Genomic DNA, 57,671 nt, shown 5'->3' on the forward strand with positions numbered 1-57,671 from the left:
TAACTAATTGTTTCTTCTAAGTTATAGCCACCCCAAATATTGATTCCAATAATAAATAAGGTTGCATTTATTAAAACTCCAATTTTAACCTTATTTATTAGTGCATTAAAGTTATTAGCAATATCGCTACTTTTCTTTAAATAAACAATATACCCATTATATCCATAGCAAACTACAGTCTGGCCTAAATTAAAAAACATCGCTAATAATGCTATCGATGCCAATATATTACTATGAAATTCCTCTTGAGCTGCTATAAATGAGTTAAAATATGTTAAAAGTGCTATAGCATATGCTATAGCACTTACTTTCAAAAATTTACTTACTTTCATTACTATTCAATGATTTCTTGAAATCGTATATATATTCGAAGCTACATTTTTTCTCTATTAATTCCAAAACCTTATCATGTGGTACAGCTAAAAATGCGATATCAAAGCTATTATCTATCTCATTAGCGACTCGAATTGAGTATTCTGACATTGCTTCCTCAACATCAACTAATGGATCATAAATTGTAACACTTAGACCTAAAGATACCAATTTCAAATACAAATCAAATACTTTTGTATTCCTTAGATCTGGACAATTCTCTTTAAAAGAAAAACCCAGTATTACAATTTTTTTATTGGTAAATTCTATCTTGTTCTTTACTAATTCTTCAATAAAATCACTTGCTAAATAATCACTCATTCCATTATTTATTTCTCTAGCCGTGCGAATCATATCTGGTATATAACCGATCGAAGATGACTTGTGGAGCATATAATAAGGATCAACGCTGATGCAGTGCCCACCAACCAAGCCAGGGTAAAGCTTCATAAAGTTCCATTTAGTCGAAGCAGCATCAATAACCTTTTTAGTATCGATATCTAGCTTTCCAAATATCTGATGCAATTCATTAATCAAAGCAATATTCACATCTCTTTGAATATTCTCAATTAATTTCGAAGCTTCAGCAACCTTAATGCTCGCAGCCTTATGAGTACCTGCAGTTATAACAGAACGATAGAGATTATCCACAAAATTGGTCACTTCTTCAGTAGATCCACTTGTAACCTTATGAATATTTGCCACTCGATGTAATTTATCTCCTGGATTAATTCTTTCTGGAGAATATCCTGCGTAAAAATCTTTATTATACTTTAATCCAGATACCTTTTCTAATTCCGGCACGCACACTTCTTCTGTCGCACCTGGGTATACAGTCGACTCATAAATTACTACATCACCATATTTAATAACTTCACCCAACGCTCTTGAAGCACTTATTAACGGTCCTAAATCTGGTTGATTAGAGGTAGTAATAGGGGTTGGGACTGTAACTATATATACATTACAGTTTTCGATATCTTTAATGTTAGTGCAAAAAGTTATGTGTTCAGAAGCTTTAATTTCATCGGAAGTACACTCCAATGTAGTGTCAATATTATTATTGAGCTCTGTCACTCTTCTTTCATTTAGGTCATACCCAATTGTTTGATATTTTTTTCCAAACTCTAAAGCCAGCGGAAGCCCTACATAGCCAAGACCCACAATTGCAATTTTTGAATCTTCAATTAGCATTGTTATCTCCATAAATTTCTTTTATTACTTCATCAAATTTTTTTGCTTTCTTATCTTTTACTGACAAAGAAGGTTCTGATTCTAGAGGCCACTCTATACCTAACTTAGAATCGTTCCATGCAATAGAGATTTCGGCATCAGGGTTATAATAATCTGTGCACTTGTAAACAAATTCAGCACTATCCCCTGTAACATAAAAACCGTGTGCAAAACCTTCTGGCACCCAAAGCTGTCGCTTATTATCTGCAGAAAGATATTCGCCTACCCACCTTCCAAAGGTCGGCGAACCATTTCGAATATCAACAGCAACATCAAATACTTCCCCTGAAACTACTCGTACTAGCTTCCCCTGAGTGTTTTCTATCTGATAATGCATCCCACGTAAGATTCCTTTCTTAGATTTAGAATGGTTATCTTGTACAAACTGGATAGGTTTACCGGTTACTAGCTCTTCGAATTGTTTTTGATTCCAGGTTTCCATAAAAAAGCCTCGATCATCGCCAAATACGCTTGGCTCTATAATTTTAACATCGGGGATACGAGTATCGATTACTTTCATTGTCTTACCTTGTATATGCTTGAATATTGTTCAGCGCCGCCTTCCAGTTACTCCCCTTAATAGAAAAACCTTGAGTGATTTTCTCTGTACTTAGTCTAGAATTGCTTGGGCGCTTAGCCGGTGTAGGGTATTGATCGGTGGCAATACTAGTTAAATTCGGTTTTTTATCAAGAAAGCCTTGTTCAAAGGCAATATCAAAAATTGCAGCAGCAAAGTCAAACCAACTCACATGTGGTAAGCCTGAATAGTGGTAAACACCGTACTCAACCGCATCACCCTGAGCGATGCGCTTCGCAATTTCAATCAACACGCTAGCGATATCACCAGCATAGGTTGGTCCACCAAATTGGTCACCGACAATACTCAATGCGTCTCGATTCTCCGCCAAACGCAGCATAGTTTTAACAAAGTTATTGCCATTTTCACCAAATACCCACGCAGTACGGAGGATAATGTATTTGTCACACGCCTCGGCCACTGCAATCTCGCCGGCTAGTTTACTTTCCCCGTAAACGCCTTGCGGGTTGGTGATATCCGTTTCTACATATTCACCTGTTTTGCTGCCTTCAAATACATAATCCGTTGAGATATGTAAAATCGCCGCACCGACACTTTGCGCAGCTTCTGCTAGGTATTTGGGGCCATTACGGTTTATCGCGTAAGAAAGGTCTACTTCTTCTTCAGCCTGATCTACTGCAGTATGTGCCGCTGCATTAATAATGATGCTAGGCTTAAACTCAGCAATCACTGTATTAACTGCTTCTTGACAAGTGATATCAAGATTCTCTCTATCAAGCGCTAACATTGTTATATTTTCATTGTTAGCTAGCTGCTGAGTTAAGCAGGAACCCACTTGGCCATAACAGCCAGTAATGAGTATTCGCATCACTTTACCACCTTGTTCTGAGTTTCGTTTACTAACCGTGTTAAATATTGACCATACTCGTTTTTCATCATTGGTTTTGCTAACGCTAGAACTTGTTCATCACTCAACCAACCGTTACGCCAAGCGATTTCTTCTAAGCAAGCCACTTTCAACCCTTGAACATTTTCAATAGTTTGAACAAATGAAGAAGCTTCATGCAGGCTTTCGTGCGTACCTGTATCTAACCAAGCAAAACCACGACCCAATAACTCCACGTTTAGTGAACCATCATTGAGGTACATTTCATTGAGTGTCGTAATCTCAAGCTCACCACGATGAGATGGCTTCACTTGCTTGGCCATTTCCACCACTCGGTTATCATAGAAATACAAACCGGTTACGGCATAGTTAGACTTTGGTGCTTCCGGCTTTTCTTCAACAGAAATTGCCTTCATCTCTTTATCAAATTCAACCACACCAAAACGCTCTGGATCTTTCACTTGATAGCCAAACACAGTCGCACCCGACTCTCTTGAAGCGGCGCTTTGCAGTGTTTTGGAAAAAGATTGACCATAGAAGATGTTATCACCCAAAACTAAACACACGCTGTCATCACCAATGAACTCTTCACCGATGATAAACGCCTGTGCTAAGCCGTCTGGACTTGGCTGAATCGCATACTCTAGGTTAATACCAAAATCTAAGCCATCGCCAAGCAGGCGCTTAAAACCAGCATTATCTTCTGGTGTAGTAATAATGAGAATGTCTTTGATTCCGGCCAGCATCAATGTAGAAATCGGGTAGAACACCATTGGCTTATCATAGATTGGCAATAATTGTTTTGATACGCCGCGGGTCAGTGGATATAGGCGTGTTCCTGAACCGCCAGCTAATACAATACCTTTCATTATTTCTTCACCTTTGATTCAACTGCTTCTACACCCAAACGCTCACGTTGGTAACTACCATCTTGCACGTTTTGACACCATCTTGAGTTGTCTAGGTACCATTGCACTGTTTTACGAAGACCCGTATCAAACGTCTCTTCTGGCGTCCAATTTAGTTCATGTTGCATTTTAGACGAGTCAATCGCATAGCGGCGGTCGTGACCAGGACGGTCTTGAACATAAGTGATTTGTTCAGCATATGCTGACTCTTTCGGTACTAGCGTGTCTAAGATTTCACAAATCGTGTTCACGACTTCGAGGTTTTTCTTCTCGTTGTGGCCACCAATATTATATGTCTCACCCACTTTACCTTTCGTCACTACTGTGTAGAGCGCACGGGCGTGATCTTCGACAAATAACCAGTCACGGATTTGGTCACCTTTTCCGTAAATAGGTAACTCTTTGCCTTCAAGCGCGTTGAGGATAACCAGAGGAATCAGTTTTTCAGGAAAGTGGTAAGGACCGTAGTTGTTCGAGCAGTTGGTTACGATAGTAGGCAAGCCGTAAGTACGTAACCATGCACGCACAAGGTGATCGCTCGATGCTTTTGACGCCGAATATGGGCTCGATGGCTCATACGATGTAGTCTCCAAGAACATTGGCAAGTCGGTCCCTTCAGAAACCTCATCTGGGTGCGGTAGGTCACCGTAAACTTCATCCGTTGAGATGTGGTGAAAACGAAACTCTGACTTTACACTGTCTTCAAGCGTGTTCCAATACTCTCGAGTTGCTTCTAACAAGGTGTACGTGCCGACAATATTAGTTTCGATAAACGCAGCTGGACCAGTGATTGAACGGTCAACATGTGACTCTGCCGCGAGGTGCATGACGGCATCCGGTTGGTGCTTTTGAAACACTAGATCTAATTCTGTACGATTACAAATATCCACTTGTTCAAATGCATAACGTTCGTTCAAATCTACTTCAGCAAGTGATTCTAGGTTGCCCGCGTATGTGAGTTTATCAACGTTTACAACGCTGTCAGATGTATTATTAATAATATGACGAATGACTGCTGAACCGATAAAGCCAGCACCGCCAGTGACGAGGATCTTCATAGTTTTCTCTTATATTATTTTTTGAACATACTCACGAGCGTGAAGATGCATTTGAATTTTGGAACTTAATCTCACAAAAATGTCTCAGTCACTTTAAGCCACTGAGACACTTTTTATTCATTTTGAGACAGTCTTATTTCGACCACCCCTTATAAAACCTAAATTTTACTTACTTTCAAAAAAAGAGCCCAATAGGTCCTGCCTTTTATTTCTTATCGCTTGAATATGAGTAATTGTAGTATCCATAACCGTAAGAACTTGATGCTTTTTTCTCAATCGCGTTGAATATCACACCTTTTACTTCTATACCTGATTGCTCAAAACGATTACGAGCCACTTCAATTTCTTTGATAGTATTCTGCCCATAACGAGCGACCATCAAAGTTGTCCCTGCAAATGCGCCCACAATACTCGGATCAGTTACAGCAAGAACAGGTGGGGTATCAACAATAACCAAATCATACTCTTCTGATGCCCATTCTAATAATTGAGCAAAACGAGAATGCATTAATAGTTCTGATGGGTTTGGTGGTACTTGTCCGCGAGTAATAATATCTAAGTTTTCAACAGTTGTTGTTTTTATTGCTTTAGAGAATTCATCAGTATTCGATAAAATATCAGACAAGCCATTATCCCACTCCATGCCAAAGCTTTGCTGTAAATAACCTTTACGCATATCAGCATCAATCAATAATACTTTTTGCCCCGTTTTAGCGGCAACAGCAGCAAAGTTTGTTGAAATGAAAGACTTGCCGATACCAGGAGCAGGACCTGAGATCATCAATACATTATTTTTTGCTTCTAACATCGCAAAGTGCAGACTAGTGCGAAGACCTCTTAAAGCCTCTACAGATAGATCCGCGGGGTTTGATTCAGCAAGTAAGCTTTGAGTACCTTTGGTTTTACGGCGCTTTACTTTGAAACGGTTAGTTAGTTCGATCTGCAAATCAGATTTCGGTACTGCGGCATAAACAGGCAGACCAATTTGTTCAATTTGATCTGGGCTTTCAACACCACGGTGAAACGCAGCTTTAACCAATACAAATGCAACACTTAACATTCCGCCAAGCAAAGTTGCTAACACAACAATAAGAGGTTTCTTCGGTTTTACTGCTCGGCTGTAAGCTTGAGCATCATCGAGAATACGTACATTGCCAACCGTACCCGCTTTGATAATGCTTAACTCTTGGACTTTATTAAGCAGCTGAATATAAATTTGTTGATTTACTTCAACGTCACGTGTCATTCGTAGAACTTCACGCTGAGTCTTCGGTAGCTTTTGAACTTGCTTATTTAAGCGTTCTTTTTCACCAAGTAATGTTTCACGCTTATCAAGCAGAGACTTATAAGCAGGGTGATCTTTAGTGAATCGTTGGCTAATTTCACTTTCTTTAAAAGTAAGTTCATTAAGTTGAGCTTCTAATTCAACCATTACCTTCAAGGTAGACTGAGCTTCTAAGCCTAAATCGATTGACTCATTTTCTTGACGATAGTTATTTAACACATCTTCAAAAGTCGTTAGTTGAGATTTAATCCCCGGCAAGTGCCCTTCTAAGAATGACAAACTCTTTTCAGCTTCTGCAGAGTTACGTTTAACATTTTGCAAAAAGTAAATTTGGCTAATATGGTCAAGAATTTCAGATATTAACTGTTTATCCTCGCCCTCAAAGCTTAACTTCAAAATCCCAGTTTGCTTACCTTGTTCAGACAGAGATAGAGAACTCTTGAGCCATTCAATTGCTTCCAACTTACTACGTTTGCCAATTGAAAATTCAAAGCCTGTTTGGGATTCAAAGCCAGCAACAAAAATACTGTATTCATCAGAACTAGCTAAACTCCCCACCTTGCCCTCAAGAATGACTCTTTCATCTTCACGGATAAGTTGGTAAGTACCTTCATCATGGTCAATAATTTTTATTGTATGAGCATATGTCCCGGCATAACTGGGCATGGTAAAACGGCTTACTGATATACGGTTAACATCAGAATTTAAACGAGCAAAGCCTTTACCTGCTAATGGGAAATAATCGGGGGATGTTACTGTCGTCAAATTAAACTTATCGACAGTCTCCCCTAAAATCATTCGTGACTTTATAATTTCAATTTCTGTTGTCGCCGAAGATTCAGATGAAAAAAGCTCCCCCATATCTCCAACCATTGAAGATATACCACCTGAACTTTTTTCTTCTATTTGAATCAATGCATCAGCTTTATAAATAGGTGTTGAAAGCACAGCAAAGGCTACGCCTCCCACCGTAAATATAAAGGTCGCTATGATAATCCACCATTTAGCATCAAGTAGAATACCAAATAGTTTTCCTAAATCGATTTCATCTGAATTGTCAGCTTGTGATTGATGGGATTGTTGCTTCATCATTAGTTTACAAATTCCTAAAACTTTCGCGTATTATCACTGACGAATATATTGTCGGTGTTCATTTACATTCAGCTTCCAATAGCTAAACACCTATTATTTTCTTCTTACTACTATATTCTTAATTAGAGTTTTTTAACCCAAGCTTGAGCCGATTCATTAATTAACTTATAAGCATGCTCAAATGCTTCACGACTTTGACGATATGGATCTGGGATATCTTTTTGCCCAACCCATTGACCAAAAAGCATCGCTTTTCCTCGAGCTTCAGGTGATATTTTAGTTAATGCTTCTAAGTGACCTTTTTCCATAACTAAAATCAAATCGTATTTAGCACATAGCTCAGAAGTAAGTTGCTGAGCTTTATGGTTATCTACATTGACACCATTCTCAGCAGCAATTTCAATGGCTGTCTTATCTGCAGGCTTGTCAAGCAAACGGCTACTTTCTGCAGCAATACCAGCTGAAGCAATTTCTTTGTTGGGTAGTAGATTCTGCAAGACTCGCTCACCCGTGGGTGAACGACAAATATTACCTACACAAACTACTAAAATTTTATTAAACATCAGCTCTTCCAATCATATAAATAAGGCCACATTTCTGCAGCCCTATCATTTATTTATAGCCTATGGCCAATTTCTAATACGCAGTACACCTTCAGTCAGCTCATTAAACCCAGTAATGGTTGGTACTAACTGACCAATCACACGATTCCAGCGAGTAATTGGAGCTGCTGTCACGTATACAATATCATAGGGTTTTAGGTCAAATTCTGTGCCAATAACCAAAGCTGAAGCATCTTGAATGTTCAGCTGATAAATGTCAGCCATACGCTCAGATTTATTATCAGACGTTCGAATCACAAACACACCAGTGGCATCTGCAGAGAGTTGATTAATACCGCCAACATTGCTTAGAGCTTCTGTCAAGCTCATACCCACACGATCCATTTTCAGAAGTTGAGGCTCATTGACCTCACCCATAACAAACACTTTCTGATTATCGTTACGTGGTACATGAATGATATCTCCCGCCTGTAACAAACGGTTTTGAGTTAAATCACCACGTTGCATCAAGGCGTAGAGCGAAATATTTTCTTCGACACCATTTCGAGTAAGCGACACATTTCGCCAATCAGCATCTTCGCCTAAACCACCAGACCGATTAACCGCATCTAGTAGAGTTAAAGGTATATTGGTAATCGCTTGCTGACCAGGATTACCGACTTCACCTGTGATGTATGTTTTCTTTGAACGGAATGCAGCAACGTTAACATCAACTTGCGGGCTTTCAATAAACCTAGCTAAGCGACTAGATAGTTCTGAGCGAATCTCACGGACTGTTTTTCCTGCAACTTCTACCGTTCCAATATAAGGATAAAAGATAGTACCGTCGGCATGAACCCAGTTACCCGCCTCTGCCGAACTACGGTAAGAGCCTGCAGGAATCGTTAATTCTGGATGGTCCCAAATGGTCACATTCAAAATATCACCAACCCCAACCTTGTACTCATATTTCGCTATTTCAATATCTAAGTCAGCATTCGCACGAGATACAACAGGTAAAATGTTTTGATAATTTGAAACAGTTTGAGCAGAAAGAGGATATAAATTTACGATATCTGACACGTCAGATTCTTGTTGTAACTCTTCAGAAGCAATAACATTTTTGTTATCAGTTGAAAGATATGCTCCAGGGGTCGTACAACCTGCAAGTAGGACAGGAAGAAGAGCAAAGAGAAGCCGATTTTTCTTAATTTTCATATTAACCAAATCATATAATGTGTAATCACTGCCAAGTGATTTTAACCAATGCTATTAGCTATGCACTTATAACAAACCAACAATGAAGCCTAGCTTTACATTGAAGACTAGCTTTCATCAGGCACAGCGGTATTAGTATTCTGTATGGTTAGTGTCAATTGGATACGCTACCGCCCATTGATACAACGCGACATCACACTACGCAAGCTAATCTTTTCACTGTTAGGGCTATGATTTTTTTAGCCTAAAGTGTTGTCAAATTGAACTAATGATTAAATATGAATTTAATCCGCACGTATTATCCACATTTTATGTAGCCATATCAACCTAGTTTCAAATTCAAAGTAGCCTAGATTTACTAACAATAAACTGAATAACAGAAAGCTATTTGTAGTCTATATCGCTACGAATAACATCCGAGCATTTGTAAAAAAGCTTTATAGATCATCCTATAAAGCTTTTTTACATAACAATTATCAATGCGACATGACTATCGATAAAATAGGGTTAACTATACGCAGCGACTAGCACTTAATCATAAACTACTTAACTGAACTTGGTCTTTGGAACCATGTTGAGCGAGCATCTGTTTGATTGAACAACTCATATTGCTTATTCAGCATTTGACCGCCATCACGAGTTATCGGCAACCAAGTAAATCCTGCACGGCTTGCACTTGGTTTCACTGTCAATAAATCAAATGGTATTGAGATGTAAAAGCCCTTGGTGTAACTTCCTTCTCCATAATCTTCAGTGCTCATATCCGTTAAACTGACAAAAGCACCTGCAATAACACCACTTTTAAATTGTTTCGAAAAATCAATACGCGTACCGATATCTCCAGCTAAGAATTTACCGACACCAACTTTTAATAAAGTGCTATCTAGGAATTGCCATTGAGGCATGTAATAACCCGTAACAAATCCAGTAGTGCCCCTGTCTATCACTTTATAATAGCGACCGTCGTCTGTGTGATATTGCAGCTCTGTGTCAAATGTCGCAAACCAACTTTCAGGGTCTCTCTGGCTAATCAGGTTTGCATCAACCCCCACAGCCCAATTGCTATTGAGTGGTCTGTATAAAACCTCACCACCTACACCTGCAAACATACTTTCGAGATACCCAGCATAGGCTTGGCTATAAATACCAGAACCATAGTCTTCGAACCAAGTTAGCTGTAGGCGGTCTAAACGTACAGGATCTTCTACATATGAACGGAACATTGTGCGAACTCTTGGAGTTTGTGCTGTGCCGTCCTCAGGTACTGTATAGTTAAATTGGTCATAATTATCGAATAAGTTAACGTACAAGGAACCAGAAAATTCAACATTGTCTAGAGCCCAAAATGAGGCGTTTGTATATAAACCAAGACTATAGAGATAAAAATCCTCTGCCGAGCCAAAAGATTGGGCTAAGTGAGGAGAGACCGACACATCAAACCTTTCCCTAGCGTCATAATGGTTCACAGCTTGATTGCTTTCTAGTTCATGTAAAATAGATGCATCTGCAACTTCCGCATTGATGTAGTGTTCATTGGCAACCGCTTTAAACTGCTTCGAGTCGATACGGGTTTCCGTTAACTCTACCGAGCTCTCCGTCTCGACAATTTTATACGTATCAATGTAAGTCGGTACATGATTGGCAATTACAGTAGCACCACGCTCCAATGCAATACCTCTGTCTCGGTATTTAACTTGCTTACCTTTGACTATAAACGTATCACCATCAACTAACAGCTGAGTTTGTTCATATCCAGCAACAGTCTCTAATTCTTCAGCAAGCTTAGCCATATCAACATCTTCAATCGAAGATGCTTCTGTTGGGCGAAGTATTTCTACTTTGCTGTCACGCCAGATAGACTTAATCTCATTAAAGTTGGTATTTAAGTTGAAACCTAAAGTAAGAGTATCACCACGTTCATAACTGACTTTAGCAACACCCCAGTCATCCAGTCGGTATATCACACCAAAATTCCACGGAGTATGCTGAGTCATATCCCCTCCCCCAACTCTTACAGGGAAATCTTGTCTATAATCGTTACTGTCGTATTCAATTTTTAAAGTGAAGGGCTTATAAATAGTTTGATATTCAAGCCCGCCATAAATTGCAGTATCACCTTTAAACCAACGTTCAAAATCAATGCTACCTCCGTTTCCTTTGAAATCAGACTGACGATCACAATACTTATCACTCGCTTTACAGAAAGGGTTAGTAATATTGCCACTTTGCCCCATGTAACCCCACCCCATACCTAGAGTAAAATCAACCGGACCAAAACGTTTCGTGCCCGCAACAAATTCACCATCAAATAGGCCTGTTCCGCCAAAATCGCGAACACCAGCTGAGACTTCAGGTAGGTAATAGCTTTCTTCAATCAAACGTATTTTAAAATCAATTCCTTTATCAGCATATTTGTTACACCCACTAAAGGTGTTATCTGAACAATCACCCGTTCCAGAACCACTGTAAAGCACATCCTGAACTTGTGCGTAACGTACGGTTGCTTCCAACCACGGCATCAACTGTAAGCTTGCGCTGTACAGATAATATTCATTATTAAATGAAGCACCAAAATTGAACTCACCTTCGGGAGCCATACGTCCTGTTGGCATTTGCATTAGACCGACACCACCAAAATCCATTTGAGATGTCTTGAGTTCAGGGTGTTCAAATGGGTCCGTTTCCGCATTAGCCGAAAAACTGTTCGTCATCAAAAGTGCACTAATAATGGAAACGCTGAGTATTGATAAGGAAAATGATGGATGATAGTACATTACAAGTTCACCTTATTGCGCAGTAGTTCAGCGATGTCTTGATTAAGAGATGAGTGTGATGATGGTAACGAGCTAAAGCCAATGAATATCATTGCGCCCGGAGCTAAATACGTTGGTGCATTATTCCAATACGCATAAGGCGCTTTTTTAACATGACCATCAGGTTGAATAACATAAACAAAGCTATCATCAGCGGTTTTACCAAGTGAGCCTTGCGGTATTAGCTGAACATAATCGCTTATAGAACCATGCTCAATAAGTGGGAGGCTCAATACATCATCAAGCACACCTATAACCTGTACATTTTCAGGGCGCGGCTCTAAATAAAGAGAGAAATTAAAAGGTTCTTTCTGGTCTTCCATTTGATTTCGCCCAATTAGTATTGGATTTTTACCAAGCTGAGAAATCACAACATTACGGTCTAAATTAATAAACTGCCTAGGTGCAAACTCAAACTTCGATAATTGCTCTTTAACTTGCAGAGCTTCAGGGTTTATAGACGCGTAATCAGTAAGATGGCTGAATGTTTTTTCTTTCTTGTCTTTAAGTGCAGAAGGTTCTGACAAGTCAAACAACTGAGCAGAAGATGGGAAGTAAGAGCCAAACCCTTGAACTGATACGTCACTCAATACTTGTTCCAAACGAACAGACTTAGAGTAAGACAAGGTGATGCCCTGCTTTGGAAGGTCAACTGTGAGTTTTTGCTGTCCCATTAACGTATCTATTGGTGTATTTGATGCATAACTCATAGAAACAGAAGCTAACATGAGAAATGTATAAAAGAAGCTTCTTATAATCGATACTGAATGTTTCATTGTATTGTCCATAATAGCGATTTACTGTCCGTTAAAGTCTTTTAAAATTGTCAGCTCTAATTGAGTCATACTAGGACCTATTGATTGTATAGTTTTAACAACTCTACCATTTGAATCCACCCAATATATATTTTCAATTTCAGCTTCTAAAGCAGGGAAGCTAACGGTTTCAATATATTTTTTTGTCTCAATCGAAGTGAGTGGTGTCGTGACTATTTCTGAGCCAATATAGCTGCGTACTATTTCTGCGGTATATCCAAATCGGTAATCAGGCTGCCAATCATAACGGCTTTGCCACTGTTGTGATTTCGGATTAGCCGACACATCAAAATTTGGGGCATTATTCTCGATCGAGACTAAGTTTTCATAAGGCAATAACAACGTTTGAACAATACGGCTATTTTCGGTAGTGATCATGGCTCTATCTGAAGACATCCACTTTAGCTGCTGAACTTGCGTTTCAGGGTTAGCTTCAGCATATGCTAAAACCATAAAAATTTTACCCTGATCATTAATTTCTGCGAACATGCTTGAGTAAGGCAAATCCTGAATATAGCTTGTGGTGATTTGAACATCATCACTGCCATATATAGCTTCATAAGCGGTTGCATTTATATCTTTAAATCTCTGAGAGCAGCCAAACAAAGTAAAGCTGAGCACCAATAGAGTAAAAATTTTCATCAAACCTATACCTGTAATTCACGGGGAAAAATAAACTGCCACTAAAAAAAAACCATTCTCACTGTAAGCAAGAATGGTTTTCAATAGAATTCACTACTGCATTAACGACTAATTAGTTAGTGTTTGTTGCAGTTGTTGTTGTTGCTGTGCTGTCATTCGCTGCTACTGCTACTGCTGCACCTACTGCTACTGCACCTACTGCTACTGCTGCTGTTGCTGCTGTACCAGCTGCTGCACCGCCTGCTGCTGCGCCACCTGCTGCTGCACCTGTAGTAGTAGAAGCTGCTGGAGCTGCTGCTTCTACTGCTGCGAAAGCGCCACTTGAAAAGCTAACAGCCAGAGCTGCTACTAAAGCAATCTTTTTCATAATCTTTCCCATTTATATAAACGTTTATAGTTAGGAGCTAAACCGTTAATAGTAGCCCCTTTTGGTTGTTCAGCTTAAACAACCAAGTGATTATGATAGGTAAAGTTCTTGATCAAGTAAATGCATAAATACTGAACAAACAAAGTTTTCATAAGCAACAGCTTACGAGGAGCAGAATATTTATCGAAATTTAAAGCCTTTTTCTTCGGCTTTACCTATTAGTTCACACTTACCATTCTGAGATTGCCACACCTTTTACTCTATCGACAATCGCCTTCTTCTGTATTCTATTAATCATTCTAGCTATACTCTCGCCCTATACTTTCAGTTCAACTAACAAAAAGAGTTTCAGACATGCAAGATTTGGTACCATTTGTTCAAGAAAATATGATTTTAGCCATTGTGTGGATTGGCTTAGTTGCAGCTATCATCATGAACACCGTTAAAACATCTACCGCCGCTTATAAAGAGATTACTGCAGCACAGACTACTCAGTTAATGAACCGTGAAAACGGTATTGTGGTTGATATTCGAACAAAAGATGAATTTAGAAAAGGTCACATTACTGACGCACTTCACATTTTGCCATCAGAGATTCAAGCAAATAACTTGGGAAGCCTTGAAAGCCATAAAGCAGACCCAATCATTGTGGTATGCAAGACAGGTCAAACTGCTCAAGCAAGTGCTAACCTATTAGCAAAAGCTGGATTTGAAAATGTAAGCTTGCTAAAAAATGGTTTAGTCGCTTGGAGCGAAGCAAACCTGCCATTAGTAAAAGGCAAAAAATAGTTATCGAGGTTTGGTTACCCATTAAATACAAAAAAGATGGGATCATGTAACGAAACCTCAAAGTTAAATTTTTAAGGATTAAGAAAATGGCTGAAGCAGCACCACAAGACGCACAACAAAACTTCGCAATTCAACGTATCTTTCTAAAAGACGTATCTTTCGAAGCGCCTAACTCACCAGATATGTTCCAAAAAGAGTGGAATCCAGATGTAAAACTGGATCTAGATACTCAAAGCCGTGAGCTTGGTGAAGGTGTATACGAAGTAATTCTTCGTCTTACTGTTACTGTTAAAAACGCTGAAGACACAGCTTTCCTTTGTGAAGTTCAACAAGGCGGTATTTTCACAGCAGGCGCAATGGAAGCTGGTCAACTAGCACATTGCCTAGGCGCATTCTGCCCTAACATTCTTTTCCCTTATGCTCGTGAGACTATCTCAAGCCTAGTAGTTAAAGGTACGTTCCCACAACTGAACCTTGCACCAGTAAACTTTGATGCATTGTTCATGAACTACCTACAAAACCAAGCTCAACAAGCAGAAGGTGAGCAGGCTTAATATTAGCTAGCTTTCAACACTTGTTATATAAATAAGTTGCTCCTCAGCCTTCTGAAAATATATAGCAAATTAAAATGCACAAAGCGTCTTAACATCTAGATGCGATGTGCATTTTTTATTTATACTCAGTAACACTCTTCTCGTTTCTTAATCACTTTCAGGTGGAAGCATGACAAATACAACTCCCCGAGATGACTCTAAAAATTCTAGTGCCACGAATAATGCTTATGGCAAAGAGATTGCCATGACAGTTATCGGAGCTGGCTCTTACGGAACATCTTTGGCTATATCCTTAGCTCGTAACGGCGCTAATGTTGTATTGTGGGGACACGATCCAAAACACATGGCACAGCTTGATGGTGATCGTGCTAACCATGAATTCTTACCTGGCATTGATTTCCCAGAAAGCCTAATTATCGAATCAAATCTTGAGAAAGCCGTTTCATCAAGCCGTGATTTATTAATCGTGGTTCCAAGCCACGTCTTTGGTATCGTTCTAAACAGCGTAAAACCTTTCCTTACAAACGAATCACGTATTTGTTGGGCAACCAAAGGTCTAGAGCCTGAAACCGGTCGCCTTTTAAAAGACGTTGCCAACGACATGCTGGGTGATAAATATTCTTTAGCGGTACTTTCAGGTCCAACATTTGCTAAAGAACTCGCAATGGGGATGCCGACGGCAATTTCTGTCGCTTCACCTGATGACGAGTTTGTTAAAGATCTCCAAGAAAAGATCCACTGCAGTAAAACATTTCGTGTTTATGCAAACTCTGATTTTACGGGTATGCAATTAGGCGGAGCCGTTAAAAATGTCATCGCCATAGGCGCTGGCATGTCTGACGGCATTGGCTTCGGTGCTAACGCTCGTACCGCACTTATTACTCGCGGATTAGCTGAAATGACTCGTTTAGGGGTTGCTCTTGGGGCTCAACCAGAGACTTTCATGGGTATGGCTGGTTTAGGTGATCTAGTGCTTACTTGTACTGACAACCAATCTCGTAATCGACGTTTTGGTTTAGCTTTAGGCTCGGGTAAAGATGTCGATACCGCTCAAGAAGACATTGGGCAAGTGGTAGAAGGCTATAGAAATACAAAAGAAGTCTGGTTACTTTCTGAAAGAATGGGCGTTGAAATGCCTATTGTTGAACAAATTTATCAAGTATTGTATCAAGGGAAAGATGCTCGATTAGCAGCACAAGATTTGCTTGCACGAGATAAAAAATCAGAGCGTTAATTTGAAACTCAATGTGATTGACTTAAGGCTCAACACGATTGATTTAAACTAAATACATCAGCAATAAAGACGGCGTAGTTTCGACTAATAATGGATGATGGTCAGATCTAGGAAATAATGATGAAACATTGTGAACAACAAAAAGTATGGCAGTGCATTGTCCGTGAAGCTCGTAAGCAATCAGAGCAAGAGCCAATGCTTGCTAGCTTTTATCATGCCACTATTATAAATCATGAAAGCCTAGGTGCTGCGCTTAGTTATATTCTTGCTAATAAATTGAAAACAGCCTCAATGCCAGCAATGGCAGTAAGAGAAGTTGTAGAACAAGCATTCGCACAAGATCAAAGCATCATTGATGCAGCAGCGTGTGATATTTGCGCTACTGTAATGCGCGACCCTGCAGTAGAAATGTATTCAATGCCGTTACTGTACTTGAAAGGCTATCACGCTTTGCAAGGTTACCGCGTTGCCAACTGGCTATGGAAGCAAGGCAGAATTGCATTAGCGACCTATCTGCAAAATCAAATATCAGTGGCTTGTCAGGTAGACATCCACCCTGCCGCACGCATTGGTAAAGCGATCATGCTCGACCATGCCACCGGGATAGTAATTGGTGAAACCGCTGTTGTCGAAAATGATGTCTCTATTTTACAAGATGTAACACTAGGCGGAACAGGTAAAGAAGGCGGCGATCGTCACCCTAAAATTCGCGAAGGGGTTATGATTGGCGCTGGGGCTAAAATTTTAGGTAACATCGAGGTCGGTGAAGGCGCTAAGATTGGCTCATGTTCAGTTGTACTTCAACCTGTCCCCCCTCATACAACAGTTGCTGGTGTTCCTGCAAAAATAGTGGGTAAACCGAAAACAGATAAACCATCGCTAGATATGGACCAAGCATTTAACGGTCGTTCTCAAAACTTCATCTATGGTGATGGTATCTAATCTGCATGAGTATTTTGTAATGAGAAACATCGCACTAAACTCATTCAATCAAAGCCTTATGTCCCTTATAAGGCTTTTTTCTACTGCGCTCAAATCTCTTATTTTTGCATTTAAAATCGCTGATTTTAAAAGAACACATTCTTTAATACTAAAGTTAGCACTGACCGGCATGGTGTTACTTTCTTATTCAGCAGTTAGCATTGCTGCATCTCAAAATGAGCTTAAGGGAGTTAAAGGCGAAATATCCCGCCAAAAGAAAGATTTAACATCACAACAAAAGAAACTAGATAGCCTGCAAAACAACCTTAGGCAGCAAGAGCTTTCAATTATCTCGCAAGAGAAAGCAATTAAAGAAACTAAAAGTCAATTAAAGACAGCGAACGCGAACATTGAACAATTGACTAAAAATATTGCAGAGCTTTCTTCACAGAAAAAACAGCAGTCAGAAAAGCTTGAACAGCTGATCCAAACTTATTACATGACTCGAAGAGCAAAAGCACCTTCAGATATTCTCAATACTGGCGTTGAAGAGGATCGCATCAGTCAGTATTACCAACATCTCGCTAAAATTCGCTCTGCAACCATCAAAAATATTGAAAAAACTCAGCTAGCACTGCAAGAAAACCAAAAGCAAAGACAGCTTGAACAGGCTCAAATTGCTAAGCTACTTAAGCAACAAACGAGTAAACGCGATCAGCTAGCCAAAACTCAGTCTAAACGTAAGAATACAGTCGGCAGTATCAAGAAAAGTATCTCAGGGGACAAAAATTACCTAGCAGAACTGCAGCGCAATGAAACTCGATTAAAAGCCGAAATAGCTAAAGCTAAAAAAGCGGCATTAGAAAAACGTAATGCGATTCCTATGGATGGATTAGCCAAACGTAAAGGTAAGCTGCCATGGCCAATTAAAGGCAGGGTCTTACATAGTTACGGCTCACAGCAAACAGGGCAAGTAAACTGGAAAGGCATGGTCATCAATGCTCAATATGGTCAGCAGGTTAAATCCGTTTACTCTGGAACCGTAGTATTTGCAGAATACTTGAGAGGTTATGGTCTTGTTGTACTACTCGACCACGGTAAAGGTGATATGACCCTTTATGGTTTCAACCAAGCGTTGCTCAAAAAAGAAGGGGATAAGGTGAAAGCAGGAGAAGCGATAGCATTAGCCGGTGATACTGGTGGGCAAAGCCGTGCTTCCCTCTATTTTGAAATTCGCCGAAACAGCCAAGCTCAAAACCCTAAACGCTGGTTAGTGAGATAAAAATCAAAGTGAAAGCTATCTTGCATCGCTTTCACTCGACTTTGTTCGGGAGTTAAGGGCTTTCACACCATCTTCAAGCAGTGTTAATTCTTCCACACCTTGAGTAGTAGCTATCGGCTTCACTACCGCAATCATATGCAACATACCCTGATGCACAACTTGTTCTGTGATTTTCGCTTTTGGTGACATGGCAGACTGATAAGCTAACCAACTCGACGCAATAATGTGTAATGACGTCACCATAGGCTTCATCTCTTGCTCAGAAATCACCAATAACTTCAAATCAACAAACGCTCTCATGATATCCACAAGGTTCGCCTGTAGCTTTTCTTGAACAGCCATGTAATCTAAGTGAAGCTGTTCATCTCTGGAAAGAATTTCAGGTAGGTTTGCGTAGAAGAAGCGGTATTTCCACATTAATGTGAAGATAGAGTCTAGATAATGCCTGAGTAGAGTAAGGCTTTCTTGCTGCCCTTGAATAGGGGTAAACCTTTCAATCAGCTCAGCTGAATAAAGCGCAAAAATTTCACGGACAATTTCTTGTTTATTACGAAAGTGGTAATACAAATTACCGGGGCTTATATCAATGTGCTCAGCAATATGATTGGTCGTAATACTACGCTCACCATGCTCGTTAAATAATTCCAAAGCCGCGTAAACAATCTTATCTCGTGTTTTCATTTGCTATCAGTATCCCTATCTGTTTGGAAATCAGTATATAGGTACTAAACAGATAGATCGAGCTGTGGAAATATTCGCATCCCTAAATTCAAAGAGATCAGATCAGTCACTACCAGATTTATACCAATGATTAATACCATCCCTGCATATCACTCCATTTCAAAATACATTCATATCTGCAACTTAATGTTAAGGCATGATTCCACTAGCCCGTTTTATTCATTACTTGCTATACTCGCGATAGTTTTGTATTCAAAAAGAGTAAGAGAATTATGATCATCGTAACTGGCGGTGCTGGCATGATTGGCAGCAATATTGTTAAGGCACTCAACGAGGCAGGTCATAACGATATCCTTGTGGTAGACAACCTTAAGAATGGTAAAAAATTCAAAAACCTTGTTGATCTAGATATCACTGATTACATGGATCGTGATGATTTTCTTACTCAGGTAATGGCTGGTGATGATTTCGGTCACATCGAAGCTGTATTCCATGAAGGCGCTTGCTCTGCAACAACAGAGTGGGATGGAAAATACATGATGCTCAACAACTATGAATACTCAAAAGAGCTACTTCATTACTGTGTTGAACGACAAATTCCATTTTTGTATGCGTCATCAGCGGCAACATACGGTGAAACCGACACGTTCATTGAAGAAAAAGAATACGAAGGTGCACTCAATGTTTATGGTTACTCAAAACAGCAGTTTGATAACTATGTTCGCCGCTTCCAAGCAGATGCAACTGCTCATAATGAAACCCTTTCTCAAATCACAGGTTTCCGCTATTTCAACGTTTATGGACCGCGAGAAGAGCATAAAGGCAGCATGGCTTCTGTAGCTTTCCATTTGAACAATCAAATGAATGCAGGTGAGAACCCTAAATTATTTGCTGGTAGCGAAACATTCAGACGTGATTTTGTGTACGTTGGTGACGTAGCTGCCGTAAATTTGTGGTTCTTAGAAAATGGCGTTTCTGGCATTTTCAACCTAGGTACAGGTAATGCGGAATCATTCCAAGAAGTCGCAAAAGCGGTAATTAAGCACCACGGCAAAGGGGAAATTGAGACAATTCCATTCCCTGAACACCTAAAAGGTGCTTACCAAGAGTTTACTCAAGCCGATCTAACAAAATTACGTGCAGCAGGTTGTGATATTGAATTCAAAACCGTGTCTGCGGGTGTTGCTGAATACATGACAATTCAAAACCCAGCTTAAAAAGTACAGCCCTAAGTTAGTCACTTGGGGCTATATTATTTTTGTACTTCCAAACTATATGCTCTAAGCGATACCAACCTTCCCTTTCTTGCTTTAGCAACCAGATAAATTCACTAATCCAGATCGAGTTAATATGACAGATAAACGCGATGATTTTGACCCTAACGCCTATAACCCAACGTTTGAGTGGTCTTTTCTTACCCCTAAATTTTGGGGAACATGGTTAACTGTTCTTATCGGCTTGCCACTAGCGCTGTTTCCTCATAAGGCAAAGCTATTCATTGCAACGAAACTAGCAAGAATGCTCATTAACAAACCAAGCCGAACTATAAATAATGCTTGGGTTAATATCTCTGTTTGCTTTCCTGAAAAATCAGAACAAGAAAGAAAAGAGCTTCTAGAGAAAACCTTGATTACTGCTGGCACCTTTCTGCTTAGTTTTGCAAATCTGACTTTGCGAAGCGCTAAATGGCTACAGGCTAATACGACGATCAATGGTATGGAGCATTTACAAGAAACTCTAGATAGTGGCAGTAAGGCAATTTTACTCGTGCCCCATACTTGGGGGATTGATATTCCAGCCGTTGTACTCGCGTCTCATGACCTACCGGTTTCTGCCATGGCGAAAAGACAAAAGAACCCCGTTATGGACTGGTTGATGCACCGTCAACGAGTGCAGTATGGCGGTCGAGTTTACGAACGTGATAACGGTATAAAGCCTTTTATCAAGTCAGTACGTGACGATTATTTAGGCTACTACCTGCCAGATCAAGACCACGGACGCGAACATAGTATTTTTGTCGATTTCTTTAATATCCCGAAAGCAACATTACCGGGGTTAGGTAAATTATCAAAAGTCAGCCGAGCAAAAATAATCCCTGTATTTTCTGTTTATGATGCAGCTTCCGGGAAATACATCATCAATATTAGCCCTGCGTGGGAAGACTACCCAACGGCAGATGAGCATACCGATACTCGAAGAATGAATGCTTACATTGAAAGTGAATTAAGAAAAACTCCAGAACAATACATGTGGGTTCTTAAGTTTTTACACACCCAGGAAGACCCAAAAAGTTTTGCGTCACCATATAACAATGAAAAGAACTGGATGGCAGGCTATAAACGATGAAGAAGATTTTAGTAATCGGTCCATCTTGGGTTGGTGATATGGTGATGTCTCAAGCCCTATACACAACCTTAAAGCAGCAAGACCCGGAATGCATAATCGATGTGATGGCACCGGCATGGTGTAAGCCTATCTTAGAGCGCATGGTTGAAGTTAACCAAGCGATTGAAATGCCACTTGGTCACGGCGATTTTAACTTTTTAGGTCGTAGAGCCTTAGGTAAACAGCTAAAGCGTGAAAACTATACTCATGCTTTTATCTGCCCAAACTCGGCTAAATCGGCTCTTATTCCTTGGTTTGCTGATATTCCAAATCGTACTGGTTGGAAAGGCGAAATGCGCTATGGTCTATTAAATGATTTACGCCCCAATAAGAAAGCTTTCCAATACATGGTTGAGCGATATGTCGCTTTAGCTCACCCTAAAGAAAAAATGGTAGGCTCGGAATCGTTAGGCGGCTTAGAAACACTTCCAAAACCGAACCTATCTATAGACTCTGAATTACAGCAGAACACTGTACAAAAATTCCAGTTAACTCATTCAACTGACATCATTGGTTTATGCCCTGGTGCAGAGTTTGGTCCGGCAAAGAAGTGGCCTGAAAATCATTATGCCGAAGTTGCACATGCTATGTGTAAGCAAGGTCGCCACATCTGGTTATTTGGTTCACAGAAAGACGTTGATACTTGCAATGGCATAAAACAAAAAGTACCTGAGCAGTTTCATTCACAAATCTATGTACTTGCAGGGCAAACCAGCTTAATGGAAGCTGTTGATCTGCTTGGAGCCTGCCAAACCGTTATCAGTAATGACTCAGGTTTGATGCACGTTGCGGCGGCTGTTGGCTGCAACGTTGTAGCGGTATATGGTTCAACATCACCGAAGTACACACCACCTTTGGCTAAGAATGTCGACATTGTTCATACTGACATTGATTGTCGACCTTGCTTCAAACGTGAATGTGAGTTTAAACACTTAAAATGCTTAACAGAGCTTACGCCTATCTCAGTCATTGATAGCATTCGAAAGTTAGAATCGATTGCAGTTATTGAGGTGTCTTAGGTCATATGTTTGTTCGCATTATATATACTCTTATCCTATGTCTAGCGGCGCCCTTTCTTCTTTTAGGATTATATAAAAGCAAACCAAACAAGCCTAAGTTTGGTTCTCGCTGGAAAGAGCACTTTGGTATTACCCCTCAGCTCAGCTCAGCTAAAAGTAAACCTCTGTGGATTCACGCGGTTTCTGTCGGAGAGTCAATCGCCGCGATTCCACTGATCAAAGCCTTAAAAGAGCAAAACCCAGATCAAAGCATTGTGGTGACAACAACAACGAGCACTGGCGCTCAGGAAATCCAAAAGCTAGGAAATCTGGTAGAACATCGCTATATGCCGATTGATTTTAGCTTTGCGGTTAAAGGCTTCATCCGCGCTATACAACCAGAGAAGATGTTAATCTTTGAAACAGAGCTGTGGCCGAATACTTTACATACAGTTCATACAGCTGACATCCCAGTCATTGTGGTCAATGCTCGTCTATCTGAAAAATCCTGCCGTAATTACGCGAAAGTTCAGGCTTTATTCAACCAAATCCACCCAAATTTAAATAAAGTACTCTGCCAATCTCAAGCCGATGCAGACAGATTCAAGCGACTCGGCATCCCACTGGATAAATTAGCTGTAACGGGATCAATAAAGTTTGATGTGAAAGTCTCCCCCAACGTTACTGAAAAAGGAAAAATTTTACGGGATGTATTAGGCTCAAATAGACCGGTTTGGATCGCGGCAAGCACACACAACGGTGAAGATGAGCTAATACTATCGGCTCATAAGGCTCTTCTAGAAACGCACACTGATGCCCTTCTTATCTTAGTACCTCGCCATCCAGAAAGATTTAATAGCGTTTTTGAACTTTGCCGGAACCAAAAATTAAGCGTTGCTCGTAGAACCTTGCAAGAAGCTCACCTAGACGAAGCTCAAGTTTATCTAGGCGACACTATGGGGGAAATGTTGGTGCTGATTGGAGCTTCCGATGTTTGTTTCATGGCAGGAAGTTTAATTGGAGATAAAGTTGGTGGTCATAATATGCTAGAACCGGCTGCTCTTGGTATTCCTATAATCACGGGTCCCAGTTACTTTAACTTTAAAGAAATTACAGAGACCCTATTATCTAAACAGGCAATTATCATAAATGAAGCCCATGAAATATCAGATAGTCTCACTAGATTACTATCTGATGATCAATTGCGGTTATCCATGAGTCAATCAGGTCTAGAAGTTGTTAAACACAACCAAGGCTCACTACACAAAACTCTATCAAAGGTCGCTGAATAATATGAATTTATTCCTAGTCACTTCCCCATTTCAATACTTGTGCGCAGAAGAAGCCTTAAGCGCCTATAAAACTGAGAATAATATTCTACTCCTTGTTAAACAGGGTTCTGAGCCGGGTATTAGCCAAGAAAAGAAATTGCTAGACCGAAATAAATGGCAACACATTATTGAAATCCCTAGAGACTCACGTAGCAAGCATGTTCCTAAAGCCATTAATCAAGTTAGAAAAATAATCAAAGATCAACCATTGTCACATTTCTTTCATGCCGAATATTCTGCATGGCGAACGAAGCTAATATTACGTAACCTAGTCATTGAAAAAGAAGTGTATTGTGATGATGGGACGTTAACTATTAATGAATATGAAGAGTCAATTCGAACCAAATTAATATACTCTCGACCACGGTTTATTCAGGATTTGATGATTCGTATAAGACGATGCACACCAATAGGTCAGCTGGAACAATCTAAAAACTTAGAGTTATTTACTATCTTCGATATTAAACAACCCAACCATTCAGTGATCAAAAACAACCTAACTGAAGTGAAAAAAAAATATAATGCTGTCGAGCTATATGATGACGAAGCACCAATAGGCTTTATTGGTCAAGGTTCAATTGGTCATAAAAGAATGAAAAGTATTGCGACTTATCTAAAAGAAATTAAACACTTTTCAGAAAGTATGAATAAGAAAATTATTTATTTTCCACATAGAACTGAATCTGAAGAAGTTACACGACAAGTAAAAAAAATTAAAAATTTAGAATATCACTATAGCCAGATGCCACTTGAAATCGAACTCATTGAGAAGAAGATTAAACTGTCAGCTTTGGTTGGAATCCTTTCTACAGTCCAGTATACATCCTTGATTTTATACAAAGGAATGCCTGTTTTTAATTTGGTAAACCCAAATACGGAGCAGGACTACACGCTAACAGACCTAGAAAGAAATAGAGAAAAACGAATACACGAATTATTTAAAGAGGTGGGGATCAAAGACGTCACCATTTAAAATAACGATCACGTCTAAGGTAGCTATAACTTCAAGTAGTCGCTCAAATCGTAGCTACCTGACATGATCTGCAATCTATTATAAATCAAGCATGTCGAAACTAAGAGCAGTTCCCTTTGTTAGGCTATTTTTAGCTTTCTTACCTATTACTTCATCATAATGCTTAGGTGCTAAACCAAAGCCAGGTCTGATACTACGGACATTATCTGCCGTTAACACTTCACCCTCTTTAATATCTTTTACTACATATAAAGAGCGACGAAATTTTACGTTTCCTTTTTCAGCTTCCGTTCTTTCGTAATTGACTTGCCCCATTGCTTGCCATGCTGTTTTTGTATCTTTACAAAGCGCGGTAAGCTCATGAGGTTCGAGAGAAAAACTATCATCCGCTCCGCCGCCATTACGATCCATAGTCACGTGTTTTTCGATCAAACACGCCCCTAATGTTACAGAAGCCACAGCAGTTGCATTATCAATAGTGTGATCAGAAAGGCCCGATAAAACTTCAAACCGCTCCGCGATGTCAGCAATCGTCTTAAGATTATATTGGTCAGCTGGCGCAGGATAACCACTCACACAATGCAGTACTACCAACTCTTCACACCCATTATCTCTAGCGGTTTTTATGGCCTCTGCAATTTCTTCTTTGTTAGCCATTCCTGTTGAAATGATCATCGGTTTACCTGTTTGAGCAACACGCTTAATCAACGGTAAATCAATGACTTCAAATGAGGCTATTTTATATGCAGGGGCATCTAATGACTCTAATAAGTCGACGGCTGTAAAATCAAATGGAGAACTAAAAATAGTAATCCCAAGTTCTTTTGCCTTTTCAAATAACGGCTTATGCCACTCCCATGGCATATGAGCACCCTGATAAAGGTTATAAAGCGTCTGACCATCCCATAAGCCACCATGAATTTGAAACTCTTCACTATCGCAATCCATAGTAATGGTTTCATGGGTATAAGTTTGTAGCTTAATTGCATCTGCACCTGACTTCTTCGCTTCTTCCATAATCTGGAAAGCACGATTAATATCACCATTATGATTTGCCGATAATTCAGCAATAATATAAGGAGCGTAGTCAGGACCTATGTTTCTACCGTCAATTGAAATATATGCTTTCATCAGAATCTCATTAAATTGGGTTACGAATAAACGTCTCAGGATTTTGCTGTGTATAGTTCGCTTTTTTGAACAGCTTCTGAGAAGCTTTATTACATTCTAATACAGTGGCATGTAATGTCAGTTCTGGATGTATGACATCAGCCATTTTTAATGCAGCAGTTGCGACTCCTAAACCGTAAGCATCAGGGGCAACAAAGATTGATACTAGATAATTTTTAGGTTCAATTTTATCTAATCGTAATACACCTAATTTTTTTCCTGTTGTCTTATCTTCAACAAGATAAAAAAAGTCAGTGGTTGTGGCTAGCTTTCGCTTCATCCAGCTTTGGTGACCTTCCCATGTAGGAATATCAGTATTCAATGCAAATTCACGAGTTTTAGGGTGGCATTGCCAATCATAAACTGTTTTGATGTCCTCATGAGTTGCAAATACAAGCTGTAGATTTGAATGATCACTTGGTTCAATAAGCTGCTGAATTTCTAAGACTAACCTTCGAGTCCCTAAGCCATCACACAGTTTTAGATTCGACATAAACAGCTCATGCCATTGACCCATTGCCTGTTGATAGGTCACTAATAGCTGGGATTCAATATCTTCCAAAGAGACTTTCAAAATAGCTTTATGCTGAAGCAGTTGAGTACAGATCGTTTTTTGATTATCGGCCAATGGTATCAAAATGCTAGGTAGACCAAGACAAGCTCGCTCCCAACTCGTTGTTCCAGGCGCCCCAATCGCTACATCATGTTTAAGCATCAAACCAGCCATGTCGGCTTCAAAATCTTGATGTTGAACATTACTGTGTAAGTCACACCATGACTTAACCTGCTGGTAGTGTGGTGCTCTAGGGCTTAGCAACACCGTAAAATCAGCACAGACTTTACCAACAAGGCTTTTTAATGACTTAAAAGTTGCATTGGGGTTGTCTATTCCCCCCATAGATATGAGAACTTTAGGTCTAGTTTCAGGGAGTACCCGCATGTAAGCGAGCTCTCTCAATGAAGCAAACCTTGGGGCTAATATCGCATACTCACTTCCCACTAAAGCTCGAGCAGAACCTGAGTATTCAACAGGTTTACGTCCAAGAGTTTGATCGACAATTAAATCAGCATCATGCTCTCGAACCAAGTCATCAATAGCGACTAAAAAGCAGCTCATTGATTGCCTGACAAGCTGTTGCCACTTGTTGCTAATAGCATAATGATCCGTTACCACTAAATCAGCACTGCCTACCATTTGGATAAAGTCTAGTGCATCCTCAGAACTTGGTCTTTGCAGCCAAGCCTCATAATCGGCATCATGCTTAGGCTCACTAGGCTCCTTAGGCAGATTTAACTTTATTACCTGAAAGCCACGCTCTTCAATGTATGAGGTCATGTCGCCTGGCTGTGGTAAACATGCAAAATAGATTGAATGACCGAGGTTTTTCAATGCATCTGCAAGTACTAAACAGCGCATGATATGACCACTACCAACCCAAACTGAAGCGTCCGCTCTAAAGATAACTCTCATAAAAACCTAATTATTTTAAAGCTGAGTATAATGCCTCAGCCAGATCCCAATCTTCATTAGTATCAATATCTTGAACTCGACTTCTAGGTAACAGAACAACACTAGAATGATCCGCGAATATTGCTTTTTTCTCTAAAAACGCATTGGTCTTTCCCCAATAGAACTGACCTGCATCATGATAGGCTTCTTCTAGATCTTGAGAGCGGACTTGTTCATTTTCAGGAGAAAACATTGACACCTCTCCTCCTGATGAAATTTTGAGCGCTCTTTGAATCGGAAATGGAAAAGTCGCAGCACTAAAAACAAACTCAAATAAGCCTTTATTTAACTTATCGAAACCTTGTTTAAGATATTCCGGTGTGACAAAAGGAGCGGTCGCGTACAAACAACAAACCGCATCGACAGTCCAGCCATTATCCATACACCAAGTAATGGCGTGATGCATCACATCCATTGTTGTTGCATAATCATCAGATATGTTAGCAGGGCGTAAAAAAGGTACCTCTGCACCATACTGCTCAGCAACCTCAGCGATCTCAGTATCATCTGTAGAAACAATGACCTTATCAAAGCAACCCGAAGAAACGGCAGCTTCAATAGAGTAAGCAATCATAGGCTTACCATGAAAAGGCTTAATGTTTTTACGAGGAATGCGTTTACTGCCACCACGTGCAGGGATAATTGCAATTTTCATTATTAATTCCTAACACTGATCCCTTGCTGAGCAAGATAACTCTTAGCTTCATTGGGAGTTTGTTCTGTAAAATGGAATATTGCAGCGGCAGCTAAGGCATCGACACCAGAATGATCAAAGGCATGGTGCATATCTTGATAGTCTTTGGCTCCTCCTCCCCCTATAACAGGGATACTGACACTGTCTACAGCCAGTTTAAGAAGTTCATTATCATAGCCCGCCATCGTGCCATCAATTTCAATACGAGTTACTAAAAGCTCACCCGCACCATAAGACTCAACCATTTTCGCTGCATCTACAAGCGTGTATGCTGTCTCTTTTTTACCAGAATGAGAAAACACCTTGTATTCACCATCCACTTTTTTTACATCTAGAGAGACAACGATGCACTGATTACCAAATGTTTCGGAAGCCTCTCTGATCAGCTCTGGAGTTTCCAAAGCTGCCGTATTGAGAACAACTTTATCAGCTCCAGCTAGCAATACTTTGCGAATCTGTTCAACTGTTTTAATTCCACCACCAACCGAAAAAGGCATAAAGCATTCATCTGCGACGTCATGGATAAGCTTATAATCAGGCTCTCGACTTTCATTGGTGGCATTGATGTCAAGCAGCACAAGCTCATCTACATTACGCATATTATAGATTTTAACTGTTTGTATTACAGAACCCGTTCTTCTCCAGGCATTAAAGCCCTCTCCTTTCACCAACCCAAAATCTGCATACAGCATGGTTGGAATAATTCGCCGCTTCAACATACTTAAAGTTCCAAAAAGTTCTGCAATAACTTAAGCCCTAGTTTCTGACTTTTTTCTGGGTGGAACTGCATTCCAAAAATATTATCTTTCTGTACTGCACAAGTAAACTGTCCACCATGCTCCGTACTCGCCAAAACATTTGATGCGTCATCAGCTTGATAATGATAACTATGAACAAAATAGAAATCACTTCCGGAAGGGATGCCATCAAACAAAGGAGACGGTGATAATATTTCAACCGAATTCCAACCTACGTGTGGCACTCGGGCTAATGCATTTTGCGGAGTTAACCGGATAACTTCACCCGGAATTAGACCTAAACCTTTGGTTTCACCATGTTCATGACCTAACGTGGATAAAATTTGCATTCCTAAGCAGATGCCTAAAACGGGGATATCATCTTCAACGGCCGACTCAATAATAGCCTCTTCCAACCCACGAGATCTTAGTTCAGCCATCGCTTTCGTATAAGAACCAACACCTGGTAAAATAATTTTATCCGCTTGCAATATATCTTCAGCCGTTGATGCAATGGTAGATTTAAAACCACAAGCAGATATGGCTCGAGTTACTGAGCCAATATTCCCCATACCATAATCAACTATAGAAATAGTCATAGTTATAACCGTAAATTAATTGTCGTAATTCAGTTTAGTCAAGTTACCCTTGGCATCTCTCACTAAGTTACCTTTACGATCAGTTTTGAATAGTTTTTTGTTCGTAAATCGGTCACAAATTTCATCGAATTCTTCTTTAGACATATCAATTTCTTCTAAGACACTATCAAGAGTACGACCTAGATAAACATCTGGGTAGTTACCATCGTTTTCTTTTAAGAAGTTAACAATATCATTCCGCTCTAAGCGACCACGACGAATATGGTTATTAGCTTGGTCGGTTGCGCGTCCAAATCCATATTTGATGTACTTAAAATAATCATGTACTCGGTGATAATAGTTGTCTAGGTTCTCGTAGTTTACAAAGCTACCTTCTGTTGGGGTTGGGTAACTTTCAAAGCCGTAGGCCTGAGCAAGAAGAGTATTATTATAGCCATCCCACGGGAAGTAATACCCTAGGAAAATACCTGTAACACCAACTCGCTTCAATTCACTATCTGACGGGTAAAAATATGGGATAAGATCACGTCGAGTAATATCATCTTGACCAATCAAGTCAGTAATACGCATACCTAGCATGCCACCAAACTCTTCTAACCAACGACGATCTAAAACATTATTTTCAGCAGCGGCGGCTGGACCACCGTATTCATGCTGAGAGTTTTCTCCCCAAATAATTAATGGGATATTCTTCTCTACAGCAACTTGGATAGGAATCGTAAAAATTGTAACGTGCTCTGCCCATTGAATATCACCTACTTCGCGCAATGCTAAACGAGATAACTTACGACGAATTTTAGGGTTAGTGGTCACATTGACATGGTCAACGCCTAATCGTTTTAGATTTTCAAGATTACGGCGACCTATTTCTGATAGCGAATCAGTTTCAGCAGTTACACATAATGGGTTAAGACCCGCTTGTAATACTCGGATTACTTGGTAAGTACTATCTTTACCACCACTAACCGGAATAATACAATCGTAGTTAGAACCATCAATCGACTTATATTTATTGGTTATGCTATCGAATTCTTTTTTACGCTCTTCCCAATCAATCTCAGTTCGCTCTTCAAAGTTGATACAAGCGCTACACTTACCTTGTTCGTTGAACCATAAATCAGGTTTAGTTTCTGGGTACATACAACTAGTACAATATTTAATTTTTTTCATTTTTTAACCTGTTTATTATTTATTCAAAACTTCAGTTACTACACGAACAACTGTATCTTGTTGTTCTTCGGTCATACCGTGGAACATTGGGAGTGATATTGCTTCTTGGTAATAGCGTTCTGATTCCGGGAAGTCGCCATCCGAAAAACCCATAGCTTGGTAGTATGGCTGAGTATGAACTGGGATATAGTGCAAATTAACACCAATACCGTTTTCACGTAATGCATCAAAAACCTGCTTATGTGTTAACGATATTTCATCCAGCTTCAAACGTATTACGAATAAATGTAGGCCTGAATACGTATTTCCTAACTGATACGGAAGCACTAGCGGCAGTTCCGACAACAGTTGGTTATAACGTTTAGACAGTACATGACGTGCAGCAACAAATTCATCAAGTCTTTGCATTTGAGTCACACCCAACGCAGCTTGAAGTTCTGTCATTCGGTAGTTAAAACCTAAATCGACTTGTTGATAGTACCAGCCACCGTGAGAAGCCCCGTCCATTAGTTCAGGATCACGAGTGATGCCATGACTACGCAACAATGCCATCTTATCAGCCAGTTCTTTCTGATTGGTTAACGCCGCGCCACCTTCCGCTGTCGTCACAATCTTCACCGGGTGAAAACTAAAAACGGTGATATCAGAATGTTCACAGTTACCAATTGGCTGATCATGATATTTACCACCAATAGCATGAGAAGCGTCTTCAATCACTTTGAAGCCGTATTCTTTAGCTAATTTAGCAATAGCTGCCATATCACAAGGCTGACCACATAAATGAACAGGCACAACAACTTTTGGCAGTGTTCCATTGGCTTTAGCTGCGATTAGCTTTTGCTCTAATTTTTCAGGGCACATGTTGTATGTCGCCGAATCAATATCAACGAAATCAACTTTAGCACCACAGTAAAGACCACAGTTTGCAGATGCTACAAAAGTGACTGGTGTTGTCCACAACCAGTCACCCTTGCCTAAGCCCAAAGCTAGGCAAGCAATATGCAGAGCGGATGTTGCACTATTTACTGCTAACGCATACTGAGATCCAGTATGTTCTGTTAGCGCTTTTTCAAACGCAGGTACTTGTGGACCTTGCGTTAAAAAATCAGACTTAAGGACATCAACTACACTATCGATGTCTTGCTGAGTGATATCTTGCTTGCCGTATGGAATCACTTTTTTACTCACACTGTAAATTTAGGATCAACATGTTCTTTGATTAGGTCACGTAGACCTTCAATGGTTTCCCACTCAGTATTAGTGCCTGAGTTGTATTTAAAGCCAAAAGGGACTTTCTCTGCTTTATGATGGTCCATATATTCAGTTTCTGTGTAAGTGAAAGATACTGAAGGTAGAATTGCATAGTAACGACCAAGATCAATCGTATTAAGAGAGTCGGTATCCGTGATCATTTCTTCATGAAGTTTTTCACCTGGGCGAATACCAACAACTTTAGTTGGAACACCTGGAGCAACAGCTTCTGCGATGTCTAGAATCTTGTAAGATGGAATTTTAGGGATGAAGATTTCACCACCTAAATGGTGCTCAAGAGCGTACATCACCATGTTCACGCCATCTTGCAGAGAAATATTAAAACGTGTCATTTCTTTATGCGTGATTGGCAGTAAGCCTTCTTCTTTCTTCTGCATAAAGAATGGAATAACTGAACCACGAGAGCCCATTACGTTCCCGTAACGAACAACACTGAAACGAATATCTTTAGAACCTTTAATATTGTTCGCAGCTGCAAACAACTTATCCGAGGCTAACTTAGTTGCGCCATACAAGTTGATTGGAGCACAGGCTTTGTCTGTAGAAAGTGCAACAACATCTTTTACGTTACATGCTAGTGCAGCACTGATTACGTTTTCCGCACCATCAATGTTGGTACGGATACATTCAGTTGGGTTATATTCAGCCGTATCTACTTGCTTAATAGCAGCAGCATGAATGATAACATCCACACCTTCACAAGCTTGAATCATACGATTACGATCACGAACATCACCGATGAAGAAACGTAATTGTGGGTAATCTTTTTGAGGGTAGTTTTGCTTAATTTCAAACTGCTTCAGTTCATCGCGTGAAAATATAATGATTTTTTTTACGTCAGAGTAACGCTCAAGAATTGTTTTAATGAACTGTTTACCAAATGAACCTGTGCCACCAGTAATTAATACAGTTTTGTTATTTAACATACTTTCACCATTGGTATAAAATTGTTTTGCCTGAGCAACAGACAGCATTGGACGAATTCGTCACATAATTTTCTTTAAGTATACATCTACAGTTATCTGTTTGGTAATGCTTTGTTTCTGAGCTTATCCGTATTGAAAACCAACCACTAAACCCGTAGTTTAATGAAACTAACGTTATGGCCTAATTTATAGGAACATCAAATGAATCTGTTTCTCGTCACTTCCCCATTTCAACTCCTATGCGCCATAGAAGCAAAGTCTCAATATAGTGCAGTAAATAATATTTTAGTTTTAAGAGAAGAGAAGTCACTAACCTCAGCGGCTCAAATGAAACTACTGCTTAACAAATCAGAATGGGATCACATACTTTACTTAGGTAGAAAAAGTAAGATTTGGGAGGCTTGGAAGCTCCAGTACAATCTAAAAAAAATCAATCCAAGCCTACAGTTTAACTCTGTTTTTTATGCTGATTATTCTGCATGGCGTACAAACGTGATGCTCAACAACCTAGCAACAGATAAAGAAATCATGTTTGATGACGGTGTGGGTACCATCCGGGAGTTCAAAGACAAGATAAAGCCTGAGCTTGTTGTTTCTAGAAATAAAACTTCACGAGATGTAATGCTAAAGCTTGTTGGTTTAAAGCCGCCTAGAAAGATCTTTCCAAGAGATAATTTTTCATTTTTTACGTTTTTTGAATTAGCGGGGAGTAAACAACCAGTCACAACTAATAATCTTCAGCAATTACAGACTCGACTCAATACGAGCCGTTGTTATTCTCAAGAGGCTCCAATCGCTTTCATTGGCCAAGGGATGGTGGCAGAAAAAGGCATAAACTTAGATTATTATGCGAATATGTTGGAATCATTAGTCAAAGATAATGATGCAGAGCTGATTTACTTTCCACATAGAACTGAAGCCGAGTTTGTGAAAGAACGCTTAATGAAAATTGAGGGACTCACTTACCATCAGTCAACTTTACCTCTTGAATTAGAAGTTGCGGTTGAAGGGATTACTTTATCTAAAATATACGGCATTGCTTCAACTGCGGCTGTTACTTTAGAAAAGCTTTACCCTGAGATTCCTATTGTAGATTTGAAAGTACCAGTAAAGCATTATCTCATCGAAGAGTTTGGGGACAATTTTCATACTGTTGCTAACGAATTAAACTTAAATAGCATCAACCTTGAATAGTTAAGTACAAAATAAGCGAGCATTTTTCGCTCGCTTATTTTGCGTGTGACCTACTTATTAAAACGACTAATTTGCTCTAGTGCTTCTTGCAGATGAACAAAGTTTGGCTGTTGGTCTTTTACTTGGCGGTTAGTTTTATCCATAAACTGATACTGCCCACCAGCGCCAACCTCAAGAATATTATCGTCGGTAATTACCGCGTAGCCACTGTAGCTAGATGAGATAACCCAATCTCTGTCGACAGGTTCACCCAACAAATCCTCACCTACTGAGTAATCTTTTACATCACTCGTCACACCTAAATAGTTTTTCATAAGAGTCGGGATTACGTCTTCATGAGACGTGAGGCTATTAACATCCCAACTGATGCTATCTGGTGAAATGCCAGGTCCAAAAATAGCAAATGGCACCTTAACTTGAGCATCTGTAAAGTTACTGTTGTGCCCCCAGAAGTTAAGCTTATTGTCATTCATTTCTTGACCATGATCTCCCGTAATGACTACTACGGTATTTTCCAAGTCACCACTTTCTTTTAACTTGTTCAAAACCTGCTCAGCCACGGTATCTACGTAACGAACACTAGTTTTGTATCGATTAAAGAATGGGGTTGGATCCGTCTCATTATTCAACTTCAGGTAGTTCACAACTTGCAGCATCGGCTCATATCTAGGCTCGAAACCTTTAGGGAAGTCATAGCCATGTGGAGCATCATAAAACAGGAATGAGAATGCAGGTTTTGACTGATCACGAGCGTCATACCACTCAAGCCAATCTTTTGTTAAGTCTGCATCAAGGGCTGACGGGCGGTTGCCTTTAGACCCATTACGCAGGTTTTCCACATTAGTGAACACGGTTTGATTAAATTCAGGCTTCTTCAACTGAGCAGCAGTAAATATACCAAGGTCGTAATCTAATTCTTGAAGGCGATCAATAAACACAGGGCTTTGTTGGTTCGCTAAGAAACCGTGCCAATAAGTACCAGGAAGACCATAAAACAGCCCAAAAATACCAGTACGCGTTGAGTTACCTGTCGCCATGTGATTATTCAATACAACACCAGATTGAGCGTATTCCCACATCTTAGGTGTATTATCTGCATTGAACGTGTCATAGCGCCACGAATCAACCACTAAGAACATAATATTCAAAGGTTTCTGTACTGCTTCTTTTTGTAGTGGTGCTAGAGGATAGTTCAAATCACTCTTACGATTCATAGTTAATGCTTTTTGGCGAGCAATCGCTTCTTCATCAATCCAACCCTGTTTCTTCATCATGCTGTTTGATGTCGCAGGGTAAAATAATGGCAAGTAGCGCTTCACCATTGTCACAGGCTGGTACGCATGAGCCGCAGCCCAGATATGGATGCCATTGGTAGCCAGTAAAGCTAAGAAGGTTACAAATGCGAACTTACGACCTAACTTTAATTTACGAATTTGAGCATCGTTTTCTAACCAACGGATAAGTAACCATTGCCCAGCAATTAACGCCGCTACTCCACCAAGCACCATTAACCAAGTTACGAGGGGGAAGCTAACAATTTGCCCCGACATAACTAAGTCGAGAACAACGGCATTAATATGAAAGCGATATTGCGCAAAAACGATCGTATCTATAAATAATGTGGCAATCCCTATTGAAGCAATTAAGCACTGAATACTATTTCGAAGGTTTTTAGGCAAGAATATGCTAGGTAAGGAAATTAAACCTACTAATGCGGCAATTAAGGTCATTTGACCAAAAGTACCAACAAGAATAAAAATAATACCTAGAGGTTCTGATGGGAATTCCGGCAAAAATGCAAAGTAGCGACTAGCAATACCGATCGCAAGTAGCGCATTAACTAGAATAAACCAGCCATGTGCATGCAACCTTTGTTTCAAAGACATATTAATTTCCTAAATCTAACTTTCTTTTGATGCAGACTGCGCTGCTAAAAAATCATCGTAACCAGCCAAGAGGTGAGAAAACTCCGACTCTTGCCAGTGAATTTGTCGCTTTCCAACTTCTTTAATAAATGAACGCTTTAATCGAGATAAATTTTTCGCTTTCCATTCATGCCCAGCTTGCTGGCTGCATTTATCAAAATCGATAATCCAAACTTTGCACGCTGAGTCTAATAAAATGTTATGGATATTAAGGTCAGTGTGATTGACTTGAGCTGCATGCATTTGAGCAATTTGCGCCCCGATAGTTCGATATATATCCGAAGACAGACTGCCTTCCTCTAGTATCGCAACAAGATCTTGAGCATTAGCTATTTTTTCACTGAGTAAATCTGCACGGTAAAACACACCCGCTTTAACCGCACGAGCGGCAAGGGGTTTTGGCACATTAACACCAGCTTCATCCAAGCGTTTAAGCAACATAAACTCTTGATGGCTGCGAGTATTTTCCCACCCAGTGAACCAGTAATTATCTTTTACGATTTTGCCAAATAGCCCACCGCGACGGTAATGCCTTAAAGCGGCTGCGATTAATTCAGTTTGTATGAACCAAGTCGTTCCCCGCCCTTGCGCACTGCCAATAATCTTACCTTCCTGATGCCAGTATTCAGCATCAAACACGTGCTCTATTGGCTCTTTGACTAACGCTTCATCAAACCAAATCGCTTGGTCTTTTTTGATTATTTGCTTCATTACTCAGTCATTACCAGTAATAGCTTAGTAAGATATACGCCCACGAAAAGCCAGCAAAGGTGAGAGCCACCAATACCGCAGCTGAGCCTATATCTTTTGCTCGTCCACTTAATTCATGGTGTTCAACCCCTACACGATCAACTACCGCTTCAATCGCCGAATTGATCAATTCAACAATCAATACGAAGACCACAACACCAAGCATAATTATTCGTTCCACTACGGTGACATCAAGCCAGCACAGCAAACCAATCGCAATAACAAGTAAACACAACTCCTGGCGAATAGCGGCTTCATGCTTAAACGCAGCCTTCAAACCTTGAACAGAGTAACCTGTTGCTTTAATAACTCGTTTTATTCCGGTGTTACCTGGTTTTCCTGATGACATAGTCGATAATCTTAAGTTGGGGGCTCTAGAACATAATGAGTGCCATTTTACATTTATCGAGACTGTCTGCATAATCTTAGCGAATTAATTTTAAGAGCTTCAACTATGCCTCTCTTTTCTAAAGCGCCTAAATCTCTCTGCTTTTTGCGCTTATCTGCAATTGGTGATGTCTGCCATGCCGTTTCGGCAATACAAGCCGTACAGCGCCATTGGCCAGAAACTAAAATCACATGGATCATTGGAAAAGTAGAAGCCCAGCTCTTAGATGGCTTAGAAAACGTTGAATTAATCATCTTCGATAAGAAATCTGGCTTTCAGGGAATGAAATCAGTTTGGGCTCAACTTAAAGGTCAAAACTTTGATGCGTTAATCCACATGCAGTTAGCCTTAAGATCTAGCCTTCTAACACTTGGCATTAAAGCTCGATATAAAGTAGGTTTTAATTTTAAACGAGCCAAAGAAGCACAATGGTTATTTACCAATAAAAAAATAACCGACACACAATCTCAGCATGTACTTGATAGTTTTTATGCTTTTATTGAGTATTTAGGCGTACCAAAATCGCCCCCTATGTGGTCAATGCCTATATCTCACAGTGATTACGCTTTTGCCGATAAGGTTATCGACAATAAGCCCACGCTAATCGTCAGCCCAGCGGCAAGCAAAGATGAACGCAACTGGATAACTGAACGCTATGCTCAGTTTTCAGATTATGCCATTGAGCACGGCTACCAAGTGATTATTTGTGGCTCTCCTGCAGAGCGTGAGAAAAAACTCGCGGGCGATATTGAGAAGCAGATGACTCATGACGCAATCAACCTCGTTGGCAAAACTAATTTAAAACAACTAACAGCGATTTTACATCGAGCAGACGTTGTTCTTGCTCCTGACTCTGGTCCTGCACATTTAGCGACTACTCAAGGCACTCCGGTAATAGGTTTGTATGCTCATAGCAACCCAAAACGTACCGGCCCTTATAATAATTTGCAGCATGTTGTGAGCGTATATGAACAACATGTCGAAGCACAACAAGGTAAGCCAGTTTCACAATTGCCATGGAGCACTCGAGTCAAAGGTGAACATGTTATGGCCGATATTTCATTTGATGCCGTAGTCCAATCATTTAATACCATCACACAAGGTAAACAGCTTAATGCAAACTAATTCAAAGCCCACTCTCGCTGTCGCACTCATTGTTAAAAATGAGGCTCAAAACCTTGATGCATGTTTAAAAACCGTGGCTGATTGGGTTGATGAAATTGTAGTTCTTGATTCAGGCAGCACAGATGAAACCGAAGCTGTTGCTCGCCAATATACTGAAAAGTTTCATACCAATATTGATTGGCCTGGGTTTGGACCTCAGAGACGAATAGCACAACAATATGTTGAATCTGATTTTGTACTTTGGCTTGATGCCGATGAACGTATCACGCCTGAATTACAAAGCAGTATCCAAGCTGCCGTTGCTAAGAATGAGCCAAATACCCTCTATAACATTTGTCGATTAAGCTGGGTGTTTGGTCGCTATATCCGCCATTGTGGTTGGTACCCAGATCGCGTTGTTCGCCTTTACCCAACGAAGCTTACTCAATATGACGACTCGCTAGTCCATGAGAAAGTGGAAACCACTTCAGATATGCAAGTAAAGGAACTATCGGGTGATGCCATCCACTATACTTATAACGACTTACACCACTATTTGGTTAAGTCTGCAGGCTACGCTAAAGCATGGGCTGAACAGAGAGAGAAACGCGGTAAAAAAAGCAGTATTTTAGAAGGTATGGTTCATGCCCTGGCGTGCTTTGTGAAGATGTATATCGTTAAAGCGGGCTTTTTAGACGGGAAGCAAGGCTTCTTACTTTCGGTATTATCAGCGCATTCCACACTTGTGAAATACGCTGACCTTTGGATCAGGACAAGTACTGAGAAGCCCAAGGATTAAGAGTCTCTAGAGTCGTATCTACATTGATACGGCTCATATCCGCTTCCTGTTCAGCACCGCCGCCTTTCGGTGGGCAAAACGCTAAATGGCGACCTTCTGAATTAAGAGGCAACCAACGAAGTGGTGTTGAAGAACGCTTGCTCGGGAAGAACCCAACCGTTGGTACATCAAGAGTAGCCGCAATATGTAAAGGACCTGTCGACCCCGCCATAAACAGGTCAGCACAAGCAATTGAACGAGTAAAGTCGACTAGCCCATCGTTTTTTGCATAAACAACTCCAGAGCCACCTTTCTTTTCAACCAGCTCTAACAATTGAACCGCTTTTTCTTCTTCACCCGGTCCTGCAGTCACAACCAACTCATAGTCTGTATTCATACCAACTAGAAGGTCAGAGTATTGATCTAAAGATAAATTATTAGCGGAACCACCAGTGCCTGCATGCACAAAGACCCACGATTTTTCATGAGAAAGGCCGAGATTAGCGATTAACTTTTGCTTTTGCTCAAGCAAGTCTTTCTCATCGAATGCTAAATATGGCGCATCTGGTTCAACAACTGTGCAGCCATGATCTTTCAAAAATGCACGTATCAAATCTAAATTGTATTGAAATTCAGGTTTCGCAGATTGAGAGCGCTTTTGCTTAATTCGGTGGTTATAAAAAATTTGAGCAATCTTCGTCGCGGGAGCAAGGCGATACTTAATTCCTGCTTTCCAAACTAGTAGAGCGTTGTACGTCGTTGAGAACAGGTTAATAGACGCATCAAATTGACTGGCTTTAATGTCAGCAATCAACTGCTTTTGTTTCGATTTATCCGCTTTCGCTGTGCAATCAACAATCACTTCGTCAATCCAAGGACATAGCTTCGCAAGCTGCACGGTGTAATTGGGAACTAAAGCCGTAATATGACAATCAGGCATGGATTGCTTGAGCATGGCAAAGCTTGGCCAAGCAAGCATGAAGTCACCAATCTTATCATTTCGGATCACTAATATTTTTTTCATTTCAGTCTTCGCTGTCTACTTTTATCTCACTATCATACCTACTTAAATAGTTAAATAAGAGTGCTTTTGATAGCATGGTGGAAACTAACTTTTAGAGAAAACACTGTGTCTAATAAAATCATTTCTCGCGTCGTCTACCCTGGCACTTTTGATCCATTAACTAACGGGCATTTAGATTTAATTGAACGTGCTTCAAAAATGTTTGATGAAGTGATTATTGCTGTTGCTGCTAGCCCAAGCAAACAAACCATGTTTACCCTTGAAGAACGTGTGAACTTTTGCAAAGAAGTAACTCAGCATTTAGACAATGTGTCAGCGCAAGGCTTTAGTGGGCTAATGGTTGATTTCGCCAAACAGGTTAATGCAAATATACTGATTCGTGGGCTGCGAACCACTGTTGATTTCGAATATGAGTTTGGTTTAACCAATATGTATAAACGCTTAATGCCCTCTCTCGAAAGCGTATTTTTAACCCCAGCTGAAGAGTACGCATTTATTTCTTCAACGATTGTTAGAGAAGTGGCTATACACGGCGGCGACGTCACCCCGTTTGTTCCGGAAATTATTGCTGACGCACTGCATTGTAAAAAAAGCGTTTAACGACTTTTCATGAGAGTTTCATTTCCCTCTGAAACTCTCATAACCAATACAGTTTAAATAACCAACATCAATAATTACTGCTTAATAAGTTGCGAGCGAAGGTAATAGTTTTGCAGCTTTCTATACTCATTTCCCCATTCCGAATCCGAATTTAATTCAGCTTGCGGATTAGAAAGCAGCTCACTGTTTTCATCCCATGAATACAAGTGTTCAGGTTCTGCATTACTGTACGCTCCCGATTGGTTTAGCGTCCGAGCATTGTTATACCCAATATTGCTCACACCTTCCGTAGACAGTAAGTTTTCCCCACCTAAAGAAATATAGCTCTGGTCAGATAAACTAAAGCTGTAGAGTGTTGGGAAAATATCTCGATGAGAGCCAATCCTTGTAGGATCAAATGAATAGTCCGTGTTCTTTAAAATGCTGCCTGGTACATACATATAAAAAGGAACGCCAAAGGTTAAGCCAAACTCATCTTTACGGTCTGTTGTTAAATAACGCATACGGTGATCACCTGAAGCAGCAATAACCGTTTTATCACCTAACATTGAGTCTTTTATCTCTTTTACAAAAGAACCCAAAGAATCACTCGAATATTGGTACGCCTTGAGTAAATCTTCGCCTTGGTCTTGCATCGGACCCAATAAAGTATTCAGCCTTTCGCTCACTTGTACTGGTTGAGCTTGGTAATAATCTGGTGCTCGGAATGGAGAGTGGTTAGTCACCGTCATGATATAAATCATCAGCGGTTTAGAGGACTCATCCAGTAATTTACGAGCAAACTTGAACGTGAACTCATCAGGTACCCCCCAAGTATCGGCATCTTCTTCAGCTTCAGGAAACGCTTTTTTAATGCTGTTTTCATCATAAACCTTATCAAACCCTTGGCGAGGCAAGTAGTTCGATAAATTCCTCCACATACTGTTCCCGCCATAAATAAATACGACGTCATACCCAGCTTCCTTATAAGGAAGAACAGCCGAACTTGGCAATAGTGTTTTTTGAGCACTTGAGTGACTAATGGTTGGAATATCGCTGTGAAATAGCATCATCACAATGCTATCTATCGTAGCTGAAGTACCAGCTAGAAAACGTTTAAACACAAAGTCATGTTCAAACCCTTCTCTTAAAGAACCTAAAAGGTCATTCGTCTCTTTATCATCTTCAATCAGAATGTTATTGCCCATGCCTTCCATTAAAGCCATCACGACATGAGGTGGATTTTCAGCTAGGTAATCATTCTTCGGCGTTTGGTAAACGGGTGTTGGTTGACCGAGTACTTTCACCATTTGAGCTTCAACCGCTTCAGCAGAGATAGGTTCAAACTTAGATTGCTTTTTATAATCGCTTTTCGCCCAGTCCAAAGCCATAAAGGCATTCGGTGTGACTATATTTAAAGCTTTATATTGAGACACGTTAGCGTGGTAGCGCTTTAAAGGAAGCGATCCGACAGAGCCACGAGCGGCAACAACATATACAGCTATCGCAACAATGACAGACACAGTAGTGATAGCCCAATGACGAGAATTGAACTGCCACTTAGAAGTGACCTTTAAAAGATATCGAGAAGAATAATAAGCACCTATACCAATACAAAGAGCGGTAAAGAATGAGCGTAAGATTGGAAAATCTGCCCAGGCATTGCTCAGTACCGCTTGAGTGTCATCATCCACCAATCCAAAAACAAACACATCGAAATAGCTGCCATACGTTACGTAATAGTAATAGTTCGCTATCGATACACCAGCTAGTAAGAAAAATATCACTCCGCTATAAGCAGGAATAATACGAACAAACCTAATAAATATCTTGGCAAAAGAAGCCGTAAAAAGTCCAAACAAAAAGATGGGTGCAAAAGCTATCGCAACAATTTTCAGGTCAAAACGCGCCCCAACAAAATAAGCACGCCACACATCAGCACTTAGCCCTGATAACTGAGAAAAGTCGACCACTTGGATAAAGAATAGAGCGCGAGCGATAAATAATAAAAGAACACCACTAAGGATATGTATCAGGGTGGCGCGGCTCAAAGAGCGATAGTTATTCGAGAAAATCATGTACTTGCACTTAATAGTTATTGTGTCTTTACTGGCGTATATCGGTTTTGAACAGCGTCAGCGGGTTGGGTTTGGATAAAGTGCCGATCTACTTCTGGCACTCATTACAAAAGAAGGTATTTCTTTGCCCTATTTTCTGCTCTTCAATAAGAGACTGGCATTTAGGGCACTCTTGACCAGCTTTTCCGTAAACTTGTAACTCTTGAGCAAAATAGCCCGGCTTTCCATCAGCTTGAGCGAAGTCTTTCAATGTGGTTCCCCCTTGCTCAATCGCTGTCGACAGAACTGATTTAATATTCTCTGTCAGAACTGACCATTCTTTTTTCGTTACTTTATTCGCAGGGCGTAACGGATGAATTAAAGAAGAAAATAGCGCTTCGTTAGCATAAATATTACCCACCCCTACCACTACTTTGTTGTCCATAATGAACTGTTTAATCGCCAATGTTCTTTTGCTGGCTTTTGCTGCAAGGTATTGAGCATTAAAGTCATCAGTTAATGGTTCAGGTCCCGAACCTTCAAGCACTTTATGACTTTCACCAGGAGCACACCATAACCAAGATCCAAAGCGGCGAGGATCGTTATAACGTAATATTTTTCCATTCGTTAATTTAAGATCCACATGATCATGTTTTGCCACTGGGAAGTCAGCATCAAGTACTCGAAGTGATCCTGACATGCCTAAATGCACAATTGCGTTGCCAGCATGGGTTTCAATGATTAAATATTTTGCTCTACGAGAGATAGATTGGATCACTTCGCCTTCAAGTCGCTTCAATTCAACTGGAATATCCCAACGTAACTTAGGGGTACGAAAAGTTAGCGATTGAATTTTCTGTCCCACTAAATGAGGGCTAATCCCCATTCGGCTGACTTCTACTTCCGGTAATTCGGGCATACATATCCTTTGTAAATGGCGCTGTGCATATTAACTGACACGAAAAACGACGACTTAATAAAGCTGATTAATAGACCGTTAATTCAAAGAAAGAGCGTTCGGAGATAAATAATCGGCTTCCACCGAAATGGCAATCCACTTACCTTGCCAGTTCTTCAATAACCAAAAATCAGGTAGCTGATAGTAAGTCACTCTGTGAGGCTCTTCTTGCTCTTGATACCACACTTCCACTGTTTGCGGGTTACCCAACTTATCACTCAAGGTGCGATAGGTTTTCTCATCAACTTCAGTCCCAACAACATTTTCCCACCGCTCAATTAATTCACTGCCAGTAACAGGCAAGCGCATGGATTCCGGCACAATTTTCCATTCATTATTACTTTGTTCGATAGAAAATGCAGAAAAGTGCATTGATTGAAGTTCAATTGATGGATTCAGCAAGTAAGGGTAAGTACTTTCTTCCGGTTCAATCAGGTAGGTTTTGATAATTGCAGGTAAATTGAGTACACCGATAAATGCAACTACGCATAACATTAAGATGTTATTCCATTTACGCCCTCGGTATCTCATCATCCACTCTCTGTGTACTAACTAAGTTCTTCGTCAATTATATCCTTGATTGACACATATCGCGAACCAAGTGATGGCAGAAACTTCTTCGAACTCTCGAATTTTAGATATAAAAAAACCCAGCCAAAAGCTGGGTTTTTAATTTTACTCTTCTACTAAAAGAAGAGGCAAAGGGGCTATCAATTACTTGATTTTAGCTTCTTTGTACATAACGTGCTGGCGAACTACTGGATCAAACTTTTTGATCTCAAATTTACCTGGCATGTTACGCTTGTTCTTGTCAGTTGTGTAGAAGTGACCAGTTCCAGCAGAAGATACTAGACGGATTTTCTCACGAATGCCTTTAGCCATTGCTTAATTCCTCTTAAACGTTTTCGCCACGTGCACGGATATCAACAAGAACAGCATCGATGCCTTTCTTATCAATAATACGCATGCCTTTAGCAGTTAGACGTAGTTTAACAAAACGTTTTTCGCTCTCTACCCAGAAACGGTGAGTTTGTAGGTTCGGCAGAAAACGACGCTTGGTAGCATTGCGTGCGTGTGAACGGTTATTACCCGTTACTGGACGCTTACCAGTTACTTGACATACTCGGGACATGAATGTCTCTCCAAATCGTTTCAGCTCGATATCAACCTTGGTGGCCGAACCTCTCTATCAATTCTGAAAATAGAGGTAAAAACCATAATGGAAAATCCATTCAAGGCTATCAAAGGTCGCGTATTATACTAACTTGACATGCATTGCTCAAGACCCGAACAGATCCTTTTTAAGGATTTCGTGATCTTTTTTTGAACAGAGCAGCTATTTGAGTAATCAGAGCTGATTTAAGGTTCTAAAATGTGGTCGGGATGATAGCAGATTTCTATCAACTAACAAGCCATAATGTGATTCAAATCCAGCCTCTTTCTGCAAAAGACACAACTTCGCCATCTCCAACAACAAAATGGTCAAGAATTTGTATGTCCACCAACCCTAAAGCATCACTTAATCTACGGGTGATTCTTCGGTCTGCATTGCTAGGCTCTGCAACGCCTGAAGGGTGATTATGCGCTAAAATTAATGAAGCGGCGTTGTGATATAAAGCGCGTTTGACCACTTCTCTTGGGTAAACTGAAGCAGCATCAATTGTCCCTTCAAATAAAACTTCGTCTTTTATTACTCGGTTTTGAGTATCTAAAAACAAGATATAGAAGGCTTCTCGCTGTCGATCACGTAAAACACTCGATAAATACAACTTTGTGTGGCTAGGGCTCGTTAGTGCATCTCCTCGAGATAAGGTTTCTGCCAAATATCGCTGAGTCATTTCCAGTACAGCCTGTAATTGGACATATTTGGCTTGCCCCATGCCTTTATGTAAACAAAACTCCTCTTCACTCGCTGAAAATAACTTCCGCAATGATCCAAAGTCATTAATCAGTTGGTCCGCAAGGTCAAGAACATTCATCCCTTGAGTTCCAGTCCTTAAAAAAATCGCGAGAAGTTCAGCATCACTTAAAGATTCAGGTCCTCGAGCAAGCAGCTTTTCTCTGGGCATCGACTCTTTGGGTAGGCTTTTTAATAACATAATAGGTAAATGCACTCAGTAGATGGAATGAAAGGTGAAGAAGAAAGGTCTTAATAAGTGAATCAGACTACAAATACCCTTTAGCAAGATCTTTGAACTCAGCATTTTTATTCAACAGATCTAACATGCCGATGTAATTGACTATTTTATTAGACACTATTTGATGATCGTCAAAGGTTGTTGATTGATGGACTGAGAGGCAAAGCATTGCTCTGGGAACACACGCGTTACTCTGATATCGTAAGTCGCAGAAAATTTAAGGAATAAAAGCATGCAAAAATTGGGTAATGAACATAGCCTTGCTGGGAAAAAAATCCTGCTCGGAATTAGTGGTGGTATCGCAGCTTACAAATGTGCAGAACTGACTCGTCGTCTTATCGAACGCGGCGCTCAAGTACAAGTCGTCATGACACATGCAGCCAAAGAGTTTATTACCCCATTAACCATGCAAGCCGTTTCGGGTAGACCAGTATCAGACAGCCTGCTTGATCCTGCTGCTGAAGCTTCGATGGGGCATATCGAATTAGCGAAATGGGCTGACCTCGTGCTTCTTGCGCCAGCAACTGCAGATTTAATTGCGCGCATGGCAGCTGGCATGGGCAATGACTTATTAACAACGTTAGTGCTTGCCAGTGACGCGCCGATTGCCGTATCACCAGCAATGAATCAACAAATGTATAGCCACCCAGCGACACAAGAAAATATTCAAACTTTATCTCGTCGTGGATGCATGATTTGGGGACCAGCCGCTGGCGAACAGGCATGTGGCGATGTAGGAATGGGACGCATGCTTGAGCCAATGCAGCTTGTTGGTTTATGTGAAACCTTCTTCCAACCAAAACTACTAGCCGGGCGTTCTGTGTTAATCACAGCAGGTCCGACTCGTGAAGCTATCGACCCTGTTCGATACATCACTAACCATAGCTCAGGAAAAATGGGCTACGCCATTGCTGATGCTGCCGCTAAATTAGGGGCAAAAGTGACTTTAGTTAGCGGTCCTGTTGCTTTGAACACACCCAATGGTGTTCAGCGAATTGATGTAGAAAGCGCACAAGATATGTTTGATGCCACTACTAGCAATGCAAGCGCACACGATATTTTCATCAGCTGTGCTGCTGTAGCGGATTACCGCCCCGATGTGATTGCTAAACAGAAAATAAAGAAAACGGATGCGAATAATGACATGAGCATCCACATGGTGAAAAACCCAGATATCGTAGCAACCATTGCTTCCATGACGGAGAATCGCCCTTTCACCGTTGGCTTTGCTGCTGAAACACAAGACGTAGAACACTACGCTCGCGGTAAGTTACAAAAGAAAAATCTAGACATGATTTGCGCCAATGACGTTTCTGTTGAAGGGCAAGGCTTTAACAGTAGCAGTAATGCGCTGCATCTATACTGGAAAGACACTGACAAATGGGAAGCGGGAGAACAGTCTTTACCGTTAGACAGTAAACAAGCCTTAGGCTTTCAAATTTTAGAACAAATTCAAAAACTCTCGTCCCTTTAGGTCTTTACGGCTACACATCACTCGATTCTGTTCCTCGTGAGTAGAAGCGGAATCGATTGATGTTTATAATCCCCCTCTCAAACCTCATCTCTAGCAAAGGAAGTAAATAGATGGCTGGTACTCGTAAATCAAACCGTCGTGAGGAAATCCTTCAAGCTCTAGCACATATGCTCGAATCAGCAGAAGGCGCTTCTCGCATTACAACGGCTAAACTGGCTAAACAAGTTGGTGTATCAGAAGCTGCTCTCTATCGACACTTCCCAAGTAAAGCTCGCATGTTTGAAGGGTTAATCGAATTCATTGAAGAGGCACTCATGTCTCGCATTAATCGAATTCTTGATGAAGAAAAAGACACGTTAGAACGCATTAGACTTGTTCTACAACTCATTCTTGTCTTCTCTGAACGTAATCCTGGCTTAACTCGAATTCTTTCTGGTCATGCACTCATGTTTGAGAATGAAAGACTGCGCGAGCGCATTAACCAATTATTCGAGCGTATTGAAACACAGCTAAGGCAAATACTTCGAGAGAGAAAGATCCGCGAAGGTAAAGCCTTCCCTGTAGATGAAAGAATTCTTGCGACACAATTATTAGGTCAAGTGGAAGGCAGCTTAAATCGCTTTGTACGCTCAGATTTCAAATACCCACCAACTGCAAACTTTGAAGAATACTGGGCACTATTGAGTGCTCAAATCAAATAACAATAGTGAGACTTATGACGAATAAAACAGCCGGACAGTACGTTATTACCAAGCCCCCGTTTACCTTGTCTCTTCTACACCCCAAAAACTGGGGTGTGTGGCTTGGCTTTGGCTTACTGGCATTAATAGTCAATATACTGCCCTACAATGTTCTACTCTTCATGGGTCAAAAAATCGGTAGTCTTGGGGCTAGGTTCGGGCAGAAAAGAGTCGCCATCACCACCCGAAACTTGGAGCTCGCCTTTCCAGAGAAATCAACAGAAGAAGTAAGCGCACTCGTTGCAGAAAACTTTAAAAATACTGGCTTAGCACTCATCGAAACCGGAATCGCTTGGTTCTGGCCAACGTGGCGCTTTAAACGAATTCTCATCGACAAAAATACCCAAGCTCTACGAGATAATCGCGCCAAAGGAAAAGGCACACTACTTTGCTGTGTGCATGCGCTCAACTTAGAAATCACTGCTCGTGGGTTTGCTGTTTTAGGTATTCCAGGGCTTGGGGTTTATCGCCCTCACAATAACCCTGCCTATGAGTTTATCCAATATCGTGGACGAACTCAGAATGGTAACCGATTGGTCCACCGCAAAGACGTGAAGCGTATGATTAAGATCCTACGTAAAAACGAGGTTCTATTTTATTTACCTGACCATGACTACGGCCGTAATAAATCTGTCTTTGTACCGTTTTTTGCAGTGCCTAACGCTTGTACTACTACCGGCACGAGCATTCTCGCTTACGTGAGTAAGTGCGCGCTCATACCGGGTTCTGGATTTAGAAACTCTGAAGGTAAGTATGAGCTTATCGCTGAAGAATCCATTGAAGATAACTACCCACAAAAAGATGAAAAAGCCGCTGCGGCTTACATGAACCGCTATTTAGAGAAGACGATCTTAAGAGCTCCAGAGCAGTGGATGTGGATACATAAGCGTTTTAAAACGATGGAAGATCCAAACCAACCAAAAGACACGCTCTACAAGTAAGAGCTTAATGGCTTTCAAGCATTAAACTTTTCAGAAAATCAAATATTCGGAAAATCAAAAGGGGCTGATAGATAACTATCAGCCCCTTTCCGTATCAACCGTTCTAATATCCACTAGAACCGTTTTTCTTATTAACTATTGTTAGCTTCTTACTTAATAGCTAATAATTGATAACTAAATACCATACTCAGCACGGTACGCTTTAACCGCTTCAAGGTTAGCTGCATCTGTACCTTTCTCTTCAAGGAAAGTCACAAGGTCCGTCAGGCTAACAATTGAAATGATAGCGCAGCCAAAGTCACGTTCCACTTCCTGAATTGCAGACAGCTCACCTTTACCTTTCTCTTGGCGGTCAATTGCAACTAGGACACCAGCTAAATCAGCACCGTTAGCTTGGATAATTTCCATAGACTCACGAATTGCAGTACCAGCAGTAATCACGTCATCCACCAGCATAATACGACCTTCAAGTTCGCTACCGACTAGGTTGCCACCTTCACCGTGGTTTTTTGCTTCTTTACGGTTAAAGCAGTAAGGCGTATCTACATCGTGGTGATCAGCCAAAGCAACAGCAGTTGTTGTCGCAATTGGGATACCTTTGTATGCAGGACCAAATAGTACGTCGAACTCAATACCTGAATCTGCCAATGCTGCCGCGTAGAAACGACCTAGACGCGCTAAGTCACGACCTGTATTAAACAATCCAGCATTGAAGAAGTAAGGGCTCTTACGGCCAGACTTTAAAGTAAACTCACCAAACTTAAGTACTTCTTTTTCTAGTGCAAATTCAATAAATTCACGTTGATATGCTTTCATGTTCTTCCTCTACGTTTATTCAATAAAACTTAACTTACGCTCTGCATTACCCTTTCGAGTTTTACAGACAAAAAAATAGCCCCTTATGAGAGGAGCTATTAAAAATGATCAGTCAGCCAACGCGGCTTTCTGAGCGACGACGATGTCGGCAATGCCCTTATTCGCCAGGGCTAAAAGCTGCATCAGCTCTTCGTGGCTGAACGGTTCGCCTTCTGCGGTGCCTTGAATCTCAATCATCTTACCGTCTTCCGTCATTACAACGTTCATGTCGGTATCTGCTGCTGAATCTTCTACATACTCTAAATCACACAAAGCTTCTTGCTTAACGATGCCCACTGAAACAGCCGCAACATGGCCTTTCATTGGGTTTTTCTTAAGCTTACCTTTTTCGATTAAGCTTTGAATCGCATCCGCTAAAGCAACGCTCGCGCCAGAAATAGAAGCAGTACGAGTACCGCCATCCGCTTGGATAACATCACAATCCACAGTGATCATGATTTCACCCATTGCTTTTAAATCGACAACAGCGCGTAGGCTACGAGCGATCAGACGTTGGATTTCCATTGTACGACCGCCTTGCTTACCGCTAGCCGCTTCACGACGGTTACGAGTGTGCGTTGCACGTGGCAGCATGCCGTATTCAGCCGTTACCCAGCCTTTGCCTTGACCTTTCAGCCAGCGAGGAACATTTTCTTCCACAGAGGCATTACATAAAACTTTGGTATTACCAAACTCTACTAATACAGAACCTTCAGCATAAGCTGTGTAGTTACGAGTAATTTTAATTGGACGAATTTGATCTACAGCGCGGTCATTTGGACGCATTAGCATCTACCTTGTTATCTATGTAAAGAATGGGGGTGAGACGGATTTTATTGGGGCAGGATTATATAGGAAAAGAACCTCTGTGGCGAGTAGGCATCAACAGCCTCACCTTCGTTTTCCTCACTAGTTTATGTGCTACTATTGCCGCGCGTTATTTTCAGAATGATAAAAGACAGGAAAATTCGATGATTTATAGTATGACGGCTTATGCACGTAAAGAAGTGAAAGGCGATTGGGGCAGCGCAGTATGGGAAATCCGTAGTGTGAACCAACGTTACCTAGAAACTTACTTCCGTATGCCAGAGCAGTTCCGTGGTTTAGAGCCAATTTTACGTGAGCGTTTCCGTAAACGTCTAGCGCGCGGAAAAGTAGAATGTAATCTACGTTTTGAAGCAAACCCTGCGGCGAAAGGTGAACTAAGCATTAATGAAGGTTTGGCTCAGCAAGTGATTAATGCCGCTAACCAAGTGATGTCGATGACTGGTGAAGAAAGCCGCCTAAACCCGTTCCAAATCATGAACTGGCCTGGCGTAATGGAAACACCAGAGCAAAACATGGATGCGATTAACAAAGATTTATTGAATGCATTTAACGATGCAATTGGTGAGTTCATTGATGCTCGTGGTCGTGAAGGCGACAACATGAAAGCTCTGATTGAACAGCGTTTAGAAGCGATTACTGAAGAAGTCGTGAAAGTTCGCGCTCGTATGCCTGAAATTCTAGAATGGCAACGTGAACGCCTGATCAATAAGTTTGAAGAAGCTAAAGTAGAACTTGAAGGTTCTCGCGTAGAACAAGAGCTTATCTTATTGGCTCAGAAGTCTGATGTTGCGGAAGAGCTTGATCGCTTAGATTCTCACGTAAAAGAAGCGAATGCAGTGCTTAAGAAAGGCGGCGCATGTGGCCGTAAACTTGATTTCATGATGCAAGAGTTCAACCGTGAATCTAACACGCTAGCATCTAAGTCTATCAGCACTGATATCACAGCATCAGGTGTTGAACTGAAAGTGCTTATCGAACAGATGCGTGAACAGATCCAGAATATTGAGTAATCACTAACTCATTTATTCCAATTAAATAAAAAGCCTCTGAATTTCAGAGGCTTTTTTACTCAAGCTATTCTAGAACTAAACAAACTTAGAGCTAATTATCTAGCTCTAATTAATCGAGATCCAGTCAGCATAGATCTAACAAACTTAGCGTTAAAGAATGATTCCGCCTGCCGATGGCGTGTCATCTTTTTTCTTAACAGGTACTGCTTTAGGTTTTGCTGCTGATTTTTTTGGTCGAGGAGCATAAGTAGATTTTCTCGCTATACTCTTCGTTTTAATCGCGCTGGCGTCCCCTTTCACTACAGTAACGTACGCCAGCTTCGGTAGAACCTTTGTCACTTTTACTGTTCCGACTTTGACTTCATCACGACCAAGACTTTCTTTAGTCACAGGATCAACAAACTTTTCACCTAGACTAAATACATCGTAGTACTGACCTTTTTTGACCGTGGAGCCACCAGAGTTCAGCACCATAGAGCCGTTATCACCAACTAATAGAACCAAAGGATAAATATTATCTTTCAATTGGTTGAACACTTTCTTCGAAGCGATATCGACCAGTAGGCTTAAGTTATTTCGGCTGGAAGTGGTTGGAATCGTCGCTGACCATTTAACTTGGTTATTGACGACATCGACAATGCGAAACTCAACTAGCACTTTAGAGCTGTAGTAAGTCTTCACATCTTTGATGTTCTCACCCGTTAACTCAACCGTGCGAGAATTATCCACAACGCGCTTATGCGTCTTAGCCGTAAGTACTTTACCCGTAACAACGTATTGAAGCGCTGGATCTTTCTGATTACTTAAGACTTTAAACTTACGGTCTTGAACAAGAAATTCTTGTACTTTTTTACCGATAGTGGAGCCTTTAGGTCCCGAAAATTGTCCTACAGCAATCGTGCGACGGTTAGAGTTAAGGTCTTTTATCTTATCTCTTGGGTCAACTTTCACACTCACTTCAAGCTTTACATTACAGAAGTCATTTAAGCACTGTTCATTTAAGATTCGGTACTTAACGTCTCCTTTAGCAGTGGTGTGGACTCCATCAATCATCGCCTCTTTCGCTTCGCTCTTATCTCCATTTGAAGAATAAGTCGTGGTCGAAATTCGAGAGCTATCAATAGAAACGCCAGACACTTGTTCTACAGCTCGACGTAACCCGACATCAATCGCTTGATCTAACGTTTCACCTTTCCCTGTAGTCACCACTTTTTCGTAGCTCGCAGCCTGCGCAGAAGATGCACCGAATAGAACTGCACTAATTAATAAAAGCTTTTTTATCATTTAGAAATCCGCCGCATCAAACGTATCTTCAGATTCAGCAGAATGTCTAGAACCCGTCACCTCTTCTTGTACTGCTTGATCTAGCTGTGCTTCGCTCTTACCGCTGGCTAAGTTCTTCGCATTCGTCACTTTCTTTGGATGCCATACCAGTACAGAACCTACCATTTCATGACCAGTTACTGGGTGCTTACGACGCCAGTCATACTCAACACTCACACCTGTCATATTTCGCATTGAGGACTGCATTGAGGCACGTTTTTCCATGCTTTCATACATTGACTGCGTTAAGCCTGAAGAGGTAGAACGAACAGAGTCGACAATCAGTTCAAATTTCTCACTTTCACTTTCTTGTGCTTCAACTGACGTAGAGCTTTTTAGATCACCGTTAAGATTGTACGCACGAGTCAAATTTGCCCATGCGTTATTAGTCGCAAATTCTTTCGCTACTTTGCGCTCAATTTTTTTCTTAGTCGAAGATTTAGAGTAAGTTACTCCCGACTGACCATAAGCAACAATTAAAGGGTAACCTTCCGAATCGTACAAAACGTCGGTTCCAGCTTTTAGGTATAAAGAGTCTTTCTTAGATGAAAACATCTGTTGCAATGATGAAAATTGAGTATTCGCTTTCTTAGGTTGAGGAGCAACTTCACCATGCGATTCGATCATCGCTTTAATTTCGTCACGTTTAGTCGCAGACAAAATCATTACGACACCAATGGTTCCGTGGCCAGATTCAGTGATTTCTTCGTACTGCTTAACCACGACCATGCCAGACAGATCACCGTAAGAAGTACGGACAGTTTGCTCAACTACAGATTCTTTGTATAAGTCACGCTTAATTGCAGGAGGAGCAGCGTTAAACTGCTTAGGGTCAATGCCCATTTCTTTTAATTCACTGTCGAGCTTGCCATCGATAACAGCGATAACTTTATCGAGGAAGCCTTCCATTTGTGAATCAGTTTTAAAGTCATCAACCGTTGGGATCGGTAGACCACTCATACTATTCATAGAATAAATAACATTGTTCGCAGGGCTCGTATTTAACGTCGATAAATAAGAGATTCGAGCATCTAAAACTGCTTTTTCTAAAGCCCTTTCTCGATACTTCGACCAACGAGGATCGCTACTACTAACACTCAATTCAGCCGTACCTGAATATACAAAGACTTTATGGGCTTTGCCTGATTCTTCTAAGCTACTTTTCACTTTAGTGATATAGCGATCAAGCTTACCTTCTACAACATCCTGGGTATCAACGTCTTCTTCTACTTGAACAACATCTTTATCCGATTGCTCACCTAAGACTTCTGCCGGTATTTCTGCCGTGGTTGTTGTATCCACTAATTCTTCTGCCGCTGCAGTTGTTGTATCAGCCGATTCTTCTGCTAAAACAGCAGGAGCGCTTGCGCCTGTCAGCATCATCGCTAATAGAAGTTTATTAAATTTCATAGGTCACCTAACTTTTTTAATAATAATGGATAGCCGAAGCTATCCATTTTTTATGTTTTACTCATCAATCACTCTACTACCAGCTTACGCTAGAGCCATCAGCGACTTTACCTACTACACGCTCGCCTTCCCAATACGCTAAACCGTTTTCTATCTTAGTCATTGTTAGCTGGAAGTAGTACTCGATACGTGTGTCGTCATTATCTAACGATGTATTACGTTGTAGGATTTTGCCTGATAGGCTGAAGTCCGGCGCAATAACTTGGTCATCACCCTTCACTGTCGACTTCTTCACCATTTTTGAATCTTTTAATTCACGCATCTTCTTAGTTGCGTCATCTTCGCCGAATGCAGTCGTCACTAGGAACTTACCTGATTGAAGTAAGTTAACGCGCAGACCTTTTGTTAGCTGGTCTGTGTCTAAACGCTGCATGGTGTCGTTTTCGATATCATTGACGTAAACGATGTAACGACCGCCTTCATCCGCTTGAGGGTGCGTCATTAATTTACTTGCGACGATCTCTTCTGCCATCTCATTTGCTGCTTTTGAGAAGTCAGCATAAGACAGAGCTGCAACTACATTCGTTTGAGTGTCCGATGCATCGATATACGCTGTTTTAGTTGCACAACCAGTAAGAGTTAGAGCTGCAACCGCGGCTGCAAGTGCCATTTTTTTCATGATATGTCCTTAAATATTAACTACTTTGATTGTCGGCTCAATTACCGGAGAAATCGCTTTTACATAAATGATGTGTTTGCTTGAATCAGCGTCAAGTTCAACAGGAATCGTGAATGCCCCTGCTTTGATCTCAACTGTGTTATTTTTTGCATCGATACGTGTCGCTTGGTACTCGCTTGGCAGTGCTGAGAATGAACGAATATCCGCACCTGTTGTTAGCATTTGCACAAGTGCGAATGCATCACCCAACAACGCGTTTTCATCTTTCACTTGTTTTTGAGCGATAGTTTTCAACGTGACACGAGTAATTTCACGAGCAAGGATGTATGGGAAGTCTTGATCGAATTCAGCCCCAATGATCTTATCCATGTCTGCGATAGTTTCAGTGTCGTTGCCTTCGATAGTGATGTTATTCAGCGCTTTACCGCGTTCTTTTAGACGTGGAATGGCAATACCAGTGTATGAAACGTTGTCAGAAAGGATGAAAACAGGAAGGTCGATTCGCTTTTCTTCACGTACTGTTGACTGGCCGTTTTCAAAGATAACCCAAACTTTATTAGCAAGTTTGTCTTGGTTATTTGAACGAGCCATCGAACGAGCAAGCTCATAGTCGGCTTTCGCTGCTTTTGAATCGGTTAGTGAGTAAACACGCTTGAAGGAGTCAGCGGCTTTCTGGAAATCAGATTTACTTTTACCAGTAAGAAGAAGGTTTAGACCGTAAGAATAAGTAGTAAAAGGGTTTACGTAGCCTTCATAAGGCTTCCATTGGCCTTGCTCGATACCAGCATCCGCTAGAATCTTCTTAGTTTCATCCGATTCCATCGACTGTTTAACAAGTGCACCAGACTCGCCCGCTTCTTCTTTAATTTCAGCTCGACGTTCTTTAATCACATCAGCGAAGTGCTTAGCGGCGCGGCGTTGGCGTTCTTCAGCACGGTTTAATTCAACGCGTGCGTTCTGGTAATCATTTTGAGAAATGAAGTTCCAAGCTTTAATCGTGTTCGACATTACGCCATCGTAATGAGCTTGCTCGTAATCAAGCATTGCATCATTACCAATCATTGAACCGACGAGTTCTGCACTTTCAGCAACTGTGCCTTCAGTATCTTCACTCTTCATCATGTGCTCTGTAGAGTCTAATAACTTAGTCGATAAGTCATACTGCCCTACATAGTTCAGCGTTGCACCCGCTTGAAGTGTCCATAGAAGATCATCAGTTTCACCAGACTCTTCATCATAACCTGCATGATCAAGAGCCACTTCAGCCGCTCCATTATAATCACCGGTATTAAGCTTATTGTTAAAGCTCTCAAAATCATCTTTTTGCATCATTGACGTACAGCCAGAAAGCATAACCATGCTCACCAAGCCACTGACAAGTTTTAATTTCATAGCACAACCACTTATTTTTTATAATAAAAATTTTGGTCGTGAATATACTCGAATTATAAAATCATTCACACTGCCACTAGATTAGTATTTGACCTGTTGCATTAATATATAAATATTTCTTTTGATTTTGTGGAGTTATTCATCAGGCTGTTTGGTTTTTCTATCGACATATGGCCAATAATGATGACCAACTCGAATTAATAAGGTTGCTGCCGCTAAGATAAATGCAGCGACAGAAAGCCACACTACGAGCACCGCATCCAACTCTTTCATACCCAATGTGATGTAACGAGCGATTGCCATCATCGCGATATAAATCGGGTATCTAACCGGAATTTTACCGTTCATCACAAACTGCTGGACCATAGCCAACACTTCAAGATAAATGAACATCAATAATATATCGGTAAGCTGAACTCTCTTTTCTACAAACACATGAATAAATTCATCCACCATCGCAAACAAAGTTGCTAGCGTAATAGCAACCAGTAATACCGCTTCAAGCATATGGAAAATTTTTAGAAAGGGTTTACTAAACGAAGGGGGAAGATGAGAAGGCATAATCACTATTCATATAATATGAGCTAAAGAAATCAGTTTATCACGCCCTCTTGCATATTCACTCGATGTAATAAAAAATGATTCATTTTACTTACCAATACTTTCATTAAAAAGCCATGTGACAGACCCCTCAGTAAAAACCTCAGATTAAACACACGTATACGATTGCCTTATCAATAACAATAAAACAATTTATAAAACAATAGCTTATAATTTAAACCGTGAGCGATATTGTAATAATACCCTCATGTTTCTGTAACAATCACCCCCCAAGATAAGCCGCATCTAAACTGTATTAAAATTTGAGGTACACATGAAAAATTCGGGGAAAATACTGCTCTCAGCTGCGATAGCAATGGCACTAGTGGGCTGTAGTGATTCAGATGATGATTTTGTCACCATCGATTTAAGATTAATGGAAACAACGGACTTGCACGGTAATATGATGCCGTACAATTATTTTAGTGACAGTGATAAGCAAAGCTATGGGTTTGCACGAACAGCACCAGTTATCAGAGCCGTTCGAGATGAAGCTAAAAATAGCATGCTATTTGATAATGGTGACCTT

58 protein-coding genes (1 of these 58 running past the window's edge) are annotated in these 57,671 nt (G+C 40.6%); 19 read left to right on the forward strand and 39 right to left on the reverse strand.

Going from position 1 to position 57,671, the window contains the following annotated elements; all coding sequences use genetic code 11:
• The 13 genes from F0226_RS04685 to F0226_RS04745 all read right to left on the reverse strand — a co-directional run.
• On the reverse strand, positions 1–332 hold a 332-nt coding region (locus F0226_RS04685), incomplete at its 3' end, for a hypothetical protein (protein WP_171734573.1).
• Positions 319–1,566: a nucleotide sugar dehydrogenase gene (locus tag F0226_RS04690; protein WP_171734574.1), complete on the reverse strand. Its 1,248-nt coding sequence runs from the start codon at positions 1,564–1,566 to the stop codon at positions 319–321. The genes F0226_RS04685 and F0226_RS04690, both read right to left, overlap by 14 nt.
• Positions 1,556–2,125 (reverse strand): dTDP-4-dehydrorhamnose 3,5-epimerase, encoded by a 570-nt coding sequence (rfbC, locus tag F0226_RS04695; protein ID WP_171734575.1) that lies wholly within the window; start codon positions 2,123–2,125, stop codon positions 1,556–1,558. Before rfbC ends, F0226_RS04690 begins: the two co-directional genes overlap by 11 nt.
• Before the next feature lie 4 nt (positions 2,126–2,129).
• Positions 2,130–3,011, reverse strand: coding sequence for a dTDP-4-dehydrorhamnose reductase (gene rfbD / locus F0226_RS04700; protein ID WP_171734576.1), 882 nt, complete (start codon positions 3,009–3,011; stop codon positions 2,130–2,132).
• Positions 3,011–3,898 carry a glucose-1-phosphate thymidylyltransferase RfbA gene (gene rfbA / locus F0226_RS04705; protein WP_171734577.1) on the reverse strand — a complete coding sequence of 296 codons (888 nt, stop codon included), beginning with the start codon at positions 3,896–3,898 and terminating at the stop codon, positions 3,011–3,013. The genes rfbD and rfbA overlap by 1 nt, the downstream gene beginning before the upstream one ends.
• Positions 3,898–4,995: a dTDP-glucose 4,6-dehydratase gene (rfbB, locus tag F0226_RS04710; protein ID WP_171734578.1), complete on the reverse strand. Its 1,098-nt coding sequence runs from the start codon at positions 4,993–4,995 to the stop codon at positions 3,898–3,900. The genes rfbA and rfbB overlap by 1 nt, the downstream gene beginning before the upstream one ends.
• Before the next feature lie 205 nt (positions 4,996–5,200).
• Positions 5,201–7,372: a polysaccharide biosynthesis tyrosine autokinase gene (locus tag F0226_RS04715; protein WP_171734579.1), complete on the reverse strand. Its 2,172-nt coding sequence runs from the start codon at positions 7,370–7,372 to the stop codon at positions 5,201–5,203.
• Between the two features lie 122 nt (positions 7,373–7,494).
• Positions 7,495–7,935 (reverse strand): low molecular weight protein-tyrosine-phosphatase, encoded by a 441-nt coding sequence (locus F0226_RS04720; protein ID WP_171734580.1) that lies wholly within the window; start codon positions 7,933–7,935, stop codon positions 7,495–7,497.
• Between the two features lie 60 nt (positions 7,936–7,995).
• Positions 7,996–9,132: a polysaccharide export protein gene (locus F0226_RS04725; RefSeq protein WP_171734581.1), complete on the reverse strand. Its 1,137-nt coding sequence runs from the start codon at positions 9,130–9,132 to the stop codon at positions 7,996–7,998.
• A gap of 542 nt (positions 9,133–9,674) precedes the next feature.
• Positions 9,675–11,906: a YjbH domain-containing protein gene (locus F0226_RS04730; protein WP_171734582.1), complete on the reverse strand. Its 2,232-nt coding sequence runs from the start codon at positions 11,904–11,906 to the stop codon at positions 9,675–9,677.
• Positions 11,906–12,721, reverse strand: coding sequence for a capsule biosynthesis GfcC family protein (locus tag F0226_RS04735; RefSeq protein ID WP_171734583.1), 816 nt, complete (start codon positions 12,719–12,721; stop codon positions 11,906–11,908). The genes F0226_RS04730 and F0226_RS04735 overlap by 1 nt, the downstream gene beginning before the upstream one ends.
• A gap of 21 nt (positions 12,722–12,742) precedes the next feature.
• A complete protein-coding gene (locus tag F0226_RS04740; protein ID WP_171734700.1) occupies positions 12,743–13,396 on the reverse strand; it encodes a YjbF family lipoprotein in 654 nt (217 codons plus the stop codon).
• Positions 13,397–13,514: 118 nt separating this feature from the next.
• Positions 13,515–13,769 (reverse strand): hypothetical protein, encoded by a 255-nt coding sequence (locus F0226_RS04745; protein ID WP_171734584.1) that lies wholly within the window; start codon positions 13,767–13,769, stop codon positions 13,515–13,517.
• Positions 13,770–14,123: 354 nt separating this feature from the next.
• On the opposite strand from F0226_RS04745, the gene F0226_RS04750 reads away from it, so the two are divergent.
• The 5 genes from F0226_RS04750 to F0226_RS04770 all read left to right on the forward strand — a co-directional run bounded on the left by F0226_RS04750 (position 14,124) and on the right by F0226_RS04770 (position 18,549).
• The gene (locus F0226_RS04750; RefSeq protein WP_171734585.1) at positions 14,124–14,558 is read left to right on the forward strand and encodes a rhodanese-like domain-containing protein; all 435 of its coding nucleotides are present in this window, start codon (positions 14,124–14,126) and stop codon (positions 14,556–14,558) included.
• Positions 14,559–14,644: 86 nt separating this feature from the next.
• The gene (gene secB / locus F0226_RS04755; RefSeq protein ID WP_137374027.1) at positions 14,645–15,112 is read left to right on the forward strand and encodes a protein-export chaperone SecB; all 468 of its coding nucleotides are present in this window, start codon (positions 14,645–14,647) and stop codon (positions 15,110–15,112) included.
• Positions 15,113–15,281: 169 nt separating this feature from the next.
• The gene (gene gpsA / locus F0226_RS04760; protein ID WP_171734586.1) at positions 15,282–16,346 is read left to right on the forward strand and encodes an NAD(P)H-dependent glycerol-3-phosphate dehydrogenase; all 1,065 of its coding nucleotides are present in this window, start codon (positions 15,282–15,284) and stop codon (positions 16,344–16,346) included.
• Between the two features lie 120 nt (positions 16,347–16,466).
• On the forward strand, positions 16,467–17,288 hold the full coding sequence (gene cysE / locus F0226_RS04765; protein WP_137374129.1) for a serine O-acetyltransferase: 822 nt from the start codon (positions 16,467–16,469) through the stop codon (positions 17,286–17,288).
• Positions 17,289–17,457: 169 nt separating this feature from the next.
• Positions 17,458–18,549 (forward strand): peptidoglycan DD-metalloendopeptidase family protein, encoded by a 1,092-nt coding sequence (locus tag F0226_RS04770; RefSeq protein ID WP_253820764.1) that lies wholly within the window; start codon positions 17,458–17,460, stop codon positions 18,547–18,549.
• A gap of 15 nt (positions 18,550–18,564) precedes the next feature.
• On the opposite strand, the gene F0226_RS04775 is transcribed toward F0226_RS04770, so the two are convergent.
• Positions 18,565–19,230, reverse strand: coding sequence for a TetR/AcrR family transcriptional regulator (locus F0226_RS04775; RefSeq protein ID WP_171734587.1), 666 nt, complete (start codon positions 19,228–19,230; stop codon positions 18,565–18,567).
• A gap of 272 nt (positions 19,231–19,502) precedes the next feature.
• Between F0226_RS04775 and rfaD the strand changes: the two genes are divergently transcribed.
• The 5 genes from rfaD (at position 19,503) to F0226_RS04800 (ending at position 24,917) form a co-directional block, all read left to right on the forward strand.
• Positions 19,503–20,447, forward strand: coding sequence for an ADP-glyceromanno-heptose 6-epimerase (gene rfaD, locus F0226_RS04780; protein ID WP_171734588.1), 945 nt, complete (start codon positions 19,503–19,505; stop codon positions 20,445–20,447).
• A 133-nt stretch (positions 20,448–20,580) separates the two neighbouring features.
• On the forward strand, positions 20,581–21,576 hold the full coding sequence (gene lpxM, locus F0226_RS04785; protein ID WP_171734589.1) for a lauroyl-Kdo(2)-lipid IV(A) myristoyltransferase: 996 nt from the start codon (positions 20,581–20,583) through the stop codon (positions 21,574–21,576).
• Positions 21,573–22,634, forward strand: coding sequence for a lipopolysaccharide heptosyltransferase II (waaF, locus tag F0226_RS04790; RefSeq protein ID WP_171734590.1), 1,062 nt, complete (start codon positions 21,573–21,575; stop codon positions 22,632–22,634). Before lpxM ends, waaF begins: the two co-directional genes overlap by 4 nt.
• Positions 22,635–22,639: 5 nt before the next feature.
• Complete coding sequence (gene waaA / locus F0226_RS04795) at positions 22,640–23,905, forward strand: lipid IV(A) 3-deoxy-D-manno-octulosonic acid transferase (protein WP_171734591.1); 1,266 nt, start codon at positions 22,640–22,642, stop codon at positions 23,903–23,905.
• A gap of 1 nt (position 23,906) precedes the next feature.
• Entirely contained in the window at positions 23,907–24,917 is a 1,011-nt protein-coding gene (locus F0226_RS04800; protein WP_171734592.1) for a glycosyltransferase 52 family protein, read from the forward strand.
• A gap of 78 nt (positions 24,918–24,995) precedes the next feature.
• On the opposite strand, the gene pseI is transcribed toward F0226_RS04800, so the two are convergent.
• The 8 genes from pseI to pseB are packed head-to-tail and all read right to left on the reverse strand — an operon-like array spanning position 24,996 to position 32,995.
• A complete protein-coding gene (gene pseI / locus F0226_RS04805) occupies positions 24,996–26,048 on the reverse strand; it encodes a pseudaminic acid synthase (RefSeq protein WP_171734593.1) in 1,053 nt (350 codons plus the stop codon).
• Positions 26,049–26,058: 10 nt separating this feature from the next.
• Positions 26,059–27,558 carry a UDP-2,4-diacetamido-2,4,6-trideoxy-beta-L-altropyranose hydrolase gene (pseG, locus tag F0226_RS04810; protein ID WP_171734594.1) on the reverse strand — a complete coding sequence of 500 codons (1,500 nt, stop codon included), beginning with the start codon at positions 27,556–27,558 and terminating at the stop codon, positions 26,059–26,061.
• A 10-nt stretch (positions 27,559–27,568) separates the two neighbouring features.
• Positions 27,569–28,252 carry a pseudaminic acid cytidylyltransferase gene (pseF, locus tag F0226_RS04815; protein WP_171734595.1) on the reverse strand — a complete coding sequence of 228 codons (684 nt, stop codon included), beginning with the start codon at positions 28,250–28,252 and terminating at the stop codon, positions 27,569–27,571.
• A 2-nt stretch (positions 28,253–28,254) separates the two neighbouring features.
• Positions 28,255–29,010: an imidazole glycerol phosphate synthase cyclase subunit gene (locus F0226_RS04820; RefSeq protein WP_171734596.1), complete on the reverse strand. Its 756-nt coding sequence runs from the start codon at positions 29,008–29,010 to the stop codon at positions 28,255–28,257.
• A 2-nt stretch (positions 29,011–29,012) separates the two neighbouring features.
• Positions 29,013–29,627 carry an imidazole glycerol phosphate synthase subunit HisH gene (gene hisH, locus F0226_RS04825; RefSeq protein WP_171734597.1) on the reverse strand — a complete coding sequence of 205 codons (615 nt, stop codon included), beginning with the start codon at positions 29,625–29,627 and terminating at the stop codon, positions 29,013–29,015.
• Between the two features lie 15 nt (positions 29,628–29,642).
• Positions 29,643–30,797 carry an N-acetyl sugar amidotransferase gene (locus tag F0226_RS04830; RefSeq protein ID WP_171734598.1) on the reverse strand — a complete coding sequence of 385 codons (1,155 nt, stop codon included), beginning with the start codon at positions 30,795–30,797 and terminating at the stop codon, positions 29,643–29,645.
• Positions 30,798–30,812: 15 nt separating this feature from the next.
• Positions 30,813–31,985: a UDP-4-amino-4,6-dideoxy-N-acetyl-beta-L-altrosamine transaminase gene (gene pseC, locus F0226_RS04835; protein ID WP_171734599.1), complete on the reverse strand. Its 1,173-nt coding sequence runs from the start codon at positions 31,983–31,985 to the stop codon at positions 30,813–30,815.
• Entirely contained in the window at positions 31,982–32,995 is a 1,014-nt protein-coding gene (gene pseB / locus F0226_RS04840; protein WP_171734600.1) for a UDP-N-acetylglucosamine 4,6-dehydratase (inverting), read from the reverse strand. The genes pseC and pseB overlap by 4 nt, the downstream gene beginning before the upstream one ends.
• Positions 32,996–33,196: 201 nt before the next feature.
• Here pseB and F0226_RS04845 point away from each other — a divergent pair, with 201 nt between their 5' ends.
• The gene (locus tag F0226_RS04845; protein WP_171734601.1) at positions 33,197–34,189 is read left to right on the forward strand and encodes a hypothetical protein; all 993 of its coding nucleotides are present in this window, start codon (positions 33,197–33,199) and stop codon (positions 34,187–34,189) included.
• A gap of 50 nt (positions 34,190–34,239) precedes the next feature.
• Here F0226_RS04845 and F0226_RS04850 read toward each other — a convergent pair whose 3' ends face one another.
• From F0226_RS04850 to F0226_RS04860, 3 genes are read right to left on the reverse strand one after another with little or no spacing between them, the layout of a single operon-like run.
• The gene (locus F0226_RS04850; protein ID WP_171734602.1) at positions 34,240–36,075 is read right to left on the reverse strand and encodes a DUF3413 domain-containing protein; all 1,836 of its coding nucleotides are present in this window, start codon (positions 36,073–36,075) and stop codon (positions 34,240–34,242) included.
• 15 nt (positions 36,076–36,090) lie between these two features.
• Positions 36,091–36,825 (reverse strand): 3-deoxy-D-manno-octulosonic acid kinase, encoded by a 735-nt coding sequence (locus tag F0226_RS04855; RefSeq protein ID WP_171734603.1) that lies wholly within the window; start codon positions 36,823–36,825, stop codon positions 36,091–36,093.
• A gap of 10 nt (positions 36,826–36,835) precedes the next feature.
• Complete coding sequence (locus tag F0226_RS04860; RefSeq protein ID WP_253820765.1) at positions 36,836–37,213, reverse strand: diacylglycerol kinase; 378 nt, start codon at positions 37,211–37,213, stop codon at positions 36,836–36,838.
• Positions 37,214–37,318: 105 nt separating this feature from the next.
• Here F0226_RS04860 and F0226_RS04865 point away from each other — a divergent pair, with 105 nt between their 5' ends.
• Together F0226_RS04865 and F0226_RS04870 are read left to right on the forward strand one after the other, a co-directional pair.
• Positions 37,319–38,377 carry a glycosyltransferase family 9 protein gene (locus tag F0226_RS04865; protein WP_171734605.1) on the forward strand — a complete coding sequence of 353 codons (1,059 nt, stop codon included), beginning with the start codon at positions 37,319–37,321 and terminating at the stop codon, positions 38,375–38,377.
• Entirely contained in the window at positions 38,367–39,155 is a 789-nt protein-coding gene (locus F0226_RS04870) for a glycosyltransferase family 2 protein (protein ID WP_171734606.1), read from the forward strand. Before F0226_RS04865 ends, F0226_RS04870 begins: the two co-directional genes overlap by 11 nt.
• On the opposite strand, the gene F0226_RS04875 is transcribed toward F0226_RS04870, so the two are convergent.
• A complete protein-coding gene (locus F0226_RS04875) occupies positions 39,124–40,158 on the reverse strand; it encodes a glycosyltransferase family 9 protein (protein ID WP_171734607.1) in 1,035 nt (344 codons plus the stop codon). The genes F0226_RS04870 and F0226_RS04875 overlap by 32 nt on opposite strands.
• Before the next feature lie 105 nt (positions 40,159–40,263).
• Here F0226_RS04875 and coaD point away from each other — a divergent pair, with 105 nt between their 5' ends.
• Positions 40,264–40,758, forward strand: a complete 495-nt coding sequence (coaD, locus tag F0226_RS04880) for a pantetheine-phosphate adenylyltransferase (protein WP_171734608.1) — start codon at positions 40,264–40,266, stop codon at positions 40,756–40,758.
• A 74-nt stretch (positions 40,759–40,832) separates the two neighbouring features.
• Here coaD and F0226_RS04885 read toward each other — a convergent pair whose 3' ends face one another.
• The 6 genes from F0226_RS04885 to radC all read right to left on the reverse strand — a co-directional run bounded on the left by F0226_RS04885 (position 40,833) and on the right by radC (position 45,851).
• Positions 40,833–42,815, reverse strand: a complete 1,983-nt coding sequence (locus F0226_RS04885) for an alkaline phosphatase family protein (RefSeq protein ID WP_171734609.1) — start codon at positions 42,813–42,815, stop codon at positions 40,833–40,835.
• A gap of 88 nt (positions 42,816–42,903) precedes the next feature.
• Positions 42,904–43,713 (reverse strand): bifunctional DNA-formamidopyrimidine glycosylase/DNA-(apurinic or apyrimidinic site) lyase, encoded by an 810-nt coding sequence (gene mutM, locus F0226_RS04890; RefSeq protein WP_171734610.1) that lies wholly within the window; start codon positions 43,711–43,713, stop codon positions 42,904–42,906.
• Positions 43,714–43,791: 78 nt separating this feature from the next.
• A complete protein-coding gene (locus tag F0226_RS04895; protein ID WP_171734702.1) occupies positions 43,792–44,283 on the reverse strand; it encodes a hypothetical protein in 492 nt (163 codons plus the stop codon).
• Between the two features lie 183 nt (positions 44,284–44,466).
• Positions 44,467–44,634, reverse strand: a complete 168-nt coding sequence (rpmG, locus tag F0226_RS04900) for a 50S ribosomal protein L33 (RefSeq protein ID WP_002535344.1) — start codon at positions 44,632–44,634, stop codon at positions 44,467–44,469.
• Positions 44,635–44,647: 13 nt separating this feature from the next.
• Positions 44,648–44,884, reverse strand: coding sequence for a 50S ribosomal protein L28 (rpmB, locus tag F0226_RS04905; protein WP_004728407.1), 237 nt, complete (start codon positions 44,882–44,884; stop codon positions 44,648–44,650).
• 292 nt (positions 44,885–45,176) lie between these two features.
• A complete protein-coding gene (radC, locus tag F0226_RS04910) occupies positions 45,177–45,851 on the reverse strand; it encodes a DNA repair protein RadC (protein ID WP_171734611.1) in 675 nt (224 codons plus the stop codon).
• Between the two features lie 271 nt (positions 45,852–46,122).
• On the opposite strand from radC, the gene coaBC reads away from it, so the two are divergent.
• The 3 genes from coaBC (at position 46,123) to lpxL (ending at position 49,045) form a co-directional block, all read left to right on the forward strand.
• Entirely contained in the window at positions 46,123–47,364 is a 1,242-nt protein-coding gene (coaBC, locus tag F0226_RS04915) for a bifunctional phosphopantothenoylcysteine decarboxylase/phosphopantothenate--cysteine ligase CoaBC (RefSeq protein WP_171734612.1), read from the forward strand.
• 110 nt (positions 47,365–47,474) lie between these two features.
• On the forward strand, positions 47,475–48,065 hold the full coding sequence (gene slmA / locus F0226_RS04920; protein ID WP_171734613.1) for a nucleoid occlusion factor SlmA: 591 nt from the start codon (positions 47,475–47,477) through the stop codon (positions 48,063–48,065).
• 14 nt (positions 48,066–48,079) lie between these two features.
• Complete coding sequence (gene lpxL / locus F0226_RS04925; RefSeq protein ID WP_171734614.1) at positions 48,080–49,045, forward strand: LpxL/LpxP family Kdo(2)-lipid IV(A) lauroyl/palmitoleoyl acyltransferase; 966 nt, start codon at positions 48,080–48,082, stop codon at positions 49,043–49,045.
• A 174-nt stretch (positions 49,046–49,219) separates the two neighbouring features.
• Here the strand turns inward: lpxL and pyrE are convergent, their stop codons facing one another.
• Together pyrE and rph are read right to left on the reverse strand one after the other, a co-directional pair.
• Entirely contained in the window at positions 49,220–49,861 is a 642-nt protein-coding gene (gene pyrE, locus F0226_RS04930) for an orotate phosphoribosyltransferase (RefSeq protein WP_171734615.1), read from the reverse strand.
• A gap of 108 nt (positions 49,862–49,969) precedes the next feature.
• Positions 49,970–50,686 carry a ribonuclease PH gene (gene rph / locus F0226_RS04935; RefSeq protein WP_137373991.1) on the reverse strand — a complete coding sequence of 239 codons (717 nt, stop codon included), beginning with the start codon at positions 50,684–50,686 and terminating at the stop codon, positions 49,970–49,972.
• Between the two features lie 185 nt (positions 50,687–50,871).
• Between rph and F0226_RS04940 the strand changes: the two genes are divergently transcribed.
• Entirely contained in the window at positions 50,872–51,738 is an 867-nt protein-coding gene (locus tag F0226_RS04940; RefSeq protein WP_171734616.1) for a YicC/YloC family endoribonuclease, read from the forward strand.
• 150 nt (positions 51,739–51,888) lie between these two features.
• On the opposite strand, the gene F0226_RS04945 is transcribed toward F0226_RS04940, so the two are convergent.
• From F0226_RS04945 to F0226_RS04965, 5 genes are all read right to left on the reverse strand, one after another.
• Positions 51,889–53,022, reverse strand: coding sequence for a hypothetical protein (locus F0226_RS04945; RefSeq protein ID WP_253820766.1), 1,134 nt, complete (start codon positions 53,020–53,022; stop codon positions 51,889–51,891).
• Positions 53,023–54,471, reverse strand: a complete 1,449-nt coding sequence (locus F0226_RS04950) for a DUF6844 domain-containing protein (protein WP_171734617.1) — start codon at positions 54,469–54,471, stop codon at positions 53,023–53,025.
• A 76-nt stretch (positions 54,472–54,547) separates the two neighbouring features.
• Positions 54,548–55,150, reverse strand: a complete 603-nt coding sequence (gene lpoB, locus F0226_RS04955) for a penicillin-binding protein activator LpoB (protein WP_171734618.1) — start codon at positions 55,148–55,150, stop codon at positions 54,548–54,550.
• A 9-nt stretch (positions 55,151–55,159) separates the two neighbouring features.
• Positions 55,160–56,542, reverse strand: coding sequence for a hypothetical protein (locus tag F0226_RS04960; protein WP_171734619.1), 1,383 nt, complete (start codon positions 56,540–56,542; stop codon positions 55,160–55,162).
• Between the two features lie 135 nt (positions 56,543–56,677).
• On the reverse strand, positions 56,678–57,103 hold the full coding sequence (locus F0226_RS04965; protein WP_171734620.1) for a phosphate-starvation-inducible PsiE family protein: 426 nt from the start codon (positions 57,101–57,103) through the stop codon (positions 56,678–56,680).
• Between the two features lie 313 nt (positions 57,104–57,416).
• Here F0226_RS04965 and F0226_RS04970 point away from each other — a divergent pair, with 313 nt between their 5' ends.
• On the forward strand, positions 57,417–57,671 hold the beginning of the coding sequence (locus tag F0226_RS04970) for a bifunctional 2',3'-cyclic-nucleotide 2'-phosphodiesterase/3'-nucleotidase (RefSeq protein WP_253820767.1). It continues 1,869 nt past the right edge of the window; the window shows 255 of its 2,124 coding nt (coding positions 1–255); it begins with the start codon at positions 57,417–57,419; its stop codon lies beyond the right edge, outside the window.

It is taken from the genome of Vibrio sp. 99-70-13A1, assembly GCF_013114625.1.
Classification (GTDB): domain Bacteria; phylum Pseudomonadota; class Gammaproteobacteria; order Enterobacterales; family Vibrionaceae; genus Vibrio.

Excerpts from the sequence above, each read along its gene's own strand:
- rfaD (WP_171734588.1), top strand. The coding sequence starts at position 19,503 with ATGATCATCGTAACTGGCGGTGCTGGCATGATTGGCAGCAATATTGTT.
- F0226_RS04965 (WP_171734620.1), bottom strand. The coding sequence starts at position 57,103 with ATGCCTTCTCATCTTCCCCCTTCGTTTAGTAAACCCTTTCTAAAAATT.
- radC (WP_171734611.1), bottom strand. The coding sequence starts at position 45,851 with ATGTTATTAAAAAGCCTACCCAAAGAGTCGATGCCCAGAGAAAAGCTG.
- rfbC (WP_171734575.1), bottom strand. The coding sequence starts at position 2,125 with ATGAAAGTAATCGATACTCGTATCCCCGATGTTAAAATTATAGAGCCA.
- coaBC (WP_171734612.1), top strand. The coding sequence starts at position 46,123 with ATGCAAAAATTGGGTAATGAACATAGCCTTGCTGGGAAAAAAATCCTG.
- pseB (WP_171734600.1), bottom strand. The coding sequence starts at position 32,995 with ATGTTAAATAACAAAACTGTATTAATTACTGGTGGCACAGGTTCATTT.
- F0226_RS04690 (WP_171734574.1), bottom strand. The coding sequence starts at position 1,566 with ATGCTAATTGAAGATTCAAAAATTGCAATTGTGGGTCTTGGCTATGTA.
- mutM (WP_171734610.1), bottom strand. The coding sequence starts at position 43,713 with ATGCCCGAATTACCGGAAGTAGAAGTCAGCCGAATGGGGATTAGCCCT.
- gpsA (WP_171734586.1), top strand. The coding sequence starts at position 15,282 with ATGACAAATACAACTCCCCGAGATGACTCTAAAAATTCTAGTGCCACG.
- F0226_RS04730 (WP_171734582.1), bottom strand. The coding sequence starts at position 11,906 with ATGTACTATCATCCATCATTTTCCTTATCAATACTCAGCGTTTCCATT.
- F0226_RS04750 (WP_171734585.1), top strand. The coding sequence starts at position 14,124 with ATGCAAGATTTGGTACCATTTGTTCAAGAAAATATGATTTTAGCCATT.
- F0226_RS04945 (WP_253820766.1), bottom strand. The coding sequence starts at position 53,022 with ATGATAAAAAAGCTTTTATTAATTAGTGCAGTTCTATTCGGTGCATCT.
- slmA (WP_171734613.1), top strand. The coding sequence starts at position 47,475 with ATGGCTGGTACTCGTAAATCAAACCGTCGTGAGGAAATCCTTCAAGCT.
- F0226_RS04845 (WP_171734601.1), top strand. The coding sequence starts at position 33,197 with ATGAATCTGTTTCTCGTCACTTCCCCATTTCAACTCCTATGCGCCATA.
- F0226_RS04720 (WP_171734580.1), bottom strand. The coding sequence starts at position 7,935 with ATGTTTAATAAAATTTTAGTAGTTTGTGTAGGTAATATTTGTCGTTCA.
- lpxL (WP_171734614.1), top strand. The coding sequence starts at position 48,080 with ATGACGAATAAAACAGCCGGACAGTACGTTATTACCAAGCCCCCGTTT.
- pseG (WP_171734594.1), bottom strand. The coding sequence starts at position 27,558 with ATGAGAGTTATCTTTAGAGCGGACGCTTCAGTTTGGGTTGGTAGTGGT.
- F0226_RS04800 (WP_171734592.1), top strand. The coding sequence starts at position 23,907 with ATGAATTTATTCCTAGTCACTTCCCCATTTCAATACTTGTGCGCAGAA.
- F0226_RS04735 (WP_171734583.1), bottom strand. The coding sequence starts at position 12,721 with ATGAAACATTCAGTATCGATTATAAGAAGCTTCTTTTATACATTTCTC.
- cysE (WP_137374129.1), top strand. The coding sequence starts at position 16,467 with ATGAAACATTGTGAACAACAAAAAGTATGGCAGTGCATTGTCCGTGAA.
- hisH (WP_171734597.1), bottom strand. The coding sequence starts at position 29,627 with ATGACTATTTCTATAGTTGATTATGGTATGGGGAATATTGGCTCAGTA.
- F0226_RS04775 (WP_171734587.1), bottom strand. The coding sequence starts at position 19,230 with ATGAAAACACGAGATAAGATTGTTTACGCGGCTTTGGAATTATTTAAC.
- rfbB (WP_171734578.1), bottom strand. The coding sequence starts at position 4,995 with ATGAAGATCCTCGTCACTGGCGGTGCTGGCTTTATCGGTTCAGCAGTC.
- rpmB (WP_004728407.1), bottom strand. The coding sequence starts at position 44,884 with ATGTCCCGAGTATGTCAAGTAACTGGTAAGCGTCCAGTAACGGGTAAT.
- rpmG (WP_002535344.1), bottom strand. The coding sequence starts at position 44,634 with ATGGCTAAAGGCATTCGTGAGAAAATCCGTCTAGTATCTTCTGCTGGA.
- F0226_RS04725 (WP_171734581.1), bottom strand. The coding sequence starts at position 9,132 with ATGAAAATTAAGAAAAATCGGCTTCTCTTTGCTCTTCTTCCTGTCCTA.
- rfbD (WP_171734576.1), bottom strand. The coding sequence starts at position 3,011 with ATGCGAATACTCATTACTGGCTGTTATGGCCAAGTGGGTTCCTGCTTA.
- F0226_RS04865 (WP_171734605.1), top strand. The coding sequence starts at position 37,319 with ATGCCTCTCTTTTCTAAAGCGCCTAAATCTCTCTGCTTTTTGCGCTTA.
- lpxM (WP_171734589.1), top strand. The coding sequence starts at position 20,581 with ATGACAGATAAACGCGATGATTTTGACCCTAACGCCTATAACCCAACG.
- secB (WP_137374027.1), top strand. The coding sequence starts at position 14,645 with ATGGCTGAAGCAGCACCACAAGACGCACAACAAAACTTCGCAATTCAA.
- rfbA (WP_171734577.1), bottom strand. The coding sequence starts at position 3,898 with ATGAAAGGTATTGTATTAGCTGGCGGTTCAGGAACACGCCTATATCCA.
- pseF (WP_171734595.1), bottom strand. The coding sequence starts at position 28,252 with ATGAAAATTGCAATTATCCCTGCACGTGGTGGCAGTAAACGCATTCCT.
- F0226_RS04870 (WP_171734606.1), top strand. The coding sequence starts at position 38,367 with ATGCAAACTAATTCAAAGCCCACTCTCGCTGTCGCACTCATTGTTAAA.
- F0226_RS04715 (WP_171734579.1), bottom strand. The coding sequence starts at position 7,372 with ATGATGAAGCAACAATCCCATCAATCACAAGCTGACAATTCAGATGAA.
- F0226_RS04770 (WP_253820764.1), top strand. The coding sequence starts at position 17,458 with ATGGTGTTACTTTCTTATTCAGCAGTTAGCATTGCTGCATCTCAAAAT.
- rph (WP_137373991.1), bottom strand. The coding sequence starts at position 50,686 with ATGCGTCCAAATGACCGCGCTGTAGATCAAATTCGTCCAATTAAAATT.
- F0226_RS04855 (WP_171734603.1), bottom strand. The coding sequence starts at position 36,825 with ATGAAGCAAATAATCAAAAAAGACCAAGCGATTTGGTTTGATGAAGCG.
- F0226_RS04950 (WP_171734617.1), bottom strand. The coding sequence starts at position 54,471 with ATGAAATTTAATAAACTTCTATTAGCGATGATGCTGACAGGCGCAAGC.
- waaF (WP_171734590.1), top strand. The coding sequence starts at position 21,573 with ATGAAGAAGATTTTAGTAATCGGTCCATCTTGGGTTGGTGATATGGTG.
- F0226_RS04960 (WP_171734619.1), bottom strand. The coding sequence starts at position 56,542 with ATGAAATTAAAACTTGTCAGTGGCTTGGTGAGCATGGTTATGCTTTCT.
- waaA (WP_171734591.1), top strand. The coding sequence starts at position 22,640 with ATGTTTGTTCGCATTATATATACTCTTATCCTATGTCTAGCGGCGCCC.
- pseI (WP_171734593.1), bottom strand. The coding sequence starts at position 26,048 with ATGAAAGCATATATTTCAATTGACGGTAGAAACATAGGTCCTGACTAC.
- F0226_RS04860 (WP_253820765.1), bottom strand. The coding sequence starts at position 37,213 with ATGTCATCAGGAAAACCAGGTAACACCGGAATAAAACGAGTTATTAAA.
- F0226_RS04830 (WP_171734598.1), bottom strand. The coding sequence starts at position 30,797 with ATGAAAAAAATTAAATATTGTACTAGTTGTATGTACCCAGAAACTAAA.
- F0226_RS04850 (WP_171734602.1), bottom strand. The coding sequence starts at position 36,075 with ATGTCTTTGAAACAAAGGTTGCATGCACATGGCTGGTTTATTCTAGTT.
- lpoB (WP_171734618.1), bottom strand. The coding sequence starts at position 55,150 with ATGAAAAAAATGGCACTTGCAGCCGCGGTTGCAGCTCTAACTCTTACT.
- F0226_RS04940 (WP_171734616.1), top strand. The coding sequence starts at position 50,872 with ATGATTTATAGTATGACGGCTTATGCACGTAAAGAAGTGAAAGGCGAT.
- F0226_RS04875 (WP_171734607.1), bottom strand. The coding sequence starts at position 40,158 with ATGAAAAAAATATTAGTGATCCGAAATGATAAGATTGGTGACTTCATG.
- pyrE (WP_171734615.1), bottom strand. The coding sequence starts at position 49,861 with ATGAAAGCATATCAACGTGAATTTATTGAATTTGCACTAGAAAAAGAA.
- F0226_RS04885 (WP_171734609.1), bottom strand. The coding sequence starts at position 42,815 with ATGATTTTCTCGAATAACTATCGCTCTTTGAGCCGCGCCACCCTGATA.
- F0226_RS04820 (WP_171734596.1), bottom strand. The coding sequence starts at position 29,010 with ATGTTGAAGCGGCGAATTATTCCAACCATGCTGTATGCAGATTTTGGG.
- F0226_RS04745 (WP_171734584.1), bottom strand. The coding sequence starts at position 13,769 with ATGAAAAAGATTGCTTTAGTAGCAGCTCTGGCTGTTAGCTTTTCAAGT.
- F0226_RS04895 (WP_171734702.1), bottom strand. The coding sequence starts at position 44,283 with ATGAGATACCGAGGGCGTAAATGGAATAACATCTTAATGTTATGCGTA.